Here is a 57671-nt window from a genome sequence, read left to right on the forward strand (position 1 = left end):
GACGAGCGCGACGGGGGTGTCCCCGGCAAGGCCCTCGCCCATTAGCCGGGCAGAGACTTCGCCAGCGGCTGCCTTGCCCATGTAGACGGCCAGCGTGGCCTCGGGGTCTGCGAGACGCGTCCAGTCGAGGTCCAGCGCCTCCCCTGCCCGCGCATGAGCAGTGACGAAGGTCAACTTGCGCGCCAGACCGCGCAAGGTCAGCGAGATCGCGAGGCTCGCCGCTGCCGCGCTCGCCGCGGTGACGCCAGGACAGACCTGCACGATCAGCCCGGCTTCACGGCAGGCTTCCAGTTCCTCGGTTGCGCGACCGAAGATCGAGGGATCGCCGCCTTTCAGGCGCACGACCTTTTCGCCCGCAAGCGCCGCCTCCACGATCAGCTTGTCGATCGTCTTCTGATCCTTCGAATGCCGGCCCGAGCGCTTGCCGACATGAATGAGACGTGCGGACCGGCGCGCCATGTCCAGGATCTCAGCGCCCACAAGCGCATCGTAAAACACCACGCTGGCCTCGCCGATCAGGCGCTCGGCCTTTCGCGTGAGAAGTTCAGCGTCGCCGGGACCAGCACCCACGAGCCAGACCGAACCGGCGGGAAAATCGTCGCGCATCATTCGGCTGCCTCCATTTCGGCTTCTTCGTTCAAGGCTTCCAGCAGGCGGGCGATGGCAGGGCGGCAACTGCCGCAGTTGGTCCCAGCCTTGGTCGCCGCCCCTACGGCCGCAACCGTTGCCGCGCCAGCCTGGCAGGCGAGCGCAACGTCCGTCTCGCCCACTCCATGACAAACGCACACGATCGCACCGCGATCCGGCAGCGGGGTGGAAGGACGCCCTGCGAGCAACTCGATCGGCTGCGCGGTTTGGCCCAGTTGCGCCGCCACCCATTCTCGCCGTGGCAGTTCGCCCGAGCGCGTGAGATAGACAGCCGCGAGCAGCATGCCCTCAGGCGAGCGCACCGCGATCCTGCGCATGCCGCGAGCGAGATCGACCACTTCCAGCCCCTCGCCCGCTGGCAGCAGGGCATCGAGGTCCACCGGCCCGTCGCCGGCCAGTTCCGTCAGCCAACCGCCAGCCACACGAGCGCGGCACCAGTAGAGTAGCCCCTCGGGCGCCACTGCCTCCCGGCTGGCAAGGAATGCGCGCCACTCGGGTTCAACCGGCGCCACGCGGGCGGCGGCATTCTTGAAGCCGGGCTGGCCGGAAACCGGGTCTGCACCCTGCCCCGGCAGCCGATTGGCACGCCCGCCGTCGGCCATCGCGTCCGTCCAGTGCATGGGCACGCAGATTTCCCCGGGCCGCTGGGCAGACGTGACCTGGACGCGGAACACGCTTGCTCCGCTGGCGGTCTCGACGCGTGCGAACGCGCCCTCACTCAGCCTATATGCCAGCGCGTCGTCTGGGTGTATCTCCAGCAAAGGCTCCGGCCGATGCTGCGAGAGCGTGGGGGACAGACCGGTTCGCGTCATCGTGTGCCACTGGTCGCGGTAGCGCGCGGTGTTGAGGCGCAGCGGGTAGGCAGCGTCGGCGTTCCGCGCAGGTGGCGCAACCGCGACCAGTCGAGCCCGCCCGTGAGCCGTCGGGAATCTTCGCGCGAGCGGGTAAGCACCGCCCCATTGAAACGGCGCCATGGCATCGTACGCAGCGTCGGAGAGATCGGCTTGGGCTGTGAGGTCGAGTGCCTTGCCTTGCTGGGCGGCAAGGCTGGTCATCGCGGCGAACTCGCGGAACACCGCGGCAGGTGTGTTCCAGGCGAAGGACGCGCCCCAACCCATCCGCCCTGCCACATCGGCGACGATCCGCCAGTCGGCCCGCGCCTCACCAGGGGCCGCGAACAAGGTGCGCTGACGGCTGACGCGGCGTTCGGAGTTGGTGACAGTGCCGTCCTTCTCACCCCAGGCCAGCGCGGGTAGGCGGACATGGGCAAAGCGCCCGGTGTCGGTATCAGCGATGACGTCGGACACGACCACGGTCGGGCAACGCGCCAGCGCCTCTCGCACGAAAGCGCTGTCGGGCATCGAGACAGCCGGATTGGTCGCCATGACCCAGAGGAACTTGATCTCGCCCCGATGGACAGCACGGAACATCTCGACTGCCTTGAGGCCAGGGCCGGTGCAGATGTTCGGCGCCTGCCAGAAATCTGCGGCGGCGGCGCGCTCTTCGTCCGAGAAGCCGAGGTGACAGGCGAGCGTGTTGGCGAGCCCACCGACTTCGCGCCCGCCCATGGCGTTGGGCTGGCCGGTGATCGAGAACGGTCCCGTGGCCGGCGTGCTGATGCGGCCTGTGGCGAGGTGGAAATTGATGATCGCGTTGCCCTTGTCAGTCCCGCAGACCGATTGGTTCGCGCCCTGACTGAACAGCGTCACCATGCGCGGATGGGCCGCGACGAGTTCGGTAAGCTGCGAAAAGGTCGCGTCCGGCACGCCAGCATCGCAGGGCAGGCTGGTCCAGAAGCCATCGTCGATGTTCACATGCTCGGCCAAGTAGGCTTCATCCACGAGGCCCCGCTCGCGCATCGCCGCGAGCAGCGCGTTGAACAGAGCCACGTCACCATCGGGCGCCACCGGGACGTGGAGGTCTGCTTGTTCGGCGGTCTCGGTGCGGCGCGGGTCGATGACGACGAGCTTGGTGCCGCGCTTCTCGCGAGCAGCCTCGATCCGCTGCCACACCACCGGATGGCACCAGGCCGTGTTCGAGCCCACCAGCAGGATCAGGTCCGCCTCGTCGAGGTCGGAGTACGAGCACGGCACCACATCCTCGCCAAAGGCGCGATTGTGGGCCGCAACCGCGCTTGCCATGCAAAGCCGGGAATTGGTGTCGATATTGCCGGAGCCGATAAAGCCTTTCATCAGCTTGTTGGCCGCGTAGTAATCCTCGGTGAGGAGCTGGCCGGACACGTAGAAGGCCACTGAATCCGGTCCGTGCAGATCGATGCATGCGCGCATCTTCGCCGCGACCAGATCCAGCGCATCGTCCCACTCCGCCTGCTCCCTCCCGATCATCGGGTGAAGCAAGCGGCCTTCGAGCCCGACCGTTTCGCCGAGGTGCGTGCCCTTCGAGCACAAGCGCCCTGCGTTCGCGGGGTGTTCGCTGTCTCCCGCGATCCGCACCGAGCGCTCGCCCGTGACGGTCGCGCTGATCCCGCAACCGACGCCGCAATAGGCGCAAGTGGTGCGGATGGGCCGCGTCACGCTGCCTGCACCACCGGCACGCGGGGCGATAGGACCGCCGAGCGCTTGAGGTAAATCCGCCCGGCATCGACCTTGAGCGGCACCGTCGGCACGCAACCCTCGTCCGAGCCCAGCGCATTGCCGCTGCGCAGCGAGATATTCCAGTTGTGCAGCGGACAGGTCACCACGTCGCCGTGGACGATGCCTTGGCTGAGCGGGCCCTGCTTGTGCGGGCAGGAATTCACCAGCGCGAAGAACTCGCCGCGCATGGTGTGGAACACCGCGATTTCCTCACCGCCTTCGACGGGCAGAGTGCGGGCAGTGCCGGGTTCGATCTGCGTCTTGGGACCAATGTCGAGCCAGTCGCCAATCATCAGGCGTTCTCCATCTGAGGTGTAACGACCATCGGGCGGACAGTCGCAATGTGGGCGTGAAGGTCACGGCGGTCGCCTTGGGCGCGCTTGGCCCAAGGGTCGTCCTGCGAGAACTGCTGCGAGTAACCGAAGCGGGCAGCGTACTGGCGCACAGCGTCGGGGGCCGTGAGCAGCTTTTCCTTGATGTACTCAAGGCCGACGCGCTCGATCCACGGAGCGGTGCGCTCCAGATAGTGCGCTTCCTCGCGGTAGAGCTGGGTGAAGGCAGCGCACATCTCCATCGCCTCCTCTTCAGTACCGACTTTGCAGAGGAAGTCGGTGGCGCGAACCTTGATGCCGCCGTTGCCGCCGACGTGTAGTTCGTATCCGGAGTCAACGCAGACCACGCCGAAGTCCTTGATCGTCGCCTCGGCGCAATTGCGGGGGCAGCCGCTTACCGCGATCTTGAACTTGTGCGGCATCCACGAACCCCAGGTCATCTGCTCCAGCTTGACGCCGAGCCCCGTCGAATCCTGAGTGCCGAAGCGACACCATTCCGAACCGACGCACGTCTTCACCGTCCGCAGCGACTTGCCGTATGCGTGGCCCGAGACCATCCCGGCAGCATTGAGATCGGCCCAGACGGCGGGCAAGTCTTCCTTCTTGATGCCGAAGATGTCGAGGCGCTGGCCGCCGGTGACCTTCACCATGGGGGCCTCGTACTTCTCGACGACGTCAGCGATAGCGCGAAGCTCGCGGGGGCTGGTAAGGCCGCCCCACATGCGCGGAACGACGGAATACGTGCCGTCCTTCTGGATGTTGGCGTGCATGCGCTCGTTGACGAAGCGGCTTTTCTGGTCGTCCACGTACTCGCCCGGCCAGGCGCAGAGCAGGTAGTAGTTGAGCGCGGGGCGGCACGAGGCGCAGCCGTCAGGCGTGGACCAGTGCAGCTCCTGCATGACTTGCGGGATCGCCTTCAGCTCCTTTTCCAGGATCAGGCGGCGCACATCGTCATGGCCGAAGCTGGTGCACTTGCAGAGCGTCTTCACCTCGCGCGCGCCGCCGTAGTCCTCACCCATGGTGAGGGCGAGCAGCGATTCCACAATGCCGGTGCAGGAGCCGCAGGAGCCGGAGGCCTTGCAGGTCGAACGCACCGCGTCGAGCGAGCAGGCACCGTCGAGGATGGTCTTGACCACCGTGCCTTTGGAAACGCCGTTGCACCCGCAGATCTCGGCCTCGTCCGAGAGGGCGGCAACGGCGGCATTAGGGTCCGCGAGAACGCCCCCCGAAGCGAACGCCTGGCCGAAGATCAGACCTTCGCGAATGTCTGATACGCTTTCGCCCTTCTTGAGGAGGTCGAAGTACCAATTCCCATCGGCGGTATCGCCATAGAGAACGGCGCCGATCAGCTTGTCTTCCTTGAGGACGACGCGCTTGTACACGCCGCGCGCGGCATCGCGCATGACGATGTCTTCGCAGCCTTCGCCGCCGGAGAAGTCTCCTGCGGAGAACAAGTCGATGCCGGACACCTTGAGCTTGGTCGACGTGACCGAACCCAGGTACCCCGTGGGAGCGCCGGTGACATGGTCAGCCAGCGCGCGGCACATTTCCCAGAGCGGCGCGACAAGGCCATAGCAAAGCCCGCGGTGCTGCACGCATTCGCCGACGGCCAGCACGTTGGGATCGGAGGTGACCATGTGGTCATCCACCATGACGCCGCGCTCGCACTCCAGCCCGGCGGCACGAGCAAGACCCGTCGAGGGGCGAATGCCGGCGGCCATGACGACGATGTCCGCCTTGACGCGCGTGCCGTCCTCCAGCTCGATACCGACGACTTGGCCGTCGACACCGTGTATCGCCTTGGTGTTGGCGCCGGTGAGGATCGTCTGACCCCGGCGCTCAAGCTCTGTCTTGAGCAAGTACCCGGCGGCTTCGTCGAGCTGGCGCTCCATCAGCGTGGGCATGAGGTGCACGACAGTGACCTTCATGCCGCGCAGCGCGAGGCCGTGCGCCGCCTCAAGACCGAGCAGGCCGCCGCCGATGACGACCGCGTCGCCACCCTTTTCGGCGGCTGCCAGCATCTTGTCGACGTCATCGAGGTCGCGGAAGGTGACGACGCCGTCGAGATCGTGGCCGGGAATGGGGATGATGAACGGGTCGGAACCCGTAGCGATCAGCAGGGTGTCATAAGGCTCGACGCGGCCGGAGGCTGCAACGACACACTTGTGCTCGCGGTCGATGTGGTCGACCCGGTCGCCGGAGATCAGGGTGATCGCGTTCTCGGTATACCACTCCGCCGTGTTGATGACGATCTCGTCGAAGCTCTTCTCGCCCGCGAGCACGGGGGAGAGCATGATGCGGTTGTAGTTCACCCGCGGCTCGGCGCCGAAGATCGTCACGTCGAAGCGGTCCGGGTCGCGCGCAAGGATCTCCTCGACGGCGCGGCACCCGGCCATGCCGTTGCCGATCACCACGAGCCGTTCACGGGCTTGGCCCGGAAGCTTTCCCTTCTCGAAGTTCATCGGTGCATTCACATCACGTCTCCATTCCCGAGACGCGCACAACGAAAAAAGCCGCCAGCGTTCCCTGTAGGGAACACGGGCGGCTTCATTGCCACGCGTCTGTCAGTTGGTAGGCGAGGCGCTGATCGTCCCACGTCGGACGGCGCTCAATCGCTTGTTGCTCTTGTAACCGATTCGCGGGCTCAGCGGCAAGCGATTTTGCAGTGCAGCAAAAGATTCTGCCACATTACCAGCTTCGATAGGGCAGGAACTTGCCGGACATCGTCACCTGGATGCGGTCGCCCTTCTCGTTCGGAATTTTCTCGACGCTCATGTCGAAGTCGATGGCGCTCATGATGCCGTCGCCGCCCTTCTCCTGGATCAGCTCCTTCAGCGTATCACCATAGACGCCGACGATCTCGTACAGACGATAGATGCACGGGTCGGTCGGCACGGCCTGCTCGAACATCTTCTTGGGGTATTCGGCGAGAACGACCGCCGCCTCCTGCGGCAAGCCCAATCCGTTCGCGATTCTGTCGGCCACGTCGCGCGGCAGGCTGTTCATGCCAAGGCACGCGGAGGTGACGAAGACTTCGCCAAGCCCCGCCATGTCGGCGATCTCGGCCCAGGTGGTGCCGCCGGCACGCTTCTTCTCCATGATCATCTCGGTCACGTCGGCCTTGGTCATCATCGTGCGATCATCCTTTGGAAGGGGAGCCGGAGGCACTCGCGCCTCCGGCAAGAAGGTGGGTCAGGCGGCGATTTTGATGTCGGGCTTGCCGCTTGCGCGCTTGGGCGAAGTGCGGGCGTGAGTGCTGTAGAGCATCAGCCCGGTGAAGGTGACGCCGCCCACCAGATTGCCGAGGACGGTCGGAACCTCGTTCCACCAGAAGTAGTCGCCGACGGTGAAGTCGCCGCCCAGCATCAGCGCGGTGGGGAACAGGAACATGTTCACCACGGAGTGCTCGAAAACCATGTAGAAGAACAACATGATCGGCATCCACATGGCGATGACCTTGCCGCTTACCGAAGTGGAGATCTGCGCCCCGACGACACCGGTCGAAACCATCCAGTTGCACAGCATGCCGCGCACGAAGATCGTCAGCCAGCCGGCGGCGCCGAATTCGGCATAGCCCAAGGTGCGGGCGACACCGGTGCCGGCAAGTTTGGCGCCCACTTCGCTGGGCGGGGTGGAAAAGCCGTTGGTGAAGTAGATGGCCATGAGGAAGGCCGTGGTCAGCGCGCCCGCGAAGTTGCCGGTGAACACCAGACCCCAGTTGCGGAACACTCCGCGCCAGGTGCAGCCGGGCCGCTTGTCCCACATTGCCAAGGGCGCGAGGACGAATACCCCGGTGAGCAAGTCGTAACCCAGCAGGTAAAGCATGCAGAAGCCCACTGGGAATAGGATCGCTCCTGCCAGCGGCTGCCCGGTCTGCACGTTGATGGTGACCGCGAAAGCGGCGGCAAGCGCGAGCGTCGCGCCCGCCATGTAGGCACGCACCAGCGTGTCTTTCGTGGACATCATGATCTTGGATTCGCCAGCGTCGATCAGCTTGGTGACGAACTCGGCGGGTGCGAGGTAGGACATGCGATCTTACTCCGTCAGAGGGCAAATTCGGCTTGGAGCCAGAACTTCTCGGTGTCGGTGGTGCGGGGATTGGCCGCGCGGTAGTTGGCGTACTTGGCAAGAATGCCGACCTGGCCGAGCTTGAACGCAATGTGCGCATTCCACTCGGTGCCGTACTCGATGTCGCCCACGTCACTGTCGAACTGGTGGTAGACGACCGCTGCACTAAGGCCGGGCAGTGCCTTCACCTGAGTGAACGCGTAACCCACCGCTCCATAGGCATCCTGCAGCCCTTGTGCCGGCGTCGTCAGGAACAGGTCGGCGGTGCCGTTGAACTTGTGCAGGGTGGCAAGGGGAGTCTGCAGCGCGGCCCCGTTGTCGGAGCCAAGCTTCTCCCAGCCTCCGCCAAGGCGCAGACCGGCGAATGTCACGCCGCCATCCGCCAGAACATAGTCCACCGCGTAGTCACGCGGATTGGCCTTCCAGTCGGACTGGCGAGCGTACGATCCTGTGAGGTCCACCTTCACCTTGGGCGTCATCGGCAGCACCGTGCTGGCACGCAGGCCGAAGGTTTTTGTGGAATTCGCCAGTTGCAGCGGATCGTTGAAATCCAGCAGGTAGGCGAAGGTTTTCACCTGCACAGGCCCTGCTTTCACGCCCCCATTCAGGAAGATCAGGTTGCCGTCGTAAGCCTGACGCGGACCGGCATCGGTGCCGAACAGCGTGCGCTGGCTCCATGCATACGTCGCGTCGAGGGTCACGGGGCCTAGCTTGCCCTCGCTCCGTACGGCATCGAACGTCTGCTCGTTCTGCCGCCAGTCGACGGAGCCGACCCAGCGCTGGTCGTCCAGGTTGATGCGTTGGCGCCCTGCGGTCACGCCGTTGCCGTTCACCTTGTAGGCCACTTGCAGACGGTTCAGTTCCACGTTCTGCGGGTCGGGCACGACCGAATAGCCCAGTCGTCGCTGACTGGAGCCGGGCACCGGAAAGGGAAAGGCGTTGTAATTGTCGACGATCGCCAGAGTGCCCTCGCCCTCAGCCAGCACCGACAAGTTGCGGTAGCGGAACTCAGCGCCTGCCCTCAGCCGCATCGTCACGGCATCGGCCTCAAGACCCAGATCGGCCTGGTCGACGTGCTCGTACCGCAGCTTTCCCGCGATGATGGGGTCGATGCTGAACGCATCGGATACTTGCACCGGACCTGCGGTCTGGGCGAAAGCGGGCGCGGCAAGCGCCAGCGCACTGGCCGCTGCAGTCATGGTCAGAATGGATTTCATTCGCACTGCCTCCCTCACGGCGGGCGCGTGAACGCACCGCCAGGCCCCGGATGGGACCGGAAGGCAGGCTCCGTTGCCTGCCGCTGCCCGGGCGCTCCCTGACGCCCGATTTTGGCTGCCTTTTTGGACGGACATCGTTGCCCGCCCGGCGCTTATCCCTGTTCAGGCCGCCTTTGCGGCGGGCCCGTGATCGTGTTCGGCGAGGAAGTGCAGGACTTCCTGGCGGTATTGGTAGAACCTGGCGTCCTCCAGCAGCGCCTTGCGGTCGCGCGGACGCGGCAAATCGACCTTCAGGATCTTGCCGATGGTGGCGTTCGGACCATTGGTCATCATCACCACGCGGTCGGCCAGCAGGATCGCCTCGTCCACGTCGTGCGTGACCATGATCGCCGTCACCTTGGTGCGATTCCAGGTCTCGACCAGCACGTCCTGAAGGTCCCAGCGAGTCAGGCTGTCGAGCATGCCGAAGGGCTCGTCCAACAGCAGAAGGCGGGGCGAGAGAGCGAAGGCGCGGGCAATGCCGACTCGCTGGCGCATGCCGTTCGACATTTCCGCAGCCAGCTTGTCCCTCGCATCGGAGAGGCCAACGCGGTCGAGGTAATAGTCGACGATATCGCGCCGCTCACCCTTGGTGGCGTGGGGATAGACTCGCTCCACCCCAAGCGCGACGTTCTGGCGCGCGGTGAGCCACGGCATCAAGCTGGGTGCTTGGAACACCACGGCCTTGTCCGGACCGGCGGTGCTGATCTCGCGGTTGTCGAGGACGACGCCTCCCGAGCTGATCGCGTTCAACCCCGCAGCCATCGTCAGCACGGTCGACTTGCCACAGCCGGAGTGACCGATGAGCGAAACGAACTCGCCCTTGTCCATCAGCAGGTTGAAGTCTTCGACGACCGTGAGCGGTCCCTTGGGCGTGGGATAGACCTTGTTGAGCTTGAAGAACTCCAGGTAGCGCCGCTCCACCGCAGATTTCGCGGCATCCTGATAGGCCTTGGGCAAAGTACCGGCGAAGAGATCGATCGGCGCCACCTTCGGAAGCGCCACGGCGCTCTCGCCGGCACTTCCGCCTTCGTTCAGCATGCCGAGATAGCCGACGATCTGGCGACGCAGAGCCTGGAAAGCCGCATCGTCGTTCACGGCCTCGCGATCACGCGGACGCGGCACGTCGACAGCGAAGATGCGACCGATCTTTGCGGCGGGCGCTGGCGTCAGGATGGCGACGCGGTCGGCCAGAAGCAGGGCTTCGTCCACGTCATTCGTGACGAGGATGATCGTGCGCTTCTCCTCCTTGCGGATGCGCTCGATCTCGTCCTGCAGCTTGGCCCGCGTGAGTGCATCGAGCGCGGAAAGCGGCTCGTCCAGCAAGAGGATTTCCGGCTCCATCGCCAAGGCACGCGCCACCGAGACGCGCTGGCGCATGCCGCCCGAAAGCTGCGCCGGCTTGCGATCCATCGCATGACCGAGGCCGACAAGTTCGACCTTCTGCTTTACCAGCGCGGCGCGTTCGGCAGCGGTGCGGTCCTTGTGAACGGCGTCCACAGCAAGCGCGACGTTCTTCTCCACGGTTAGCCAGGGGAAGAGCGAATAGGATTGGAAGACGAGACCCCGCTCCTTGCCCGGTCCATCCACGGGCTGGCCGTGCAGCAGGATGGTGCCCGCGTCCGGCTTCACCAGACCGGCGATGGCCGAGATCAGCGTCGTCTTGCCCGCCCCGGAGAAGCCGAGAATGGCGATGAACTCACCTTCCTCGACATCCAGATCGATGCCGTCGAGCACGCGAGTGACCGCACCCGACTTGCCTGTGTAGCTCTTGCTGACGCCCTGGAGCGAGAGGATCGTGGCCATTGTCGTTCGTCCTCAGGCTACGCGGTTGCGGCTGGCGAAGTTCTGCAGAAGCATCATCAGGCGATCGAGCATGAAACCGATCAGGCCGATCACGATCACTGCGAACATGATGCGCGCGAGGCTCTCTGAGCTGCCGTTCTGGAACTCATCCCACACGAACTTGCCGAGACCTGGGTTCTGCGCGAGCATTTCCGCTGCGATCAGCACCATCCAGCCCACGCCCAACGACAGGCGCATGCCGGTGAAGATGTAAGGCAGCGCGCTGGGCAGGACGAGCTTGGTCAGCTTGGCAAACGTACCCAGCTTCAGCACGCGTCCCACGTTCAGCAGATCCTTGTCGATCGAGGCGGTGCCGATCGCGGTGTTGATCAGCGTCGGCCACAGCGAGCAGAGCATGACCACGATGGCCGAGATCACGAAGCTCTTGGCCAGCATCGGGTCTGCGCTGGATACGGTCGCCGACACCACCATCGTCACGATCGGCAGCCAGGCCAGCGGGCTGACCGGCTTCATGATCTGCACCAGCGGGTTGATGGCGGCGCTGAACATCGGCGACAGGCCAGCGGCAAGGCCCAGCGGCACCGCGACCACGCTGGCCAGCACGAAGCCGAGCGCGACGGTCTCCAGCGATGTGATGACTTGATCGAGGAACGTCGGCGGCCCCGCGTAGTCGAAGGACATCGTCTGCGTTCCCGCCGCGATCCGCGCGTCCTGTTCCGCGTAGAACTGCGCGGCGTTGGCGCGTGAGGCCTGCCATTCCTCGAACAGCACGGCACCTTGCTCGGCCACTTCGACCGGGCCCGGCAATGCGCCGAGAGAAGTATCGACTTGCGGCGCCAGTGCGGCCCAGAGGCCCAGGAACGCGACGATACCCAGCAGCGGTGCCAGTAGAGTGAGGCCAAAGCGGGCGACGAACGCCTGCAGCGCCGCCGATGGTTCGCTGGAGGACGCAGCCTCAGGCGCGCGCGCGGTCTGGGGAGCGCTTGCGGGGGTCGTGGCGGCCTGAGTGTCCGCGGGTTCGGCGATGTTCGCGTATGCGGTTGCCATCAGTGTTCTCCTCTGGTCCGTTCAGGAGCCGGTCACGCCGGCAGCGGTGACCTTCTGGCCCTGCTTGAGGCCGATCTTGAGCGACTGGATGTAGGCGTTGGGTTTGTGCCCATCGTAAGGCACTTTATCGATGAAGCCGTTGTCGACCGGCTTAAATCCGTCGGTCTGCGGGATCGCCTCGGCAGGGATCACACCCTTCTCGGCGAGCGGCTGGGCGGCGGCGAGATAGAGGTCGGGGCGGTAAACCGCCTTAGCCTTTTCAAGGTACCAGCTGTCTTCGTGATCGGCGGGAATCTGGCCCCAGCGGCGCATCTGCGTCATCGTCCAGATCGCATCAGAGTAGAACGGGTAGCCTGCGTTCTTGTCGAAGAAAATGTTGAAGCCCTTCGCGTCACGCGTGTCGCCCGGCGCAAAGGTGAACTTGCCGGTCATCGACGCGGCGATCACTTCAGGGTCAGCACCCACGTAGCTGGACTGGCTGAGGATCTTGACAGCTTCGGCCCGGTTCTTGCCGCCATCGGCATCAAGCCATTGCTGCGCCTTGATGATCGCGCGCAGCATGGCAGCGGTCGTGGCGGGGTACTTCTGAGCGAAGTCTTCGCGCAGGCCGAGGACCTTCTCAGGATTGTCGTGCCAGATCTGGTCGTCGGTGATGACGGGCACCCCGATCTTCTTCTGCACCGCCGCCTGGTTCCACGGCTCGCCGACGCTGTAGCCTTCGATCGTGCCAGCCTCGAGCGTGGCGGGCATCTGCGGCGGCGGAGTGACGGAGAGCTGGACGTCAGCACCGACGGTGCCGCCCGTATCGCCCGGCGTGTAGTAGCCAGGGTTCAACCCGCCAGCCGCAAGCCAGTAGCGCAGCTCGTAGTTGTGCGTGGAGACCGGGAAGACCATCCCCATCTTGAATGGCTTGCCTTGCTGCCGGAAGCTGGTGACCACCGGCTTGAGCGCGGCGGCACTGATGGGGTGCGCCGGCTTACCGTCCGCTCCCTTTGGCAGGCTGGGCTCCAGCATGCCGTAGACACGATTCGACAACGTGATCGCGTTGCCGTTGAGGTCGAGGCTGATCGGCGCGATCAGGTTCGCCTGCGTGCCAAGCCCCAGCGTCGCGGCGATCGGCTGCCCCGCCAGCATGTGCGCGGCGTCCAGCTGGCCACCGATCACACCGTCGAGCAGCACTTTCCAGTTTGCCTGCGGTTCCAGCGTGACGTTGAGGCCCTCTTCGGCGAAGAAGCCCTTCTCCTTGGCAATGGCAAGCGGAGCCATGTCGGTCAGCTTGATGAAGCCCAGCTTGAGCACCGGCTTCTCGACGCCGCCCGCGGCCACGGCGGCCTGCGCCGCATCGCCTGCATCGCCCTTGCCGCAACCGGTTAGCGCTACACTGACGAGCAAAGCCGCCACGACTGCACGCCGCCTGAACCGATGCCCCTGAACCTGACTCATCCGCGTTCTCGATCCCTGCCATGTGACAAACGCAAAAAAGCCGCCACGACCTGAGGTCACAAGGACCAAGCCGGGCGGCGACGTTGCCACGTGTTTCTGAAGCTGCTGCGGCTCGTACCGAAGGGCATCCCGTCCTTGGGAGCCGACGAACCGCGACTTTCATTGAATACGCGATTCGGAGCCCTTGCGTAAAGGGCTATTTTGCAGTGCAGCGTAAACGCGCCATCAGGGGAGCTGCTTCAGGTACGCCTCAAGGTGCGAGGGATCGAATACCAAGCCATCGAAAAAGCGATTGGGTTCCATAACCATAGCGCCTTGCTGGGTGCCAACGGCGGTGCGCTGTACGAGGCTGCCTTCGACCTTCGAACTGGCGCCAGGCAGAGGCTCGCCCGTCCCCTTGAGCGCCGAACGATAAACGTCGGGGCGGAACACTGCCGCCGCTTTCGCTGCCTCGCCCGCATCGAAGGGCGTTCCGTCCCAGCGCACCATCTGCGTGTAGAGCCACTCGGCCTGGCTGACCCACGGGAAGTTGGCGGCTTCGCGGTACTGAAACATGAAATCAGGGTAATGAACCACCGCACCGTCACGGGCGAGCAGCAGTCGATCCGCTATCGCGCGGCGAATCAGTTCCGGGCTGCCGTCGAGATACTCCGCACGAGCGAGAATCTCCGCGTTGACGTCCCAGTTCTCGGGGTCGACGAAGTGGGCCGCGGCGCGGCAGAGGGCCCGGATCAGTGACCGCACGGACTCGATCTTCTCCTCAAGCACGGATTGCTTGAGCGTAAGGACCTTCTCGACGCCCCGGCGCCAGATCTGCGCCGTCGCCAGCACGATCTCGCCTGCGCCTCGCTCCACCGCCACGCTGTTCCACGGCTCGCCTACGCAGATGCCGTCGACGTCCCCTGCCGCAAGCGCCTCGGCGCAGTAGGGCGGGGGGACTGTGGTAATCTCGACGTCCTTGTCGGGCCGGATGCCGCAGGCCGCCAGCCAGTAGCGCAGCATGTAATTGTGGCTGGAATAGCGGTGGACCACACCGAAACGTAGCGGATCGCCGGCCGCGAGCCGCTCGTCGGCGATAACCCGCAACGCGGCGCCTACTTCGCGGGCATTGCCCATCGTCCCGGGCAGCCGGACACGCTGCGCATATTCGGGACGCAACGTAATAGCATTGCCGTTAAGGCCGAGGATGAAAGGCACCGACAAGGCCTGCGCGGGCCTGCCGCGCCCGAGAGTCGTCGCAATGGCCAGAGGGGCGATCAGGTGCGCGGCATCGCTATGGCCATAGAGCAGCCGATCCAGCACGGTCGCCCAGCTCACGTCCTTCACCAGGCGCAGCGAAACGCCCTCCTCCTCGGCAAATCCGTGCTCTCGGGCGAGGATAGGAAGGCCGGCATCGACGAGAGGAAGAAAGCCGATCGTCAACTCATTCGGCACTTTGGCTGTCTCCCATCAGACGGTGCGCGGTAAGGATCGCTTCTGCTATATCGGCGATGCGCTTGCCTTGATTCATCGCCGCGTTGCGCATTTCCGCATAGGCTTTGGGCTCGGGCAAGCCACGGCTGTTCATCAAGATGCGCTTGGCCTTGTCGATCGCCTCGCGTTCGGCCAGCTTGCCCTTGGCTTCGGCAAGATCCTTCTGCAGGCGCGCAAAGGCGTTGAAACGAGTTACTGCAAGATCAAGGATCGGGCGAATGCGATTCGCTGCCAGGCCGTCGACCACGTAGGACGACACACCCGCTTCCACCGCTGCTGCCACCGTTTCGTTATCGCTTTCATCGACGAACATCGCGATCGGGCGATCCAGGACGCGGCTGACGGCAAAGTATTCCTCCAGCACGTCGCGCGAGGGATTGCCGAGGTCCATCAGAACTATGTCTGGCGCGATCTCCTCGATCCGCGCGACCAGTCCGCGCCGCTCTGTGACGACGAAGATGTCGCATTCCGAAAGCGTCGCCAGACCTTCCCGGATGATCGAGGCGCGTGTGGCGCTTTCGTCGACGATCGCAATGCGCATGGTCCGCGCCTTGTGCGATGCAGCACGAGGTAGGGCAACCCCCTCGCGGCCTTGAATTAGCCAGGCAGTGAAGAGAGCGGGCCGGCGATGGCGATCCGCCTACTTGCGCACCGGAGCGCTGAGCCGCGCCATGATCGAGGCGACATAAAGCTGCGTTTCCCGTATCGCCGGGATGCCTCCGGCGCGCTGAACCCGCATGGGACCGGCGTTATAGGCCGCCAGTGCCTTTTCGATGTCTCCCCCGAACGTGTCGAGTTGTTTGCGAAGATACCGCGCGCCGCCCTCCAGATTGGCCATCGGATCGCGGGGGTCCACGCCCAGTTCGCGCGCGGTCCCCGGCATCAACTGCGCGAGCCCGCGTGCGCCCACGGGCGAGACAGCGGCCTGATTCCACCGGCTCTCCTGCCATACAACAGCCTCAAGCAGATTGGGGCTGATGTCGTACTTTTGCGCGAGCTCCGCGACTCGCGCCCTGAACCGCTCAGGACCTGCCGTATCACCCACTTGCGTGAAGGAAGCCGGATGCAGCGTAGAGCCATCGGGCACAAGCGCAGGCACTCCGCCTGCCGAATCGGTCTCAGGCCCATGGACCACCGTCTGTGCTGCACCACCAGCAATCCAGCGAGCCCCCTCAGGACCAATCTGGAGCACGTCCGCGTTTGCAGCGCCCGGAACGCCGATCGCAGTGAGAACCCAGAAGAATGCGTGCTTCCTGCTCAAGAGAATGGATCCCATCCCGCCTTCGATCCGCCCGCGCCAATAGTGCATTGCCGGCATGGGGCCAAGCCGCCATTGCATACCGGCCCTGCAGCGGAGATCGCCTGCTTGTGCGCCGCACATGGTTTGCAGGCGGTTGCCTTGCCCATAAGGAAGTCCACTCAGGAAGCGGAGCCTGGACGAAATATCGAGAATGGTGCTGCTGGGGAGGATTGAACTCCCGACCTCGTCATTACCAATGACGCGCTCTACCACTGAGCTACAGCAGCCTGTACCGGTAGCGACAGGGCCGCCGGGCAGGCGGGCGCTATTGTCTCGAAGTGTGAGAATGTCAAGCACGGCTTGCGCTTGAACATGACTCGCGGCATCGCCCAGGAATGGCCAAGCACACCGATCCGCGCTCCCGGGAGGAACGCCTAGCCGCGAAGCTGCGCGAGAACCTGCACCGCAGAAAGGCACAAGCGCGTGCGATGGGCGCCGCACAAGGCGACTTGATGCAAAATTCCGAAAACGAATCGGGCACCCTTTCCAATGAGGCCCCGGAAAGCTAGGGCCACCGTCTCTCAAGCCAACGAGCCCCGCACATACGATCCAGCGGGCTCCAGCCAAGGAGTGTGACGCCTTGCCTCGCCTCATCCTAGTCCGCCACGGCCAGAGCCAGTGGAACCTCGAAAATCGCTTCACCGGCTGGTGGGATGTCGACCTGACCGAAAAGGGCGAAGCGGAGGCGAAAGCCGCAGGCGCGCTGATGAAGGAAAAGGGCATGCTGCCCACCGTGGCGTTCACGTCCTTGCAGACCCGCGCCATCCGGACGCTGCACTTCGCGCTGGAAGCGGCCGGTATCCTGTGGATTCCGGAAACCAAGGACTGGCGCCTGAACGAGCGGCACTACGGCGGGCTCACGGGGCTCGACAAGGCGGAAACAGCGGCCAAGCACGGGGATGAGCAGGTCAAGATCTGGCGCCGCAGCTTCGATACGCCACCGCCAGTGCTCGAAGCCGGATCGCCTTTCGATCTGGCTGCGGATGTGCGGTATGCCGGAATCGCCATCCCGAACACGGAAAGCCTGAAGGACACCATTGCGCGCGTGCTGCCGTATTATGAGGGCTCCATCGTACCGCACCTCAAGGCTGGCGCGACCGTACTTGTGGCTGCACACGGCAATTCGCTGCGGGCACTGGTGAAGCATCTCTCCGGCATTTCGGACGAAGAGATCACCGGGCTTGAGATCCCGACCGGGCAACCGATCATCTACGATCTCGATAGCGATCTTGCGGTGCTTGACCGCTACTACCTGTCGGAGCGCTGAGATGACGGCGGCGCCGCTCGTTGCGATCGTCATGGGCAGCCAGTCGGACTGGCCGACGATGCAGCGCGCAGCCGAGATGCTCGATCGGCTCGAGATTCCGCACGAAACTCGCATTGTCTCGGCTCACCGCACACCGGACAGGCTGGTGGTGTTCGCCAAAAGCGCCGCCGAAGATGGTATCAAGGTCATCATTGCTGGAGCGGGCGGCGCAGCGCACTTGCCGGGCATGATCGCCTCGATGACCCATCTGCCGGTGCTGGGCGTGCCGGTGCAGTCAAAGGCCCTCTCAGGTCAGGACAGCCTGCTCTCGATCGTACAGATGCCCGCAGGCATTCCTGTCGGCACTCTGGCAATCGGCGAAGCAGGAGCGGCAAACGCGGGGCTGCTGGCAGGCGCAATCCTGGCCACCCACGACGAGGCGCTGGCAGACCGGCTCAAGGCGTTCCGCGCCGAACAGACTTCAAGCGTAGCCGAACGGCCAGTCTAGGAAAACGGCGTACAGATGATTCCTCCCGGCGAGACTATCGGCATCCTGGGCGGCGGGCAGCTTGGCCGCATGCTCGCCATGGCTGCAGCACAGCTCGGTTATCGGTGCCATATCTTCGCACCAGAGCAGGACGCGATCGCCGCAGAGGTGAGCGCGGCCTACACCTGCGCACCGTGGGACGATGTGGAGGCCATGGCTCGCTTCGCGGCGGACTGCGCTGTCATCACCTACGAATTTGAGAACGTGCCGGTTACGCCTCTTCTTGCTCTGGGTGAGGTGGCGCTTCACCCCCACCCGCGGGCGCTGGAAACCGCGCAGGACCGCTTGAACGAAAAGCAATTCATCGTTGGCCTGGGCGGGACGCCGGCTCCGTTTGCTCCGGTCGATACGCCTGCGGATCTCGAGAATGCTATCGGCACGATCGGCACTCCCGGCATACTCAAGACCCGCCGCGAAGGATATGATGGGAAGGGCCAGTGGCGGATCATGTCTGCTGCCGATGTCGATGCTCTCGACCTTCCTCCCCAGCCGCTCATTTACGAAGGTTTCGTCAACTTCCAGGCGGAGTTCTCGGTAATCCTGTGTCGCGCAATGGGGGGTGATGTCCGCTTCTATGATTCGGCACGCAACGTCCATGAAGGCGGGATCCTGGCTCGCTCGACAGTGCCGGCCGGAGATCCGATCGCGGCACAGGTGAGCACCGCGCGCGAGCTCGCCGCTGCTGTTGCAGAGGCGCTCGACTATGTCGGCGTCCTTACGCTGGAGTTCTTCGCGACCGAGGCGGGACCCGTGTTCAACGAGATGGCCCCCCGCGTCCACAACTCGGGGCATTGGACCATCGAAGGCGCGATCACCTCGCAGTTCGAAAATCACGTCCGCGCAATCTGCGGACTCCCGCTTGGCGATCCCGGCTTGGCAGCCGCCACTGTCGAAATGCGCAACCTCATCGGCGAGAAAGCGGATGAGTGGGCGAAGATTCTGGCCGATCCGGCCAACCACCTCCACCTTTACGGAAAGGGCGCGGCCTCTCCTGGGCGTAAGATGGGCCACGTCACGCGCCTGACGCTGGCTTGAGCGTGAGCCAGGAAGTCGTCTTCATCTATGCGCGGGCTGCCAACGGCGTGATCGGCCGCGACGGGACCCTGCCCTGGCACCTTCCAGCCGACCTCCGGCACTTCAAGGCGACGACCATGGGCAAGCCGATGATCATGGGCCGCAAGACCTTTGAAAGCTTCCCCTCGCCTCTGCCGGGCCGACGCCACATTGTCCTGACGCGCGATCCGCTATGGAGTGCGACAGGCGCCGAAGTGGTTCATTCACCTCAAGCGGCTCTCGATCTTGCGGGTAGCGGTGAAGTTGCGGTCATCGGTGGCGCCGAAGTCTTCTCGCTGTTTTCCGGGCAGGCGAACCGCATTGAACTGACCGAGATCCATGCCGCGTACGACGGCGATACGCTGATGCCGCCCCTTACAGCCGAGTGGACAGAGGTTCGCAGGGAAGAGCATGCCGCCCAAGAGGGAAGGCCCGCATATGCTTTCGTCACGCTCGTGCGGCACTTATAGGCCGATCCGCCATGATACGCCTCGACCACCGCGAACCCCTGCCCGATTCCCTGCGCGGCGCCGTTCTGGCTCTGGGCAACTTCGACGGGTTCCATCAAGGCCATCAGGCCGTGGTCGGCGAGGCCATTCGGTGGGCGCGTGACGAGGGGCGACCCGCGATCGTGGCCACCTTCGACCCCCACCCGGTCCGCTACTTCAAGCCCGATACGGAGCCGTTCCGGCTCACAACGCTCGATCAACGGCAAGAACTGTTCGAGGCCGCCGGTGCCGACGCGATGCTGGTCTTCCACTTCGACGCATCGATCGCGGGCATGCCTGCTGAACAGTGGGTGCGCGAAGTAATCCATGGCCACTTGAGCACAGCCGGCGTAACGACGGGCCAGGACTTTGTCTTCGGCAAGGGCCGAAGCGGCACCGCCACCTCGTTGCGGGAACTGGGCGCATCCTTCGGCATCGCCACACGCGCAGTTCCTCCGGTGCTCGATGGCGAAGGGCCGATCTCGTCAAGCCGCATCCGGACCGCTCTCAAGGCAGGCGACTGCGAGACCGCAAGGCGGCTGCTGACCCGTCCGTTCTCTATCCGTGGAACGGTCCAGCATGGAGACAAGCTTGGCCGCAGCATCGGCTTCCCGACTGCCAACCTGGCGCTTGGTACCTATCTGCGCCCGCGTTTCGGCATCTATGCAGTGACCGGCCGCATGCCTGACGGACGACTGCTTGCCGGAGCGGCCAACATCGGGATCAGGCCCACTTTCGATCCCCCAAAGGAGCTTCTGGAGCCTTACTTCTTCGATTTTTCAGGCGATCTATACGGGCAGGAGATCGAGGTGGCCTTCCATCACTTCCTGCGCGCAGAAGCGAAGTTCGACAACCTTGAGGCTCTTACCGCGCAGATGCAGCACGATTGCGATGAGGCGCGCCGCTTGCTTGCAAGCTCCGTCGCCTGAGCAGATTGCGCCCTCTGGGCCCGGCTTTCACAGCATCTTAAGACCGTTCCGGCAGTCCTTCGTTCCTCGGGAAAGCCTGATCCGCGCCCGCGCTCCAGCCGGCGCAGGCGGTTCGTTCAGGAAGTGACAAGAGGGCGAAAGCACGATGGCGGGTCTGTTTCTGACACGAGAGGAGCGACCCGGTTGTGCCGAGCCCATGCTGCGGACGGCAAGAGACCAGTTCGCCCGCCATGGATTCCGCCAGCTGCAGGAGCGGCGTCTCGAAGGCTGGGTACTCCTTCGCGCGCCTTACATCGTGGGCGGACCGGAGTTGCATGTCGAGGTCGGTGATGACTTTGCGACGGCGGCTGGGACACTGGTCTATGACGGGCTGATCGGCCCACCAGCACTCCGAAAGCTTCTTGAAGAAGCGCAACCGCCGAATTTCGATTGGTCGCGCCTCTCGGGTCAGTTCACGCTGGTTCTGCACCGGGGCGGGCGCACCTCTATCGCCACCGACTTCTTCGGCGCCTTCCAGCTCTATCACGATACGCAGATGCGCGTGTTCTCAACATCGCTGCTTACGGCCGCGCGTGTGCTGCCGCGCGTCACCTTCGATGCCCAGGGAGTTTACGAGTACGCCTTCCAGGCTTCGGTGCTGGGCGACGATACCGTCCTCAACGAGGTGAAGCGGCTTGGCCCCAATCAAATCCTGGAACTGGCGCCATCCGGCGCGGTGCGGCGCCATCCCCTGTCCAAGTCCCTGCCAGCCGCGCCGACCACCGCCCCCCTTGCAGAGCGTCTTGCCAGCCATAAGGAGCTGCTGACGCAAGTGGTGGCGGAGCAGGCCAGCCACTTCGGCGATCTGGTACAATGCCCGCTTTCGGGCGGCCTGGACTCACGACTCGTTCTTGCCGTTCTGCGGTCGCTCGGCTGCAACCCGAATGTCTACGTGTATGGCTGGCCCAGCAGCCCCGATGTAGCGATCGCCAGACAGATCGGGGCTGCCGAAGGTTTCGACGTCGAGTGGATCGACAAGGACACATATCGCGAGATCACTCCTGATGAGTTCCCCGAACAAGTGGCGCGGAACTTCGAAGAACACGACGGGCCACCGAACTTTGGCGGCATGTTCGATAACGGCGGGAACTCTTATGCACGCGATAGCCGCCACGCGAAGGGCGCGCTGGCCGTCTCGGGCGGCGGCGGGGAGATCTATCGCGACTTCTTCTTCCTTCCCGATCGGCGCCTCACTGCCGCCGAAGTGACAGACAGCTTCTTCGCCCGCTTCGACCGGCGTGACACCACATCTGCGTTCGATGCCGGAGCCTACTTGCGGCGCATGCGCGACAAGATGCTGGAGGTTCTGGAGCGCCCCGGAGAGACCGGCTCTCTTCCGCGCCCCTTAATCGAACAGATCTATCCGCGCGTCCGCTGCCGCAGTCTCTTTGGGCGGGAGTTGAGCGTGGAAGCACGCTACAGCCCCTACCTCCTGCCGTTCCTGGACCAGCGGCTGGTGGCAGCGGCCATGACATTGCCGCTGGAGCTGAAACGAGCAGGCGTCTTCGAAGCGCAGTTGTTGAACGCCATAGATCCTGTACTCGCGGCCCGCCCATCGGCTTACGGCCACCACTTTGCCGAACCGCCCAGCCGCCGCCACCGCTTCGATGAGTGGGCGACGCGCATTCGACCGATCTGGTTGCGAAAGCATAGCTACGCGATTCAGCGTCGCCTCCGCCCGATGGGAGATGAGCATGGCGGACTGAACAGCCCTGAGTTCATGGGCCGGGTGGTGAATCTCGAATTCCCCGTCATGCGCCGCTACTTCCAGGTCGAGAAGGTGACAGACAGCGCACTGCACCGCCGGATAGCCTGCCTGGAGTACTTTGCCGCACATCTCGGCAACTTTGCCGCCTGAACTGTCCAGCGGTGGCACAGCTGCAAACTCGTACGCGCGGAGCCATGCCCATCCACGGCAGAGCCGGATATGGAGCAGACAAACGAAGGAGGTTTGCCCGTGCGCCTGTCCGCTCTTGCCGTTCTGCTGTCCCTGTTTTCAGGACCAGCTTTGGCCCAGTCACCTGCCCCCTTCACGATTTCCGAGACCGGCCGCAGCTTTGGCAACCTTGCTCAGGCGGTGGATGCGATCGGGGATGCCGACGGCACGATCCTGATCGCACCAGGCCGCTATGCCGATTGCGCTGTTCAGACCGCGGGACGTGTGGCTTTCGTGGCGCGCGAGCCCGGCACGGTGACATTCGATGGCGGCATTTGCGAAGGCAAGGCGACGCTCGTCCTGCGCGGCAGAGCCGCTCACGTGGAAGGGCTGCGCTTCACCCGTCAGAATGTCCCTGACGGCAACGGCGCCGGCATCCGGCTCGAAAGGTCGAACCTGTCCGTCGTGCGCAGCCACTTCGTTGACGCACAGAGCGGGATCCTGTCGGGAGACGATCCGGCAGCAACGATCACCATTGATCGTTCCACCTTCTCGGGTCTTGGCAAGCACCCCAACGGCCATGGCGCGCACGGAATCTACATTGGCCAGTATGGAGCGCTGAAGATCACCGCCTCTCGGTTCGAACGCGGAACCGGCGGCCACTACGTCAAGAGCCGCGCACCACGCATAGAGGTGCTCGACAGCAGCTTTGACGATAGCCACGGCCGTGAGACCAACTACCTGATCGATCTCCCGAACGGCGCCACCGGCCGCATTGCAGGCAACTCGTTCGTGAACGGCCTCGGAAAAGAGAACCACACCGCGATGATCACCATCGCGCCGGAGGGCCGCATCAACAGCTCGCAAGGCTTGATCATAGAGGGCAACCGCGCCTGGACCGTGCCGGGCTACCCGTGGACCACGGCTTTCATCGGGAACTGGAGCGGCGATGAGATCATCGAGCGGGGCAACGTCCTGGCTCCGCGCCTGACGAAAGTGCAGCGCCTGTCTGCCCATTCTCCGGCACAGCTCATCCGTAGCGCTCTGGCGCTCATCAGAAACCGCACGCAAGCGTGGCTCACGAGCCATGACGCATGAGCAACAAAATCAAGCGGAAGGCGGTCCGGATCGGATGAAGTGGCAGCTTTTTGCCATGCACTGCACCGGCGATTCCCGCAAAACCTCTATTCGCAAGAGGAAGAAGCTCCTATAGACCTGTTGTGCAGGTGCAGCATAACTATCGCGGCGATCACCCGATGGGGAGTATCAACTTCTCCTTATTCGCTCAGCGCGGATGATTGCATGGAAGAGCGAGTGGCGATCATGACGGGCTGAAGTAAGCTCGCCTTGAAGCTGTGTGGGGAATAGAACGAATGAAGATAGCAGTTTTCGGCCTTGGCTATGTCGGGCTTTCCAACGCTGTCCTTCTGGCGCAGCACAATGAAGTGGTTGCGGTCGATATCACGGCCGAACGCGTGGAGATGCTCAACGCGCGCAAGTCGCCCATCGTCGATGCGGAACTGGAAGAGTTCCTCGCGACGCGGCCCCTCAATCTCACCGCCACGCTGGATCCGCAACAAGCACTCGACGGAGCCGATTACGTCATCGTCGCGACGCCGACGAACTACGACGTCGACACGAACAAGTTCGACACCTCTTCCGTCGAAGCGGTGATCCAAACCGCTATCGATGGCAATTCCGAAGCCACCATCGTCATCAAGTCGACGATTCCGGTTGGCTTCGTCGAGGATGTACGCAAGCGCCTCCGGACGACGCAGGTCATTTTCAGCCCTGAATTCCTGCGCGAAGGCCGCGCATTGCACGACAACCTGCACCCGTCACGCATCATCGTGGGTGAGCGGTCGGAACGCGCGCGCATCTTCGCCAACCTTCTGTTCGAAGGCGCAGAGAAGAACGATGTAGAGATCCTCTTCACCGATCCGAGCGAGGCCGAGGCGATCAAGCTTTTCGCCAACACCTACCTTGCCATGCGCGTCGCCTTCTTCAACGAACTCGATAGCTATGCGATTGCGCACGGCATGGACTCACGCCAGATCATCGTCGGCGTCGGTCTCGATCCACGCATCGGCCCCCACTACAACAATCCCAGCTTTGGCTACGGGGGGTACTGCCTTCCCAAGGACACCAAGCAGCTGCTGGCAAACTATTCCGAAGTGCCCCAGAACCTCATCCGCGCGATCGTGGATGCCAACCGGACGCGCAAGGACTTCCTCGCAGACCAGATCATCGCTCGCCAACCCAAGAAGGTCGGCGTCTTCCGGCTTGTCATGAAGGCCGGCTCGGACAACTTCCGGCAGTCTTCAATCCAGGGGATCATGAAGCGGATCAAGGCCAAGGGTATCGAGGTCGTGATCTACGAACCCGCCATGCAGGAGGACGAGTTCTTCGGATCGCTCGTCATGCGCGATCTCGAAACCTTCAAGCAGGACTGCGATGTGATCATAGCGAACCGCATGACGGACGAAATCGCAGACGCTCCCGAGAAGATCTTCACCCGCGACCTTTTCGGATCGGACTGAGCCTCCATGCGCACCGCACTCGTCACCGGCTCGGCCGGCTTTATCGGCTCATTCGTGTGTGAACGACTGCTGCGCGACGGCTTCCGGGTCATCGGCCTGGATGCAATGACCGACTACTACGAGGTTTCGCTGAAGGAGCGGCGCCAGGCGCGGCTACTCCAGTCCGAGCAGTTCCAGGCGATCAAGGACTATGTCGAAACGCCTGGGCTGCTGATGGACCTGTTCGCGCGGGAGAAGCCGGACGTCGTCGTGCACCTCGCAGCTCAAGCAGGCGTGCGCTACTCGATCGAGAATCCACGCTCCTATCTCGACAGCAACATCATCGGCACCTTCGAGTTGCTGGAGGCCGCACGCGCGCACCCTCCTCAGCACATGCTACTTGCCTCCACATCGTCGGCTTTCGGAGCCAATACCGAGATGCCCTATCGGGAGACCGACAAGGCCGATCACCAGATGTCGTTCTACGCCGCCACGAAAAAGGCGACGGAGAACATGGCGCACAGCTACGCACATCTGTTCGATTTGCCGATCACCATGTTCCGCTTCTTCACGGTCTACGGGCCTTGGGGGCGCCCGGATATGGCGCTGTTCAAGTTCACCAAGGCAATCCTCGAAGGTCGGCCGATCGACGTGTACAACTACGGCGACATGAAGCGCGACTTCACCTACATCGATGACTTGGCGGAAGCGATCCGCCTCCTGATCGACACGCCACCGGTGCGGCCTGCCGGAAGCGAGGCCATTGCCGAAGGCGATAGCCTCTCACCGGTCGCCCCTTGGCGAGTTGTGAACATCGGCAATTCGAACGCCGTGCAACTGACCGAGTTCATCGACGCGATCGAACAAGCCACAGGTCAAAAGGCCGAGCGCAACCTGATGCCCATGCAAGCTGGCGATGTTCCAGCGACCTGGGCCGATGCGGGGCTACTGAAGTCCCTTACAGGTTACGCACCGAGGACGGGCGTAAGCGAAGGCGTTTCTCGCTTTGTCGAGTGGTACCGCGACTATTACCGGATATAGCCCGCGCCTTTCGCAGAGGCCACCTGGCGAGCAAGCCGGCAAGTTAACCGAAGATCGGGTTCGCCTTCGTGTAGCGGATTAGACGGTAGAAGGAGTAAGGGTTGGTGGTCAGATAGCGCCAGCCCAAGCGCATAGGGTCCTTGAGTGCACCAAACAGCCATTCCAGGCACATATCCTGCATCCACTGGGGGGCCCGGGGTGAGTCACCTGCCAAGAAGGCATACAGACCTCCACAGGTCTTGATCCAACCTATGCCGTGCAGCCGATCCCTATTACGGACACACCACTCCTCCTGGAGCGGCTTACCCAGTCTGACCCAGAGCACGTCTGCTCCACTGTCGCGGATTTCACGACAGATTTCTTCTTCCTCCTCCCTCTTGAAGTACCCGTTGCGCCGCCCGACAATCCGGAGGTCAGGATAGAGCACGAGCATCTGATCAACGGCTCTCTTGTTCTGCGTCTCAGAGCCGCCCAGAACATAAAAACTTAATCCATGCCGCACCGCAGCACGCGCTGCGTCGTGAAAAAAGTCAGTCGTCGCGATGCGCTCCGTTAGGGGAGCCTTGGTCAGTCTGCTGGCCAATACTATCGATTGTCCATCCGCGTGTATCCACGAAGCCTCCAGCATGGCCTCGTTGAAACCGCGGTCCCGTGCTGCAAGCGTAACCCCCCTGACCATTCGAAGAGAACACAAGCTTAGCGCTTGCATTGTCCCGATCAAGTCGAGCGCGCATACAATCCGCTACCATCAGTTCAGCAAATTGGGTGCGTGTAATCTGAACTGTCGGCAAGCCCCCCACGATCACCTTAGCCAGCTGAGATGCAGCAGCAGCAGACGAGTTGCCGGGCTTTAGAGAGGTCGTGTCGAACACTGCCGCTTCCATATTGTAGGGCAACCAAGCATGATCTTGGCGCCTTGCATGGAATGAGTTTTGCCGCACTGCAAGATAAATTTAGGTAGTCCGTGGACAGCATCCGGCAAAATGCGATACAGATGGCTCGCGCAGGCAGCCGATAGCGGGCTATCGGCTCAAACGCCGCACATGATCCCGGGACTTGTCATCGACGGGCACGCGCGCTCTCAGGGCGCTGCCAACTTGCGAAATCCTGATCAGGTATAGAGGCGGCCCTACCAAGCTGTGCGCCTCTTCAGTTCCCTGCAAACCTCAACATCACCGCCCCTAGCGGCGGGATCACGACCTCCGCGGAAGCCGGCTGCCCGTCACGCGGGGTTTGTTCCGCCACGATCTCACCGCCGTTGCCAATGTTGCAGCCGCCATAGGTCTCTGCGTCGGAGTTGAAAATCTCGCGCCAGCGGCCGTGGCGTGGGAGACCTGTTCTGTATCCGTAGCGTGGGTCGGGACTCATGTTGAGGAGCACCACGACCGGGTTCGCTCTGTCCGCACCGTAACGCACGTAAACGTACACGCTGTTTTCAGCGTCGCCGCCCACGATCCATTGGAAACCGTCAGGCTCTGCGTCGCGAGAGTGCAATGACGGTTCTGACGCGTAGAGCTGATTGAGGTCGCGAACCAGCCTCTGGATACCGGCGTGTTCGAAGCGGTCCAGCAGCTCCCACGAGACCTGAGCATCGTGGTTCCATTCCCGCTCCTGGGCGATCTCGCAGCCCATGAAAAGCAGCTTCTTGCCCGGATGGCTCCACATGAAGCTGTAATAGGCTCGCAGGGTCGCAAACTGCCGCCAGGGATCTCCGGGCATCTTGCCGATTAGCGACCCCTTGCCGTGTACGACTTCGTCATGGCTAAGCGGCAGCACAAACTTTTCCGAGAAGGCATAGACCAGACCGAACGTCAGCTCGTCGTGATGCCAGCGGCGATAGAGCGGATCGCGTTCGGCGTACTGGAGCGTATCGTGCATCCAGCCCATGTTCCACTTGTAGGAAAAACCCAGCCCGCCTTGCCACACCGGGGCCGAGACTCCGGGCCACGCGGTCGACTCCTCGGCGATGGTCACGGCGCCGGGACAGCGCTCAGCCACCACGGTGTTCATCAGCTTCAGAAACTCGACCGACTCCAGGTTCTCGCGCCCGCCGTGCACGTTGGGCACCCACTCACCAGCGTTGCGGCTGTAGTCGCGGTAAAGCATGGAAGCCACGGCATCGACCCGCAGCCCGTCGACGTGAAAGGTCTCAAGCCACCACAGCGCGGACGCAATCAGGAAGCCGGAAACCTCTCGTCGGCCCAGATTGTAGATCAGCGTGTTCCAGTCCTGATGGAAGCCCTCTCGCGGGTCTGCGTGCTCGTACAGATGCGTACCGTCGAAATGCGCGAGACCATGTGCGTCGGTGGGAAAATGCGCAGGCACCCAGTCCAGGATTACGCCAATCCCGGAGCGGTGGCATGCATCGACGAAGGCGGCGAAGCCTTCCGGAGTGCCGAAACGCGATGAAGGGGCGAACTGGGACAGCGGCTGATACCCCCAGGAGCCGCCGAAGGGATGCTCCATGATGGGCAGCAGTTCGACATGCGTGAAGCCCATGTCCACCACGTACGGGATAAGCCGCTCGGCGAGGGCGCGCCAGCCAAAATGGCCTTGCGGATCATCCTCGGGCCGCAGCCAGGATGCGGCGTGAACCTCGTAGATCGCCATCGGTGCGTCAGTCCGGTGCCGCGATGCCCGCTCCGACATCCAGTCGGCATCGGTCCAAGTGAAATCCGGCGGAGCCGCGACAACAGACCCGGTTCGTGGTGGCTCCTCGGTCAGCCGGGCAAGCGGGTCCGCTTTCTGCGAGGCTCTTCCATCAGCGCCCAGCACCTCGAACTTATAATGGGCCCCGGGGCCGATCCGAGGGACGAACAGCTCCCAGACGCCTGCGCCATAACGCACGCGCATGGGGTGGCGCCGACCGTCCCAGTTATTGAAGTCACCGATGACCGAGACCCGGCGGGCATTTGGTGCCCACACGGAGAAGGCAACACCCTCCACCCCGTCGAGCGTGCGCGGCTGCGCCCCCATGGCGCGGCCCAGTTGCCAGTGACGGCCTTCATTGAACAGGTGCAGGTCGAGGTCGGAGACCACCAGCCCGAAGCTGTACGGATCTTCGGTCTCCTGCTCCCCGCCGCCTGGCCAGCGGATGCGTAGCTTGTATTGGCCCTCCTCCTGAAGCGGACCGGAGAACAAACCAGGTGCAACCTCATCGAGAACCCCGAGCTCGCGCCCATCGGGTGCGAGCAGCGTCACGTGCTCGGCCCCTGGCTGATACGTGCGGACGACCCGGCCTTCTTCGCTTTCCTGCGGACCCAACAAGCTGAAGGGGTCGTGCACGCGGGCCTCGTTGAGTGCGGCAGCGGCTTCGGCAACAAATTGCATCGGGCTCACGCCTCCTTCTCATTCAGAAGGCGCCGGGCAGTCAGCGCCAGTCCGCAGACCGGCACGCTTAGCCAGTCCGGACGGTTTGCGGCTTCGTAAGCCACTTCGTAAGCGGCCTTTTCGAGCACGAAGAGATCAAGCAACCGGTCGTGCTCCTCACGCTCGGCGCCGTAGTAGCCGCGCAGGAAAGCCCGCCCCGCGTCTTCACGGAAACAGGCGTACCGCTCTTCGGCCTGCTCTTCCTGACTCTCCGCGCCAGTGGGCAAATTGCGGCGTGCCACAGAGGCAGCATAATCGAAGGAGCGCAGAACGCCGGCCACGTCGCGTACCGGCAGATCTTTTGCGAGCCTCTCTTCCAGCGGTTTCGCAGGCTCCCCTTCGAAGTCGATAATCATAACGTCGCTGCCAACGACCAGCATCTGACCCAGGTGAAGGTCTCCATGAATACGGGTACGAGCCCGCCCTTCTGCGCCTGTGGCGACCTGCTGGATTGTGTCCGCCAAGACGTCGCGCTTGTCGCGCAGGAAAGCAGCCTGGGCTTGCTCATCCTCTCCGAGAGCCGCTTCGGGGAGCAGGCTCAGCGCCTTGTCGAACTGTTCGATCACCCGCTCTGCCAATGCCGCAGCGGTGGTGCTGTCGAGGGGCTCCGGCGCGAATGCGGGATCGTCCGATGGTTGCGCCAGGATCCGGTGCATTTCGACGAGGCGGCGGCCCAGATTCTCCGCGAAGTTACCGTAATTCGAGAAGCTCCACTCCGCGTCGGAAGCCATCCGATCCAGCATGCCGAGTGTCCATGCCCAGCCATCGCCCTGGTTGTAGACGAAGCGCTGGGCCAGCATCATCAGGCTCCGCTCGCCATCCCTCTCAAGCCATACTTCGCCGAGGATTGGCGGCGTGCTCTCGAAGCCGCCACGCGTGAGATAGCGGACCATTTCGGCATCGGGATGCGTGCCGGGCTGAATCTTGCGAAGCAGCTTTAGCACGGCGCGTTCGCCCAGCACCATGGTGCTGTTCGACTGTTCCGCAGTCAGCCATTCGGGTGACGCGTCGGGCTGGACATCGAGTTCCGGTGTTGCCGTGAAGTGCAGCGCCCCTTCCTCGAACGGAACACTGTCACCACGATGGAGCGAGGCCAGCACCCAACGTGCGAAGCTGGATACCGCAAAACCATCCGTCAGCAGGCCCACGTGCCGGCCGCGGCGCACCCGGGCCAGAGCGAGATTTGAAGCGAAAGGCCCCGCGACTTCACCTTCCCAAGAAATGCCGAGCGGCAGCGTGTAGGTGCCCGTCCCGCTCTGGGTCGTCACAGCGATTGTCGTGAAGAGCAAGTCCTCGGCACCTGGCAGCGTAACGGCGCCAGTAACCTCGACGTTTGAGATGCTCTCATCCTTTGCGCCAAACCAGCGGCGGTGCGCAACGTATCCAGGCAGCACCTCACGCTCCAGAACGCGCTGGCTGTCTCCGCGCAGGACATCGTGAAGCGCGGGGCGCAACACAAACGTATGCCGCTCCGCCTCCGACTTGGCTGCGGTGCTGCTCCAGGCAGGCCCAGCCTCGCTTTCGGACAGGCAAAACCACAGGAAGCCATACGGCGGCAGAGTAAGCAGGTAAGGCAACTGACCGATTTTCGGGAACGGCGTACCGCCGGTAAGCTCAATCGGTGTGCGCCCCTCGTATTCATGCAGTCCAAGTTCTACCGCCTGTGCGGTGCGGGACATGTTCGCAACGCACAGGATCGTCTCGTCTCCATGCTCGCGCAGGTAGGCGAGGATCTTGCGGTTGGCAGGACGCAGGAAAACCTGCGTTCCGCGACCGAAAGCCTGGTGCTGCTTGCGGACGGCCAGCATCCGCTTGACCCAGTTCAGCAGAGAATGCTGATCATCCTGCTGGGCTTCGACATTTACGGCCTGAAAGCCGTACATCGGGTCCTGTATCGCGGGTAGAGTGAGCCGCGCTGGATCCCCCCGCGAAAAGCCGCCGTTGCGATCCGGGGACCACTGCATCGGCGTGCGCACCCCGTCCCGGTCGCCCAGGAAGACGTTGTCGCCCATGCCGATTTCGTCGCCATAGTAGAGCACCGGTGTGCCCGGCATCGACAGCAGCAGGGCGTGCAACAATTCGATTCGCCGGCGATCACGCTCCATCAAAGGAGCCAGCCTCCGGCGAATGCCAAGGTTGATCCGTGCACGGCGGTCGGCCGCGTACGTGTTCCAGAGGTAATCCCGTTCGGCATCCGTCACCATCTCGAGCGTCAACTCGTCATGGTTGCGCAAGAAGATCGCCCATTGGCAGTTCTCCGGGATCTCCGGAGTCTGACGCATGATGTCCGTGATCGGAAACCGGTCCTCCTGCGCGACCGCCATGTACATCCGCGGCATGAGAGGGAAGTGGAAGGCCATGTGGCACTCATCGCCCTTCCCCGCGACATTCCGCTCTCCGAAATACTGCTGGGTATCCTCAGGCCACATATTGGCCTCGGCCAGCAACATCCGGTCGGGATAGTGCGCGTCCAGATCGGCGCGGATCTTCTTCAGAACATCGTGCGTCTCGGGCAGGTTCTCGTTAGAGGTGCCATCGCGCTCAATCAGGTAGGGAATGGCATCGAGCCGCAGACCGTCCACCCCGGCATCGAGCCAGTAGTGCATGACGGAGAGCACTTCCTCCAGCACGCGCGGGTTATCGAAATTGAGATCCGGCTGGTGGGAGTAGAAGCGGTGCCAGAAGTATGCCTGCGCCTCCTCGTCCCACGTCCAATTGGACTTCTCGGTGTCGCAGAAGATGATCCGGGTGCCGGAATAGAGCTTGTCGTTGTCCGACCAGACGTAAAAATCGCGCTCCGGGGATCCGGGCGGCGCGCGGCGCGCGGCCTGGAACCAGGGGTGCTGATCGGAAGTGTGATTGATGACCAGTTCGGTGATCACGCGCAGGCCGCGCTCATGCGCGGCTTCGATGAAAGCGCGCGCCTCTTCAAGAGTGCCATAGTCCGGGCTGACATCGCGATATTCGGCAATGTCGTAGCCGTCATCCTTGCGCGGGCTGGGATAGAAGGGCAGCAGCCAGATGACGTTCACGCCAAGGTCCGCCACATAGTCCAGCTTCTGCATGAGCCCGGCAAAGTCGCCGATGCCGTCGTTGTTCGAATCGAAGAACGACTTCACATGCAATTGGTAGATAACTGCGTCCTTGTACCAGAGCGGATCGCGGTCAGGTACGGTCATGCGTCTGCTCCGGGCGCGATGCGCCAGATTCTATAGGGGTTTTCAGGGTCCAGGCGGATGTGCTGCACCTTCCCGTGCAGCCGGAAGCGATTGCCGCCGACGAGGTCCTCGACACCGATGCTGTCGTGATCCGACAGACCGAAATCCCAAAGCGGAACCTCGTAAGTTGCTTCCTGGGCATGATGAGGGTCCAGGCTTACCATCACCACGATCATGTCGGCGCCGTCAGGCGACGGCTTGGCATAGTACAGCACCTGATCGTTGTGAGCGGTAAGGAAGCGGGTGTTCAGGTGCGTCTGCAAAGCCGGATGCGCTCGCCGCAAGCGATTGAGCATCGTGACGTCAGCGACGATGTTGCCCGGCTGATCCCAGTCTCGAGGGCGGATCTCGTACTTCTCGGAATCGCGGTATTCTTCCTTTCCGGGCACCGGCGCCGCCTCGCACAGCTCGAAGCCGGAGTAGACGCCGAACAGTCCCGACAGCGTGGCCGCCAGTACGGCGCGGATGCGAAAGCCCGGACGGCCTGACGTCTGCAGGAAGACCGGATTGATGTCCGGCGTGTTGACGAAGAAGTGGGGTCGGTAGAACTCCTTGGGGGCGGCAGTCGTCAGTTCGGTAATGTACTCGGAAAGCTCGTCCTTGCGGTCACGCCAGGTGAAGTAGGTATAGCTCTGCGAGAAGCCGATCTTCGCCAGGCGGTACATCATCGCCGGCCGCGTGAACGCTTCGGCCAGGAAAATCGCTTCGGGGTAGCGGGCGCGCACGTCCGCGATCATCCATTCCCAGAACGGCAGTGACTTCGTGTGCGGGTTGTCGACCCGGAAGGTCTTCACTCCACGTTCGATCCAGAACAAGACGGCGTCGCGCAGCGCGAGCCAGAGGTCGGGCATCGCTTCGCGCTGATAGAAGTCGACATTGACGATGTCCTGGTACTTCTTGGGCGGGTTCTCGGCATATTTGATCGAGCCGTCAGGACGCCAGTCGAACCAGCCGGGATGCTCCTTCAGCCACGGATGATCGGGCGAGCATTGAATTGCGAAATCCAGGGCGATCTCCAACCCGTGCGCATGCGCCGCTTCGATCAGGCGCGCAAAGTCGTCGAAGGTCCCGAGCTCCGGATGGATCGCCGTGTGACCGCCTTCCTCGCTGCCGATCGCGTAAGGGCTGCCAGGATCATCCGGCCCCGCAGTAAGGCTGTTGTTCGGCCCCTTGCGGTTCGCCTTGCCGATCGGATGGATGGGCGGGAAATAGAGCGTGTCGAAGCCCATTGCGCGGATCCGCGGCAACTGCGTGATCACGTCGTCGAAGGTGCCATGTCTACGCTTGTCCTCCGTTTGAGAACGGGGGAACAGCTCATACCAGCTTGAAAAACGCGCCTGCAGCCGCTCGGCGTCCAGCAGTTGCACGGGCGATCGCAGACGATGCGGCCTGTCGTCGACAAGGTCCATGAGGCTTGCGAGTTCATCGGACAAAAGCGCGTCCGCATCATCGTCGCCCCGCAGCTTCTGAGCCCAGGCAGTCAGAACATCGCGCAGTTTACTGGAACTGCGGTCCAGCGCTCGTTCCACAAGGACGCGCCCTTCTGCGAAGTCGACCTTCTGCGCCACACCGGCGTCCAGCTTCTTCCGGAAATCGCGCAGATATCCTCCGAACCGGTCCAGCCATCCTTCCACGCAGAACTCGTGCCGCCCCATGCGTTCGGGTACGAACCCGCCCATCCAGTCATCGTTCGGCAACTGGGCCATCCGAGCTCTGTTCCAGACACTCTCGCCCACCGCACGCCAAAGCAGTTCGGCTGCCAATTGCTCGTGGCCATCGCCAAAGACCTTGGCGCCGACGCTGACACGCTCGCCAACCACTCGCTTGACCGGAAAGTCTCCGCCTTGCACGCAGGGCGTAACCTGCTCAACCACCAGTCGCGGGCGGTCCAAGGCTTCCTGGACCGCTATCGGTGGGTTGATGAGGATCGGGACCGTCTTCGCCAGTTCGAGAACCCGAACCTCTCCGCCGTACAACGTTGCACTCGCGCCCGCCTCGTCGATGAGCGAGAGCCCGGCTCCCATCCCGGCCAGAAGCAGCGATCGTTCAGGAGGATCCTGCGGCCCGTCAGACCGGTTGATCATCACAAGCAGCGCTCGCTCGGCAAGCCGCAGGTCAGGCGCGTCGGTGCGCAGGAGCGCTGTCACAGGTCCGCTCTGCCCAGCCAGCGCGCGCATCTCCCCTCGGTACGTCGAAAGGGCGCGTGCCAGCCCGGCAGCCAGGTTTGCAATGTCCGGCAACTGCTGAACCGCTTCAATAGGGACGATCAAGCCATTTGCAGCCGCTGCCGCCGAAAGGATTAGGCGGCCGCTGGCTGCAGCGTCGTCAACCTGGAACCGCGCGGCTTGCGGCTCTGCAATCAGAGGTGCGACATCGTGAAGCTCCGCCCACTCCTCGACCAGCCAGTGCGCCCGAAGATCCCACCAGCCGAAGGAGGAGACCAGATAGTCGATTTCGCTTCCGGCCAGCGCCGTCGCTTCGCTGCGTGAAAGGCCGGGCGAACCGACAAGCACCACAGCCCCGGACGCGTGCCGCTTCACGGTCGCCGTGAGATCGGCGATAAGGCCGGCTCCCAGACGTCCGGCTTCGGCAAACCGGAAGCCGCTCACCCCCGCCTGCATTTGCTGGACCAAAGCGGCCTTGATAGGCTCCCCGAGCGCTGCGGCTGCTTCCGGCGCGGCAAATCGGGCGCGCGCCTCGCCCGTGACCGGAGAGATCCTGCGCGGATCGACCGGACCTTCCCGAACGGCAGCACGGCGGATCGCGAAGAGCGCGGGATTCGCGTCGACCAGAGGGTGGTCTACGGGAAAACGGGCAAGGTCCGCTTCCAGCAACACCGCCATGCCCTGAGCCTGCGCAGCGCGAATAACGGCTTCCGGCACGGCGGGCTGCTCAGTGTAGATCGGTCCAGCAGCCCGCCAGAGCAGAGCGGTGAAACCAGCGGCCGAAGCGGCTTGGAGCGCGCCCTCCAAGCTCATATTGGCGCAGCTAGTCCGGTCGGCGGAGACGATGCAGGCTGTATTCGTCAAGTCAGCTTCCCCAGCGGTTTCCAGGGACAACAATTTCAAGCCGTGCACGTTCCGACCAGATGCACAGCGATCGACTTTTACTGACGAAGCTTCCTCAACATCGTTGATATGCGGATGAGCATTGACTGCCGCTTACACACCCATTTCGACTCGATCCGCACCGCTTTCCCCGCGAATGCTTTATCGGGATTCAAGCCAAGGCGCGCTTGATCTTACCAACACAGCCGACAGCAACCAGGAACACGGTAGACACGAGGTGTCAGGCACACGAATGTCAGCTTGCGTCAGAGCCCTCAGTTCTTTGAGCGGGGCTTGCGCTTTGCAGGTTCCTTCTGGGCACTTGAAGGCTTTTCCTTCGGCGAAGCTGTCTTCCGGGGCGGCCGCTTGGCCGCAGGCGCTTCTGCTGCCCCCCCTTCACTCGTCTGCGAAGGCGCTGATCCGCTTGCCTTGCGCGCGCCCTTGTTCTCGCCCTGCGGCTGCGAAGGTGCTGCGCCCCTCAAACCCGACCGGCTGTCCTCTTCTTCGATTTCACGGCAGGCTTGCTCCCAATGCTCCTGGTCCCGCCCGTGTGGTGAACCGTGTTCCTGCCAGAGCGCGAAAGCGCGTTCGCGGATGCGGTTCTCACGATCTGACATGAACTCTCCTGTCGCTTAGCAAGACCATCACGGGACGCCTCGACCCTAACGTCTTCGTGAAACTGTTCATGAACGCGTTTGGCTGCCGCTTTTCTCCCGCCGGAACGTTCGTGCGCAAAGAAAATACTCCGGACCTGCTCTACCGGCGATTGTGACGGTCGAACAGATGGAGTCGATCAAGCGAACGATGGAGTGGCACCACGCGCACTCCATCTGCCTGCGAATGCGACGTAACCCGCCGCCGCGGCTGGCTGACCGGCAGCAAGGCGTACCCCGCTTCCCGTTCAGAACCAGGTCCGCACGCCTGCAACGAAGGCAAAGCCACCGGTATCCTCGCCGACCGCCCTGCTGAACTTCGCAGTGTCGCCAAACTGCCTCTCCCAGGAAAGGCCCACGTAGGGAGCGAACTCTCTCTTGCGCTCGAAGCGGAGGCGCAGACCCAACTCCAGGTTCGTGAGCCCGGACCCGATCCGGTTCTCAGGCACGTCCTGTGCAGCCAGATTGGCTTCTACGCGCGGCTGCAGCACCAGATCCTGCGTAATCCGCTGGTCATAGTAAGCCTCGGCGCGGGCAAACAGATCGCCCTTGTCGGACAGGAACAACGCGCCTTCGACTTCGAACCAATAAGGCGCAAGTCCCTCGACGCCGACAACAGCATACGTGCGCGAAGGGTCGGGCCCGAAATCATGGCGGAGGCCCACCTGGAGGTTCCAGTAGGGATCAAGGGCGCGGCTGTAGAGCGCCTGCACCTCGGCTCCGTCCAGAGCACCACCAAAACTCCCCTCTCCCTCGCTCTTGAGAGTAAAGCGGTTGATGTCCCCGCCGATCCACGCCTCGCCGTCCCATCGATAGCCATCGTCGCCACCGCGTGCCTGATATTCGGCGATATTCAGGATGACTTGATGGTACGTCATGCCGCCATGCTCCCGGCGCATCTCGGCATCCGCCTGCGCCATGGCTTCAGCCCCCCAGTAGCGGGAAGCGGCCAGTCCGGGTTGCGCCGATGGAGCAGGAGCATTGCCCACCGGAAGGTCCGTACTGCTCGATGCATGGCTTCCCGCCGGCATGTTATGTCCGGCGTGAGGTATCCCATCATGGCGTTGCGGCGGCGGCTGCTCGTGCCCCGTGTGATGGTCCTGCTCGGTCTGGAGGGAAGGCATCCGATGGCCCGCGTGAGGATCATCTGCAACCGACGCGTCCAGTTGGTGTCCGCTCATGTCGTGGGCTGCATGGCCAGCATGCTGCGCCAAAGCGGCAGGGACGATCGCAAGAGAAGTAAAGCTGGCAAGCAGGAGCATCTTCATGCGCGCTCTCCAGCATCCGAGCGGACTTGGACGACCTGCATCATTCCCGCGTGCATGTGGTAAAGCAGGTGGCAGTGGAATGCCCAATCCCCCTCGTTCGCGGTAACATCCCAGCTTACCTTTCCGCCGGGCTGAACGAGCACGGTGTGCTTGCGCGGGCTGTAGGCCCCGTGGCCCGTAACGAGTTCGACAAAGTGCCCGTGCAAGTGGATGGGGTGCGCCATCATCGTGTCGTTGACCAGAGTGACACGGACCCGCTCTCCGGTACGGAAGGGGATGGGTGCCTTCACTTCGGACAACTTCTCCCCATCGAACGCCCACATATAGCGCTCCATGTTGCCGGTCAGATGGATCTGCAGTTCGCGCGAGGGCGCACGTACGTCAGGATTGCGGTCCAGCGCCACGAGGTCACGATAGGTCAGCACCCTGTGCCCGACGTCTTCCAGGCCCTGACCGGGCTCTCCGGTCCGGTCCACCGGCATGGGCGAAATCGTCTGTACGCCAGGCCCCTTTTTCACACCCGGCACGTTGGAGAAGTCACGCATCGAGTGAGCCATCGTCGCTCCATGACCGCTTTCCGCAGTTGGAGCCCCCGCGTGCGCCGGTGCGCCATGGCCGTGCCCATGGGCCATTCCCTCATGGCCCGAGGCGCCGTGGTCCATGCCGCCCATGCCCATGTCCTTCATTGAGGCGAGCGGCCGCTGGCGCAGCGGCGGCACGTCAGCCCTCATACCCGCCTGCGGCGCCAGAGTCATGCGGGCCATGCCGGAGCGGTCGACGCTTTCACCCACCAGCGTGTAAGCCTGCCCGGCGGAGGGCGTGACAATAACATCATACGTTTCCGCGACGCCGATCTGGAACTCGTCGACAGAGACGGGCCGCACGTTGAGCCCGTCGGCCTGGACGATCGCCATTGCCAGCCCCGGTATGCGTACGTTGAATGTGGTCATCGCAGAGGCATTGATCACCCGCAGACGCACCCGTTCGCCGGAGTGGAACAAGGCTGTCCAATTATCCTGCGGACCATAGCCATTGATCAGGTACGTGTAAGTGGAGGCCGTGACGTCGGAAACATCAGTGGGGTCCATACGCATCGCGCCCCAGGCCAGCCGCTCCCGCAACGGCTGATCCTCGCCTTTGAGCAACCCCGAAAGGGTCTGTCGCTGTCGGTTGAAGTAACCCGCCTGCTGTTTCAGTTTCAGAAAGATCTGGTGCGCATGAAGCTCGCTGTGATCGGAGAGTACCACGACGTGCTCCCGATCGAATGCCACCGGATCTGGCTCTGCTGGGTCGATGACGATCGGCCCGTAGAGCCCCATCTGCTCCTGCAGGCCGGAATGGCTGTGATACCAGTAGGTGCCCGCCTGAACGATCGGGAACTCATAGGTAAAGGTGCTGCGAGCCGGAATTCCCGGGAACGAGACGCCGGGAACCCCATCCATGTGGAAGGGAAGAATCAGCCCGTGCCAATGCAGCGAGGTATCTTCATCGAGCTCATTGATCACGTGCAGACGCGCGGTCTGCCCCTCCCGCAGGCGGATGAGCGGAGCGGGCACCGTGCCGTTGATGCCGATTGCGTGTGAGGTGCGGCCGTCCACGGTCATCATGTGGTGCGCCACCCGCAACGTGATATCCTCGCCGGACAAAGTGGGCAGAGGCCCCTTCATCCCGCTGGAAACCGGCTGAGCCCAGGCCGGCAACCATGGCGCTAACCCCGCTGCGACCGTGCCAAACGCACCCGCGCGCAGAAGCGCCCGTCGGTCGATAGACTTGTTCATGGGATATCCCTTCTCACCGGAGAGGCACATGCTCTCCGGCGCCAATCTTGCTTGCTGAAGGCCAATGTTGCTGAAAGGGAGGCGCCTGGGGACACCTCCCCCGGTCTTAGTGGCCCGCGTGTTCGCCGGTCGAGGCTTCAGCCTTGTCGGCGCAGCAGTCCTTCGCGGGAGCCTGCGCCTTGTCACAGCATGTCATCTTACCTTGGGCATCCTGCTGGCAGCACTCACCCTGATGGTCGGCCTGATGTTGGTGACCAGAGGGCTGGGCTGGCTTGCAGTGCCCCATTGCCGCATGTTCAGCCGTGCAGGTGTCGGTTTTCGATGTGTTCGACTGCACGGCATGATGAGCATGGCTGCCGTGATGATCCGCGTGAGCATTCTGCGCGAGAGCGGGGGTGGAGATCGCGAAGGCGGCCGCCGCAAGAAGAAGCTTCATGATGCTATTTCCTGAAATTCGAAACGATAAGGTCGAAGACAGATCGCTCGAATCTAGCGCGGTGGGGGAACCTCAGCCTCCGCGTCGATACCAGTCAGCACTTGAGGCATGGCACTGGCATGAGCGATAGTCGCCATACGCCCTTTCTCGGGAGCCCATGCGAGAAAGCCGGGAATGGCCGCGCATGTAACGGCGCAACTCGATTTGGGGACTGACTTCTGCTCCTGTGGAGCATGATGCCCCATCCCCTCGCAACCGGACATCTCTGTCACCGCAGCGCGAGCGGTCCCTCCGCCAGCCATATGCATCGCCACGGGCGCGCAGAACATCGCAAGCGCGACAAACAGGGCGGAAAGTAGCCTGATCACTGTGTGAACATTGTAGGATCGCCGAAGGCACCCTGCAAGGCATACTGTGTGGCACCTTCTGCAAACCTGCTTCGGGCACAAACACGCCTGTAAAGCGTCTCACCCTCATGCGGTCACGGCTCTTTGCTTTCGTCGAGGTGGTGCGGGCGAGCTATTGGTTCATCCCAAGCATCATGGCCTCGCTGGCGATCCTGCTGGGTGCGCTCACTGTCTGGCTCGATTCCGGACCGGCCAGCGATTTACTGAACGGGATCAGCTGGTATCAAAGCGCAAAGCCCGACGGGGCCCACGAAGTCCTGTCGACGATCGCGGGGTCCATGATCACCGTTGCAGGCGTCGTGTTCTCGATTACCATCGTCGCCCTGTCCTACGCCTCGAGCCAGTACGGTCCGCGACTGCTCACCAACTTCATGACCGACCGCGGCAATCAGGTCACACTCGGCACATTCATAGCGACCTTTCTCTACTGCCTGGTCGTACTGCGCACCATTCGTGGCGGAGACGAGGAGTTCGTACCCCAACTGGCCGTGATGATCGGCATGCTGCTCGGCCTCGCCTCCATCGGCGTACTCATCTACTTCATCCATCACGTGCCGCAGTCGATCCACATCAACAACGTTGCGGCGCGGATCGGGCGCCAGTTGATCGACTCGGTGGACAAGCGTTTCCCGCAATTCATCGGGCAAAGCGCCGAGTTCGAAGAGCACGTGGAGCACCGGGTGGCTCAAGCTGCGGAGGCGCTATCCGGCCGGGGTGAAGACCAGCGCGTGGCCAGCATTGCCGGCAGTGCGACCGGCTACATCGAGGCCGTCGACGATAACAAGTTGATGGAAGAGGCAAGACGCTATGATCTGGTGGTGCGGCTGCGCTATCGACCGGGAGATTACCTCCACGCCGGCCGTACGCTGTTGCAGGCCTGGCCTGCTGAACGGGTGACGCGGCAGGCTGCGGACGGACTGCGTGCCAGCTACGCCGTTGGCGACAAACGCACTCCCTTCGGCGACCTCGATTTTCTTATCGAGGAACTGGTGGAAATCGCTGCGCGCGCCTTGTCTCCAGGCGTGAATGATCCGGCAACAGCGCGTACCTGCTTTGACTGGCTGGGCGCAGGCGCCTCCGAAATCGCTCGTCGCCACCTTCCGCAGCCCGAACGAGCGGACAAAGACGGAACTATCCGAGTGATCGCCCAGCCCGAGGGTTTTGACGACTACATGGCGCGCGCGTTCGGCGCGCTGCGTCAGTATGCAGCCACCGACATGACGGCCGCGTTGCACATGTTGCGAACGCTCGGCGGAGTGGCGGTGGCTTGCTCCAACCGCATGCAACTTGCGGCAGTCAGGGCAGAGGCGCAGTGGCTTCTGGACATGGCAGACTGTGCGCTCACCGGCCAAGCCATAGAGGAAGTGAGACGTCGAGGGGCAGCACTGAAGGATTTGATCGACAGAGGCCTTGCGGACGGCTCTCCTGCCATGGATGCAATGCAGGCGAACTGGCTCAGCGGAACGGCTTGAAAAGGGCGCTTGAACACGCCAGCCGTCACCGGACCGCGGCCCAGGCTCTTTGATCCTGCAGCGCATGAGCGCGAATCCCGGCCCGCGATGTCCGTCGCCTCTCCGCCTCCAGCCATCCAGCCTCAACATAAGTGGGCCGTCGCCAACACATGAACAAAGGGACAAGACGCCTGGCGTCTTGAGACATGGCTAGGCGGCACGGTTGCCCGTAGAGACACGAGGAAGACCTTGCGAAGGGAGGTTGGCGACAAGAAACACCGCTACTCCACCCTTCACGCGAATGGCTGCGCAGCGCTCGACGGGGGCGAAATGAGAACAAACACCAAGGGAGAATAAGGTGCCGCTGCAACTCGACGATTACCGCCTGCTCGGGCGTTCAGGTCTCCGCGTATCCCCCCTTGCGCTCGGCACGATGACGTTTCGCGTCGGCGCTGGCTGGGGCAGCAGTGACGAAGAAGCACGACAACTCGTCGACACGTACATCGAGCGAGGCGGCAACTTCATCGACACAGCAGATTTCTATGGCCAGCTCGGACAGTCAGAAATGCTGCTGGGCGAGTTGATCAAGGATCGGCGCGACAGCCTCGTGATCTCGACGAAGTATTCGCTGACCACCAGGCCCGGCGACCCCAATGCGAGCGGAAACCATCGCAAGAATATGGTCCGCTCGGTCGAGGACAGCCTGAGACGGATGGGTACGGACTACATCGACCTGCTCTATCTTCACATGTGGGACTTCCGCACGCCTGTCGACGAGATCCTGCGGAGCTTCGACGACCTGGTCCGGCAGGGCAAGGTGCTGTATATCGGCCTGTCCGACACGCCAGCCTGGCAAGCATCGCGCATGCAGGCGATCGCCGAACTTCGCGGATGGACCCAATTTTGCGCTCTGCAGATTCAGTACAGCCTCGTTGAGCGCACGGTTGAGCGGGAACTGATTCCCATGGCGCTGGAGATGGGGCTGGGCGTCTCTCCCTGGGCTCCGCTGGGACAGGGTTTGCTGACCGGAAAATATACCCGGGCTGACCTGGGCTCCGGGGACATGACCGACATCAGCTCTCGCAAGGCGATCAATGCGGTTACGGGCAAGTTGAACGAGAAAAACCTCAGAGTTGCCGATCGGGTGGTGGAAGTCGCAAAAGAGATCGGCTGCACTCCGGCGCAACTCGCCGTGGCCTGGACACTCGCCAACCCTGTCGTGTGCTCTCCCGTCATCGGCGTGCGCACACCCGCTCAGCTGGAAGACAATCTTGGCGCTCTCAACGTCGACATAACGCCTGAACAACTCGCGAGGCTGGACGAGGTCAGCGCAGTCCCGCCGGTCTTCCCGATGGACATACTTAAAGGTCCGGCAGAGGGCATGATGTTTGGAAACGTCAAAGTGGCCAGCCGCGACTAGAGAGCTGCGGCAGCACGGGCGCGCTCACCTATGGGTAAGCGCGTCTCCAAACTTCGATGTCGGAAAACTGGAGCGGGCGAAGGGATTCGAACCCTCGACCCCAACCTTGGCAATTCGATTCTGACCTTACGCCACAGTTTTCTGTTATACTATTTTCTGCGCTATTTCAAATAGATATTAATTTTCTTCTTCGCCGCCATATCCTGCAGTTCGCCCCGAAACGGCGTATTCTGGAGACAATGTGGAGACAAAAGGTGCTCTCCGGAGCTTTGTCTCCAAATGGAGGCGGCAATGCCTACAGCCAAGCTGAACAAGCGCACGATCGATGCGCTCAAGCCCCCTGCTGAAAAACAGTTCGTCCTGTGGGATAATGAGATCCGTGGGTTCGGTATTCGGGTGCTGCCGTCAGGGCTCAAGACGTTCATCATCCAGTATCGAAACGTCGAAGGCATCAAGCGCCGAGTCAATCTTGGCCGCTTCGGCGTGCTGACAGTGGAGCAGGCTCGCGATCTCGCAAAAATCAAACTCGGTGCGGTGGCATCCGGTGAAGACCCCGCCGAAGACGCGCGCCGCGCCCGCAACGAGATGAATGTCGCTGAATTGTGCGAATGGTATCTGACCGAAGCGCGCGCAGGCAGAATCCTTGGCCGCCGAAACCGGCCGATCAAGGAATCATCGCTTGCGATGGATGAGAGCCGGATTCGGACACATATCAACCCACTGATTGGCAAGCGCATCGCCCGCCATCTGACGATTGCCGATGTCGAAGCGATGCAGGACGATGTTGCGAAGGGAAAAACCGGCAAGGCTCGCACTGGCGGGCGCGGCGGCAAGGCGACCGGCGGCCGTGGTGTCGCGGCGCGCTGCCTGACCACGATCCAGGCGATCCTGGGACATGCAAAGCATAAAGGCCTGCTCGTCGAGCATCCGACCAAGGGCGCCAAGAAACTCGCCGGAGACAAGCGAACAAGGCGCCTGAGCATCGCTGAGATCGACGATGGGCAAGGCTATGGTCTATGCGGAACAGCAGCATCAGCCCGACCGGGATCGCTGTAATCCGGCTGCTGCTTCTGACCGGGTATCGCCGCGAAGAAGGGCAAGCCATGCAGCGGGAATGGGTCAATCCGATGGGCGGCTTCGTCGCCTTTCCCGACACCAAGACCGGCGAGCAGGTCCGGGCGATCGGGCCGGAAGCGATCAAGGTGATCGTGGCGCAGCCTCGGATCGTCGGCAATCCCTTTGTGTTTGCGGCAACGACGGGCGACGGTCCCTTCACGGCTGTGAGCGCCTGCCTGCAGCGCGTTTGCGGTTTTGCTGGGATCACGGGTGTCACGCCCCACGTACTGCGGCACACCTTTGCGAGCATCGCTGCCGAGCTCGGCTTCTCCGAACTGACGATCCGCGCAATGCTCGGACATGCTTCGCAAAACGTGACGCAGGATTACATCCACGTCGATGAAGCGCTGAAGCTGGCTGTACGACGCACGTCCGACGAAATCGCCAAGTTGCTCGCCCCAGGCGCCGCCAAGCTCGACCGGCTGCGGCTCGTGGCCTGAGCGACAATGGGGGCTAGACAAATGGTAACATATACGTTACTTGAAAGGCTGTGAGTTGATCGTACAGGAGTATATCCGCGAAGACGGCTCTTGCCCGTTCCGATCCTGGTTCGATAATCTCGATTCTCAGGCCGCTGCCAAAGTTGCAACGGCGATTGTCAGGCTGGAACTGGGCAATCTGTCGAACGTCAAATGGGTCGGCGGCGGGCTCGGAGAATATCGGATCAATTGGGGACCGGGTTATCGGCTCTATCTGGCGCAGGACGGGAATGAGCTGATCATCCTGTTCGTCGGCGGAACGAAGAAGCGGCAGCAGGCCGATATCAACGAGGCCACTGCATTATTGAGCGAGTATAAGGGCCGCACGGCTACGGCGAAGAAGGCCAGGAAATAGCAACATGGTGCTGACACGGGATTTCAAAGAAACGGTCAAGGAGCGCGCCGCTCGCGATCCCGCTTTCGCCAAGGCTATGCTTGACGAGGCTGCGACGGCCTTTCTCAATGGCGAACCGCATATCGCACGGCTGATTTTGCGTGATTTGGTAAATGCATCGGTTGGATTTGAAGCCTTGGCGGCCGAGACCAACCGGCCCAGCAAGAGCCTGCATCGGATGCTGTCGGAAAAGGGCAATCCGAGCATGGACAATCTCGCGGCTATCTTCGGAGCAGTACGTAAGCGCCTTGGTGTTGCGATCGAGGCCCATGTGGTCGAGGCCGCCTGACCCACGCTCTACCTCCCGGCCGCGCCAGCGCAGGATCGTCGAGCGCTGCGGCCGGCAGGCGCAGCTCGTGTGCGGTGCCCTGGGCGAAGCCGCGTGCTCCGCCGCCAAGCGTCACGCTCATGCCCGCAGCGTCGCCGAAGCCAGCGAACATCAGCGGTGCGGCCGCGATCCAGCGCAGAGCCCCGGCATCCAGATGATCGATGGCCTTGAGGTGCATCGCGCCCGGCGTCTTGCCGATCACGCTCTCCAGCTCGTCGATGCTGGCGATCGGGCCGCTCATTGGAGCGTCAACGCCGGGTAGCCGAGCGTCAGCGTGAGCATGACCCGCGTCGAGCACAGCGCGCAGTCGAGGGTATGCGCTGCGGCCTGCGCGCAGCCGAGGCAGGCGCGCGGACGTGAGCCGTCAACCAGGCCGAGCAGCAGTCGCTCATCTTCGGAAAACGTTTGCGCTTCGCCGACTGTCATCGGCCGGCCGAGCGCGGATTCGTAAAGCAGGCAAAGACTATCGAGCACGGGTGCGAGCATCGCGCAGTCATGCGCGGCGAGCGTTCGCGAGAGGCAAGGCTGAATGGGATCGCCGGCATCGCAGGCTTTCCGCCAGCACCGCGCCGCGTCGATCAGGATCGCCACGGGCGCGGTCGTGTCGCTGGTGGTCGGCGGCGGGAAATGGCGAGTCACGGTCGATCCTTTCTGCGCTATCCCCTCATGTCGCTTAATGCGAGTCGTTCGCAACTTGATAGCTACTGTTGATGACCGGAGCAAGATGGGGGTGTCGGTCATCTGCCGTGGTGCTCATCGGCGGCCTAGCGAGCAAGAATTCGATGGACACACCAACTCGATCATCTGCCAGACACCTCAGCCGGTAGCTTCCGGGGAAGCTGCGCCGCTCGGCAGGGTAACGGCAGACCGCTTCACCGCATGGCAACTCATTAGATGGATCGATCACTCGTTCCCAGGCGGCGCTATTTGCGATTGGTTCGCAAAAGAGGAACTGCTACTCACCCGCTCGGCGCAATCAGCAGTCCGGGAGGCTCAGAATCGGGTGTCTAGAATGGATACCCTTCAGGTATTTCTTGCGGCACAGGCGGACCTTCTCCGGTATGCGGCAAGGATCACAGGCGATCCCGCCGAAGCTGAAGATGTGGTTCAGGATGCCTGGCTGCGCTTCCGCGCCACCGCTAGTGCGCGAATTCTTGAAGAGCCCAACGGCTATCTCTTCCGGATCGTCCATAATCTGGCGCTGGACCGGCGGCGCCGGCAAGGACGTGAGAATCGGTTCTTGGCAGTTAGCGCGGCTGCGGCAACGGAATTAGTGCCAAGCGATCAGCCTTCGCAACAAGCCCGTGCGGAAGCGAAGGACGAACTCGATGTTCTCCGCACGGCCATGGCGAGGCTGCCGACCCGGACTCGCCGCGCCTTTGAAATGCACCGCTTTGAGGACATGAAGCTCATCGAGATCGCAGAGGAACTTGGCATATCGAAAAGCCTTGCGTCCGAGCTAGTGATCGAAGCCGTCGAATACTGCAAGAAGGTCCTACGGCGACGTCACTGACCCTTCTTGTGAGAAAGTTCCGGAATTGCAGAAACCCCGTTCGTTGAATGCGTATAGCGATGGAAAGCGCGCGCCGTGCGCGCCGGTAGCAAAAATGGACACGGGATGAGCGGGGAAACGGAGGTGGACGGGATGCGGAGCGATCTCAGTCATCAGGCCACCGCTTGGCTGGTTCAACTCGACGACGAGCCGGACAATGAGGCGCTGCGCGTGCAATTCATAGACTGGCTCGCGACCAGCCCGGCGCATTTGGCCGCATGGGAAGAAACTGACCGTGTGTCGGGCCTGATGTCGGCCATCGGTCCGTTGTTTCAGAGCGAGCCGAAAATGTCGGCTTCGCCAGCACAGGCGGTGCGGTTGCGTCGTTTCCCTTCGACCAGGACGCTCGCCTCGCTGGCGATGGCGATGTGTCTTGCATGGTTCGCTGTGCCGTATCTCGCGCTTCAGCTTCGCTCAGATGAAATCACCGGCACTGGCGAACTTCGGGTCGTCGGGCTCAAGGATGGCAGCACCGTCCATCTCGCGCCGACGACGGCCATTGCCTTTAGCAGCACTGCCGACGGCCGAGCCCTTACCCTCTTGCAAGGCGAAGCCTGGTTCAACGTCGCCCACGACAAAGCGCGACCGTTTCGGGTCATAGCGGGCGACAGCACCGTGACCGTGTTGGGCACCGCCTTCTCGGTGCGCCGCAAAGAGTCCGGGACCGATGTCTCGGTCCAGCGCGGCCGCGTGGCGGTGGCGAAGCCCGACGGCACGCGGCGGATCGTACTGGCGGCGGGCCAATCGCTATCCCTAAGCGCCGACAAGGCGACACGCAGCGCGATCCGCCCCGACCGCGTAGCGAGCTGGCGGGATGGCGTGGCGATCGTCAACGATCAGTCGATCGACGAGGTAATCGACCGCATCCGTCCCTGGTATGGCGGCTACATCATCGCGAGAGGGCCAGGCCTCAAGAGCCGCCGAGTCAGCGGCATCTATGATCTGCGTCATTCCGATCGGGCGCTGGAGGCTCTCGCAAGGGCGCATAAGGTCACGGTTTCGCAGGTCTCTCCGTGGTTGCGGATCGTGACGGTCGGATAGCAACCACAAAAAAATAGCCGGCCCTCCATTTTTTTCCGGAATCCGTCTGAGCCCGAACGTTGAGGTTATGCAACTGACTCGCATTAGCGATTCGGTTTGAGCAGCAACTTCGGCGAAAAGGATGGGCTAGGTGATTTCGGGGGGAACTTTCGGGACTATTCAACAGCGGCGGCTTCTCCTGGGGGCGCTGCTTGCGTCGGTGGCCGGGGCCAGCTTGACCTTGCCGGCGGCGGCGCAAGCGCAAACGGCGACTTCGGAATCCCGGTCGTTCGATATTGCGCCTCAATCGGTGGTCGATGCGCTGGCGGACTTTGGTCGGCAGTCGGGCCTTCAGGTCAGCATGGATGCGGATCAGGTCCGTGGGCTCTCGACGCAGGGCGTCAAAGGCACGATGACTCCCTCGCAGGCGTTGGATCGCCTCCTGGCGTCAACCGGCTATGCGGGCCGCATTCAGGGCCGGATCGTCTCCCTGTACCGGGTTTCGACTGCCGCCGCCGATCAGGGTCAGGATGGTGCAACCGTCCTCGGGCCGCTCAGGGTCGAGGGCGAGCAGGCTGGGAGCGGCGGGATCGGCCGCAACGGCCATGTCGGCGCCGGGGGCGCTGCGGGCGGCGCGGATGAGATTTTCGCGGCGACTCGGGCGGTCAGCATCGTCACGCGCGAGGAAATGGATCGCACGCCGGCTCGGCACGCCGCCGACCTCATCACCGAGGTTCCCGGCGTCACGAGCGCGGTCAACCGCCTCAACCCCGGTCTCTCGGTCAACATACGCGGCATGCAGGACTTCGGCCGCGTCAACATGATGATCGACGGCATGCGGCAGAATTTCGTGCAGAACGGGCACCAAAGCCGGAACGGACAGATGTATGTCGATCCGGAGCTGATCTCCGGAATCGTCATCGAGCGTGGGCCTCGCAATACGGTCCATGGCACGGGGGCAATTGCCGGCACGGTCGATTTCCAGACCGTCGGTCCGGACGACATTCTCGACGGCGACAACGATCAGATCGGCGCCCGCCTGCGCGGAAGCACCGGATTGGGCGGGGAAGGCAACGGCGTCAATTTTCTCGGGAGCGCCGCGATCGCGGGCCGTTTGACCAACAATCTCGAAGTCGTGGCCGCCTATTCGCGGCGTGACATCGGCGACTACGACATAGGCACGAAGGGGCCGGAACTCCTCGACTATCCCTCGATCCAGGGCGCCGACGGCACCGAACTGGTGAACCGGATCAAATATGCGAGCCAGCTTCAGGAATCCGGCCTTGGCAAGGTGAAGTGGACGCTGGGGGATCACAAGCTTCAGCTTAGCTATCTCGGGACGTGGATCGAATATGACAATGTGAGCGATAGCCTTGGAACGCAGGTCGACGAAGAGGGGTCGCCCTGGCGCCGGTTAGGCCATTCCAAGATTGGCAGCGAGAATTTCGCGTTCGATTATAGTTGGAAGCCGGACAGCAACTGGATCGATCTGCGGCTCAAGCTCTACGTCTCGAACACCCGCAATCGCAATTACAGCGACGCGCACTATCCCGACGATCCGACACAAGCTTTCCTCGTCGATACGGCCTGGACCGGCGGATATTGTGAGCGCGAGGAAATCCCGGCGAGCTGGGTCGATAATTGCGGCTTAGGCTATGGAACCGATCAGCTTCTTCGCACGCGGACCTATGGCGCCCAACTCGACAATAGGTCGACCTTCGCTCTCGGCCGCGGAACGACGCTGACGGCCAATTATGGCGGCGAATTCTTTCAGGACCGCACCCATTCGGATGTGACGATCGACTATAAGGGTCGGACAATCGACACCTATAACCAATATGGTCGGGGCGACACGCTCAACCCGCGCGGCCGCCGCTCGATGGGCAGCCTGTTCGCCAATTTCGAGGTTAAGAATGATCTCTACACGCTCGGGGCAGGGCTGCGATACGAGCACTACTGGCTGACCGGCACCACGCAGGTTCTGGGCGTCACCAGCGTTTACAACACGAGGTTTGACAGGTTTCTTTTCAGAACATGCCGACCTGGCCGCGACGGAACCATTGCCGTCGCGAACCGAGAAGTTTGCAGGATCGCGCAGGAGCAGGGGGAGGCAGCGACCGCTGCCTACGTTGAAACCGTTTTCAGCCCTCGAAGGGGCTACTGGAACAATCCCCAATGGACACCCGGATGGCAAGATTCTCGGGGCTTTTACGATTATAAGATCGATCGCTCGGAAGGCCGCTTCCTGCCCTCCTTCTCGGCTGCGATTCGACCGACATCCTGGCTGGAACTTTACGGAAGCTGGGCGAAATCCTGGCGGCCCCCGGCGATCAACGAAACGCTGATGGTGGGCGGGCATCCCGGCGATCCCATCGCCAATATGTTCCCCAATCCCTATGCCGACCCGGAGAAGACCACGAGCTGGGAACTCGGCGCGAACATCAATTTCAATGGCGTCTTCAAAACCGACGACGTCTTCTTCGCGAAGGTCGGCTTCTTCAGCACCAAGGCGCGCGACTATCTCATCACGTCCCTCGCGAACAATCTGCCCGGTGATACGGCGATGCAGCCGGGTCTCGGGCGCGTCATGTTCGTCAACAACCGAGCGCCGATGAAGTTCGAGGGGTTCGAGATCGAGGCCCGCTATGACGCCGGCTTTGTTTACGCCGGTGTCGCTGCAACGATCTACACCCACACGAATGAGCGCTTTGTGCAGGATCTATTCCCGCTCGGGGTGGGGGTCAGCCGATACGACAAGCCACTCGAAAATGGCAGCCTGACGGAGCAGCAGCAGCAGGCGATCGCAGCCGGCTTTCCAACCTGGCAGGCTTGGCTGGAGAGCATGACCGTCGATTCCGGCGTGCTCAACAGCGTCGGTCTCGATGTTACCGACAAAGTCACGGCGACGCTGGGTATTCGCCTGTTCGAACGCAAGCTCGATACCGGCTTTCGGCTGATCCACAGCGGCGCCGGCAAATGGTATTGGCAGGACGACGCGGCGCAGGATTTCTGGCCAAGCTACACCACGCTCGACTGGTTCGGGAGCTTCACGCTTAGCCGCCGCGCGCGCTTCTTCGCCTCGATCGAGAACCTGACCGACCGCCGATATATCGACGGCAAGAGCGACTTCTTTGCGAAGGTCGCCGCTCCCGGTCGCACAATCACGGGGGGCATTGAGGTGAAGTTCTAGCGGCACAGCAAGACGGCCGCGAAGCGAACATGCGGGGCTTTTCCCGCATGGGAGATGGCATCGGCGTCATCTCCGAGCCGCGATGAAGGAATGAGCCTTCACCGCAATTGCCTGAAGCATAAGCAGGAGAAGAACGATGGTTGCATTCACCGCAAATGAAAACAATCTGCCTGGTAGTCACGACCTCGACAGTCAACTGGACGCCGTCCTTTCGACCTGGACTGGTCTCTACACCGGGTCGCATCCCGACAATACGGGATTTTTCTCCAATCCCAGCGGCGTGTCGAACCCGGCGTGGCACGACAGCTTCAGCGGCACGTCCTACACCTATGGCAGTGACGCCGAAGGGTACAAGTTCGTCGTGTCAGGCGATCTCTACTACTACTTCAGCCAGGCCGTCACGCCGACCACGCCGGCGGGGCCGGATGCCCACACGCTGTTCGGCACCGCCAACACGCTTAACCTCTATTTCGACAGCGATGACGATGGTGCGGCGGACGATTTGTTCCTCAGCCTCGATTTCACAGGCGACGGCGGCCTCGTCGGCAACCTGTCTGACGGTCACGACAATCCGCTGCATGTGGCCATCTACGGCCTCATGCAGGGCGACCCGGCGGGCCTCGAAAGCGTCCTCGGCACCGAATTCGGCGTCGATGTGACGGACACGCTCGCCGAGCTGACCGGATCGTCGCTGCTGGCGGAATCCGAACTGCTGCTCGCCGCCTGATCCCCCAACAAGCGCGAATGGGAGGGTCGGCGGCTTTGGCCGCCGCCCCGACCTGTCGTCTCGGAAGATTCCATGAAGCAGACCGACATCGGGCATGATGAAATCTGCGCCGCCGTGCTGAGCATGCGCGGCAGCATTCGCGCGGTTGCGGCATTCAGCGCCGCGGCCAATCTGCTGATGCTCGCGCCCTCGCTCTACATGCTGCAGGTCTATGACCGCGCGCTGGCGTCGGGCAATCTTTTCACGCTCGGCATGCTGACCGTCATGGTGATTGGGCTCCTCGCGCTGATGGGAGCGCTGGAATATGCGCGCAGCCGCGTCATTATTCATGCCGGCTCGCGGATCGACGATCTGCTTGCGCGCCGCGTTCATCAATCGGCGTTCGAGCGCGGTCTTGCCGGAGGGCAGTCCAATGCCGCCCAAGCAACCCGCGATCTCGACGCGATCCGGCAATTCCTGACCGGCAATGCGGTCTTCGCTTTCTTCGACGCGCCTTGGACGCCGCTGTTCCTGATCGTGATGTTCCTGTTTCACCCGCTGATTGGCGCGCTTGCGCTCGCGGGCATCATCATCCTCGCCGCGCTTGCCTGGCTCAACGACCGCCTGTCGCATGACCTTTTGAAGCAGGCGGGCGCGCTCTCGGTCCAAGCAATGCAAAGCGTCGAAATGCAGCTTCGCAACTCGGATTCCATCGAATCCATGGGCATGCTGGCCCGGCTTTATCGGCTATGGCGCGGGCCACATCGCGGTTATGTGCGGCGTCAGGCATTGGCGAGCGAGCGCAGCGCACTCATCAGCGCGATCTCCCGCACCTTCCGGCTTGCGCTTCAATCGCTGGTGTTGGGCCTTGGGGCATGGCTGGTGATCGATGGCCGCATGAGCGCGGGCATGATGATCGCCGGATCGATCCTGATGGGTCGCGTGCTTACGCCGGTCGATCAGATGATCGCAGCCTGGCGCCAGTGGGCAAGCACGCGGCTGTCGTGGGAGCGACTGCGCGCGCTGCTTTCCGTTCACCCCGCAAGGCCGGACCGCCTGCCTCTACCGGCTCCGACCGGAAATCTGCGCGTGGAAGGGGTTTCGGCGACGCCCCCCGGCGTGCCGAACGCCACGCCTACGGTGCTGGGAGTGACATTTGCCCTTGAGAAGGGCGACATGCTGGGGATTATCGGCCCCTCGGGGTCCGGGAAATCGACCCTCGGCCGCCTGATCGCGGGCGTATGGAAGACCCGCGCCGGCACGGTGCGGCTCGATGGCGCGGACATCCTGCATTGGGATCGCGAGCGGCTCGGCCCTCATGTCGGCTATCTGCCGCAGGAAGTGGAGCTGTTCGCCGGCACGGTTGCGGAGAATATCTCGCGCTTTGCCGACACGGATGCCGATCCGGTGAAGATCACCGACGCCGCGGTCGTCGCCGGCGCACACGACATGATCCTGACGCTGCCAAATGGCTATGACACCAGGCTCGGCCCGGGGGGACAGGGTTTGTCGGGCGGGCAGCGCCAAAGGATCGCACTCGTGCGGGCGCTTTACGGCAATCCGTGTCTGGTCATCCTCGATGAGCCCAATGCCAGCCTCGATGAAGCGGGCGAGAAGGCGCTTGTCGAGGCGTTGACCCGTCTGCGCGAAAAGCGGGTCACGACGATCCTCATCACCCATCGTCCGAAAGTCCTGGAAGTGACGACAAAGCTTCTCGTGCTGGGCGGCGGTCGCGCCCACGCGTTCGGCCCCACTGCTGAAGTCTTGACCAGAATGCGCGGCGGGGCCGCATCCAAATCCGCCCCGCCGCAAGGTGGCCAAGTCGTGTCGATGCCCGGCACGATCGGCAGCGCCGCACTTAACGCCGACGGGGCCGCCGGCGCGGCCTTCGATGGCAAGCCGAGCGGGGTGTGACCATGATGGACACTGGCGAGACCGAACTTCAAGGCGGGGCCTGGGCGCAGTGGCGACGCATCCTGCGCAGAGGCGTCGGCACCGACGTGCAGGACATGGTGCCGACGGACGACGATCTCGTCCGCGAAGAAATGGCCGACAACGGAGAGCGACCGCGACCGGGCCGTCTTGGCTGGTGGCTTCTCATCATCGGGTTCGGCGGGTTCGTGCTTTGGGCGGCCCTGGCTCCCCTCGACAATGGTGTGCCGATGCCCGGCGTCGTCATGGTGACGGGGAACCGACAGGCGGTCGAGCATCAGGCAGGCGGCATCGTCGCCGCCCTCAACGTGCGGGAAGGCCAGCGGGTCAAAGCAGGCGACGTCCTGATCCGGCTCGATCCCACGCGCGTCGGCGCGGAAACGCAAAGCGTCGAGATCCAGCTCGCCACCGCGCGCGCGAAGGAAGCGCGTCTGCTGGCTGAGCGCGATGGTCTTGGGGCGCCCGCATTTCCTCCGGAACTGGAGAAAAGTCCCGATCCCGATGTCACCGGCGCCGTGGCGCTACAGCGCCAATTGTTCGCGAGCCGGCATGCCGCCCTGCAGGGTGAGCTGATCGGCATCGAACAGTCCCTTGGCGGGCAGCGCGCCCTGGTTGCAGGCCTGGAATCTTCGCTGGGCGATAAGCGCGCACAACTGGTCGCGATCAACGAGCAGACCGGGAATTTGCGCCAGCTTGCGGCCGAAGGCTATATCCCGCGCAACCGTCTGCTTGAGACCGAGCGCCTGCGCGCCTCCATCCAGAGCGATATTTCCCGCGACCTGGGGAGTATTGGACAGGCGCGCGGACAGGCGGCGGAATTGCAATCGCGCCTCTACCAGCGGCGACAGGCGTGGCAGCAAGAGGTGCGCGGCGAGCTGGCCGATACACGGCTAGAAGCACAGTCGCTTGCCGCGAAGCGGGATGCCGCTCGCTTCGATCTGGCGAATGCCGAATTCCGCGCGCCAGCGTCGGGCCGTATCGTCGGCCTCGCCGCCCATACGGTCGGCGGCGTCGTTCAACCGGGCCAGCGCGTGATGGAGATCGTCCCTGATGCGGCACCGCTGATCGTCGAAGGTCATTTGCCGGTGAGCAGCGTCGACAAGGTGCATGCCGGTCTCCCGGTCGATCTTCTGTTCACCGCCTTCGATACCAGCAAGACGCCCCGCCTGCTGGGTGAGGTCGAGCAGGTCTCGGCCGACCGGCTCGATGATGAGAAGGATGGTCAGCCCTTCTATCGCGTGCGCATTCGCGTCGGCGCCGACGAGCTGGCGCGGTTGAAGCTCGGCGATCAGCCGCTGCGCGCTGGCATGCCCGTCGAGGTGTTCGTGAGGACCGGCGAGCGCACGTTGCTCAACTATCTGTTCAAGCCGCTGTTCGATCGGATGCGGACCGCCTGGGGGGAACAGTGAAGCGAAGGCTCCGATTCCTCATACTTGCCAGTCTTTTGTTGCCGCACGCTCCCGCCTTTTCCCAGGCAATGTCGGGTCAGGGCGCTAGCGAGCGCCCTTCGGCGCCGTCCGGAGACATGGACTTCCGCCAGGCCTATGCGCTGGCATTGGAAGCCGATCCTACCTGGCTTGCAGCGCAAGCCCGGGGGAGAGCGGATGCGCAGGAACGCGCAATCGCACGCGCTGCGCTGCGGCCCAATCTTAGCTACAGCTATGATCGAGCTCGCAACTGGTCGGATATCACGCAGGACGGCCCGCCAGGCAGTTCCACAAGGGAACTCGCCTACAATAGCTTTTCGTCGAGCTTCATGCTGTCGCAGACGCTGTTCAATGCGGCGGCAGGCGCCCGCTACAAAGCCGGCGCGGCGCGGGCGGAAGCGGGACGCTTCACCGAGCAGAGGGCACATCAGGCTCTCGCGGTGCGCGTGCTTCAGGCGTACAGCGATCTTCTCTACGCCATCGATGACCTGAGCCTCGCGGAAGGACATTCGCGGGCGCTCGAAGAGGATCTCCGGCGTGTCGAACGCTTCGTTGTCCTCGGCGAGGGAACCCGCACCGATCGCGCGGAAGTCGAGGCGCAGCAGCACCTTGCCGCCGCCCGCGTGATCGAGGCGCGTGATCGCCTGCGAACCGCACGAAACGCATTGCAGCTATTGGTCGGTCCGGTTTCTGTCGGATCACCCGTTGGGCTCGATAACCGATGCCTTCCGCTCGCCGGTCCGCCTGAGCCGCTGGGCCTGTGGAAGGAAAGGATGCTGGCCCATAATCCGGAACTGGCAGCCCAACGCAGCATGGTGGAGGTCGCGGAGCGGCAGGTCCAACAGCAACGGGCGGCAGGCCTTCCCACGGTGGCGGCCTTTGCCCGTCACCGCACATCGGAGTCCGATGGCGAAAATGTCATTGGCCAGCACTTCAGAACCGCGACCGTAGGTATCCAGCTCCGGTTGCCGCTCTACTCCGGCGGCGGTGTCGCTGCCTCCACAAAACAGGCCCGCGGTTTGCTCGATGAGGCGCGCTATCAGCTCGACGCCGCGACATTCCAGCTCGGCGACGATCTAGAGAAACAATATAGTCTCGTCGACATGAGCCCGCGGCGTATCGACGCCTATGCGAGGGCTGCATCGGCTGCGGCCGAACGGGTGCGCGCCACGCAGCGCAGCATCGTCGGCGGAGAACGCACCAATCTCGACGCCCTGGACGCGGAACGACAGCGGCTCGAGGCGCTGCGTGACCTGGCTCGCGCGCACTACGACTATCTGCTCGCATGGCTGTCGCTGCGTTGGCAGGCCGGCACGCTGGACGATGCGGACATCGATCGGGTCGGGGCGTGCTTCGCCGGGCCATCACCTTCACCAGCTTCTACACCAAAGGGGACCACCGAATGACCACCATGACGATCGAAAATTCCCTCGCCAAACGTCTGAAAGCCGCGACCAACGACGTCCATGAAGGCGTCGATCGCTCGATCATGTCGGCCGCCTCCTTCGCAACCCGGGAGCGTTATGCGGGCTTTCTCGCGGTGCAATATCTGTTCCACCGCGACGTCGACGCGCTTTACGGCGATGCGCGGTTGCTAGCGCTGTTGCCCGACCTCGCTGAGCGTCGGCGCCTTCCCCTGGTGGAGGCGGACCTCGCTGATCTCGGCGTGAGCCGACCCATCGCGGATGAAGCGCCGGTGTTCGCCGCCGATGACACCATGGACCTTCCGACCGCGCTGGGCTGGCTCTATGTCGCCGAAGGCTCGAATATGGGCGCGGCCTTGCTGCGCAAGGAAGCCGCGAAGATCGGACTTTCCGACAATTTCGGCGCAAGGCATCTCGCCCCCGCGCCCGAAGGTCCGGCGCCGCACTGGCGCGCCTTCGTTGCCGGGCTTGATGCGGTGTCTCTGACGCAAGAGGATGAGAGCCGCGCCGTCGCTGGCGCCAGAGATGCGTTCGCGCGCGTGCAGGCACATGTCGATGCCCGCATCGGCTGAGCCTGCATCCCGTGCCATGCGCGCAGGAGAACCCCTGCGCGCATGGCTATGCGGCCATAGGGGCCGGTGCTGCCGACGGGAGAAAACCCGATGAAGCGCGACAGCCACATGCGCCGGCTCGCCGCCGCCAACGAATATGACGGCATCTTTGCCGGCCATGTCGTGCTGAAGTCCTATTATCCGGACGAAAGCCCACGATCAGACTCGATTCCCGAGAGGCCGTCTTTGGTCGCACCTGTCGCTGCCATCGGATCGAACGCAGGCCGCTATTGCGACCGGCCTATGGACTGGAGCACGCGCTTTGTCGGCTTTGCAGGAACTTCGGCGATATTCGGCCTGGTACTCGCGGCCGGCCTGTTCACCTGGCACGCCGTTCATACCCCTGTAGCGTCCACCTCCCGGCCGTTGACGGTCATGGAACTGGCGCCGCTCGAAGCGCCACCTGAGCCGGTCAAGGATGTGGCCCCCGGCCCGGAGCAGGTTGAAAGGCAGGAGTCAAAGCCCAAGCCGGTCGCCGAAGTGGTCCCGCAACCGCTGATCCAGCTTCCCATTCCTTCGCCAAGCGTGCGTGAGAAGAGCGAACCAGTCGAGCTGGTCGATCCGGGGCCGCCGGTCCCGCAAACGACCGCGCCCAGGAGCATCGCGGCCCCGTCAGTCAACAGGCTTGCGAACGATGCAAAGCCGAACTGGGAAGGTCAGTTGCTCGCGCATCTGGAACGGTTCCGCCGCTATCCGGCGCGGGCGCGCGCCGCGCGCCAGCAAGGCGTCGCCACCATCCG

The 57671-nt window shown here is 63.1% G+C and carries 46 protein-coding genes, 1 tRNA gene and 1 pseudogene (2 of these 48 cut by a window edge); 25 read left to right on the top strand and 23 right to left on the bottom strand.

Going from position 1 to position 57671, the window contains the following annotated elements; translation table 11 throughout:
- From cobA to ABUH87_RS05320, 14 genes are all read right to left on the bottom strand, one after another.
- On the bottom strand, positions 1-609 hold the 5' portion of the coding sequence (cobA, locus tag ABUH87_RS05255) for a uroporphyrinogen-III C-methyltransferase (RefSeq protein ID WP_367770703.1). It extends 195 nt beyond the left edge of the window; 609 of the gene's 804 nt are visible here — the first part of the coding sequence; the start codon lies at positions 607-609; the stop codon falls past the left edge of the window.
- Positions 606-3182, bottom strand: a complete 2577-nt coding sequence (locus ABUH87_RS05260; protein WP_367770706.1) for a nitrate reductase — start codon at positions 3180-3182, stop codon at positions 606-608. The genes cobA and ABUH87_RS05260 overlap by 4 nt, the downstream gene beginning before the upstream one ends.
- Complete coding sequence (nirD, locus tag ABUH87_RS05265; RefSeq protein ID WP_367770710.1) at positions 3179-3535, bottom strand: nitrite reductase small subunit NirD; 357 nt, start codon at positions 3533-3535, stop codon at positions 3179-3181. Before nirD ends, ABUH87_RS05260 begins: the two co-directional genes overlap by 4 nt.
- Complete coding sequence (gene nirB / locus ABUH87_RS05270; RefSeq protein WP_367772114.1) at positions 3535-6036, bottom strand: nitrite reductase large subunit NirB; 2502 nt, start codon at positions 6034-6036, stop codon at positions 3535-3537. The genes nirD and nirB overlap by 1 nt, the downstream gene beginning before the upstream one ends.
- Positions 6037-6262: 226 nt before the next feature.
- Positions 6263-6706, bottom strand: a complete 444-nt coding sequence (gene cynS, locus ABUH87_RS05275; protein WP_367770713.1) for a cyanase — start codon at positions 6704-6706, stop codon at positions 6263-6265.
- Positions 6707-6766: 60 nt separating this feature from the next.
- Complete coding sequence (locus ABUH87_RS05280; RefSeq protein WP_367770715.1) at positions 6767-7603, bottom strand: formate/nitrite transporter family protein; 837 nt, start codon at positions 7601-7603, stop codon at positions 6767-6769.
- Positions 7604-7617: 14 nt separating this feature from the next.
- On the bottom strand, positions 7618-8859 hold the full coding sequence (locus ABUH87_RS05285; RefSeq protein ID WP_367770718.1) for an alginate export family protein: 1242 nt from the start codon (positions 8857-8859) through the stop codon (positions 7618-7620).
- Positions 8860-9021: 162 nt separating this feature from the next.
- A complete protein-coding gene (locus ABUH87_RS05290; protein ID WP_367770721.1) occupies positions 9022-10704 on the bottom strand; it encodes an ABC transporter ATP-binding protein in 1683 nt (560 codons plus the stop codon).
- A 12-nt stretch (positions 10705-10716) separates the two neighbouring features.
- On the bottom strand, positions 10717-11751 hold the full coding sequence (locus ABUH87_RS05295; RefSeq protein WP_367770724.1) for an ABC transporter permease: 1035 nt from the start codon (positions 11749-11751) through the stop codon (positions 10717-10719).
- A 21-nt stretch (positions 11752-11772) separates the two neighbouring features.
- Positions 11773-13194, bottom strand: coding sequence for a CmpA/NrtA family ABC transporter substrate-binding protein (locus tag ABUH87_RS05300; RefSeq protein ID WP_367770729.1), 1422 nt, complete (start codon positions 13192-13194; stop codon positions 11773-11775).
- Positions 13195-13419: 225 nt separating this feature from the next.
- Positions 13420-14628: an ABC transporter substrate-binding protein gene (locus tag ABUH87_RS05305; RefSeq protein ID WP_367770738.1), complete on the bottom strand. Its 1209-nt coding sequence runs from the start codon at positions 14626-14628 to the stop codon at positions 13420-13422.
- Entirely contained in the window at positions 14618-15208 is a 591-nt protein-coding gene (locus tag ABUH87_RS05310) for an ANTAR domain-containing response regulator (protein WP_367770744.1), read from the bottom strand. Before ABUH87_RS05310 ends, ABUH87_RS05305 begins: the two co-directional genes overlap by 11 nt.
- Positions 15209-15307: 99 nt before the next feature.
- Entirely contained in the window at positions 15308-15928 is a 621-nt protein-coding gene (locus ABUH87_RS05315; protein WP_419956668.1) for a lytic transglycosylase domain-containing protein, read from the bottom strand.
- A 191-nt stretch (positions 15929-16119) separates the two neighbouring features.
- Positions 16120-16194: transfer RNA gene (locus ABUH87_RS05320), tRNA-Thr, on the bottom strand.
- Positions 16195-16302: 108 nt separating this feature from the next.
- On the opposite strand from ABUH87_RS05320, the gene ABUH87_RS05325 reads away from it, so the two are divergent.
- The 10 genes from ABUH87_RS05325 (at position 16303) to ABUH87_RS05370 (ending at position 25705) form a co-directional block, all read left to right on the top strand.
- The gene (locus ABUH87_RS05325; RefSeq protein ID WP_367770747.1) at positions 16303-16476 is read left to right on the top strand and encodes a hypothetical protein; all 174 of its coding nucleotides are present in this window, start codon (positions 16303-16305) and stop codon (positions 16474-16476) included.
- 71 nt (positions 16477-16547) lie between these two features.
- Positions 16548-17234: a 2,3-diphosphoglycerate-dependent phosphoglycerate mutase gene (gene gpmA, locus ABUH87_RS05330; RefSeq protein ID WP_367770750.1), complete on the top strand. Its 687-nt coding sequence runs from the start codon at positions 16548-16550 to the stop codon at positions 17232-17234.
- A 1-nt stretch (position 17235) separates the two neighbouring features.
- A complete protein-coding gene (gene purE, locus ABUH87_RS05335) occupies positions 17236-17721 on the top strand; it encodes a 5-(carboxyamino)imidazole ribonucleotide mutase (RefSeq protein ID WP_367770753.1) in 486 nt (161 codons plus the stop codon).
- 15 nt (positions 17722-17736) lie between these two features.
- A complete protein-coding gene (locus ABUH87_RS05340) occupies positions 17737-18795 on the top strand; it encodes a 5-(carboxyamino)imidazole ribonucleotide synthase (protein ID WP_367770756.1) in 1059 nt (352 codons plus the stop codon).
- 2 nt (positions 18796-18797) lie between these two features.
- Positions 18798-19283 carry a dihydrofolate reductase gene (locus tag ABUH87_RS05345; RefSeq protein WP_367770759.1) on the top strand — a complete coding sequence of 162 codons (486 nt, stop codon included), beginning with the start codon at positions 18798-18800 and terminating at the stop codon, positions 19281-19283.
- A gap of 11 nt (positions 19284-19294) precedes the next feature.
- The gene (locus tag ABUH87_RS05350; protein ID WP_367770762.1) at positions 19295-20230 is read left to right on the top strand and encodes a bifunctional riboflavin kinase/FAD synthetase; all 936 of its coding nucleotides are present in this window, start codon (positions 19295-19297) and stop codon (positions 20228-20230) included.
- 145 nt (positions 20231-20375) lie between these two features.
- A complete protein-coding gene (locus tag ABUH87_RS05355; RefSeq protein WP_367770765.1) occupies positions 20376-22127 on the top strand; it encodes an asparagine synthetase B family protein in 1752 nt (583 codons plus the stop codon).
- Positions 22128-22226: 99 nt separating this feature from the next.
- Positions 22227-23243: a right-handed parallel beta-helix repeat-containing protein gene (locus ABUH87_RS05360; RefSeq protein ID WP_367770769.1), complete on the top strand. Its 1017-nt coding sequence runs from the start codon at positions 22227-22229 to the stop codon at positions 23241-23243.
- A gap of 275 nt (positions 23244-23518) precedes the next feature.
- Positions 23519-24685 carry a nucleotide sugar dehydrogenase gene (locus ABUH87_RS05365; RefSeq protein ID WP_367770771.1) on the top strand — a complete coding sequence of 389 codons (1167 nt, stop codon included), beginning with the start codon at positions 23519-23521 and terminating at the stop codon, positions 24683-24685.
- A 6-nt stretch (positions 24686-24691) separates the two neighbouring features.
- Complete coding sequence (locus ABUH87_RS05370) at positions 24692-25705, top strand: NAD-dependent epimerase/dehydratase family protein (RefSeq protein ID WP_367770775.1); 1014 nt, start codon at positions 24692-24694, stop codon at positions 25703-25705.
- Between the two features lie 43 nt (positions 25706-25748).
- On the opposite strand, the gene ABUH87_RS05375 is transcribed toward ABUH87_RS05370, so the two are convergent.
- The 8 genes from ABUH87_RS05375 to ABUH87_RS05410 all read right to left on the bottom strand — a co-directional run bounded on the left by ABUH87_RS05375 (position 25749) and on the right by ABUH87_RS05410 (position 39474).
- The gene (locus ABUH87_RS05375; RefSeq protein ID WP_367770778.1) at positions 25749-26414 is read right to left on the bottom strand and encodes a WecB/TagA/CpsF family glycosyltransferase; all 666 of its coding nucleotides are present in this window, start codon (positions 26412-26414) and stop codon (positions 25749-25751) included.
- A gap of 440 nt (positions 26415-26854) precedes the next feature.
- The gene (glgB, locus tag ABUH87_RS05380; protein WP_367770780.1) at positions 26855-29035 is read right to left on the bottom strand and encodes a 1,4-alpha-glucan branching protein GlgB; all 2181 of its coding nucleotides are present in this window, start codon (positions 29033-29035) and stop codon (positions 26855-26857) included.
- Positions 29036-29040: 5 nt separating this feature from the next.
- Entirely contained in the window at positions 29041-32253 is a 3213-nt protein-coding gene (treS, locus tag ABUH87_RS05385; protein ID WP_367770783.1) for a maltose alpha-D-glucosyltransferase, read from the bottom strand.
- The gene (locus ABUH87_RS05390) at positions 32250-35321 is read right to left on the bottom strand and encodes an alpha-1,4-glucan--maltose-1-phosphate maltosyltransferase (RefSeq protein WP_367770786.1); all 3072 of its coding nucleotides are present in this window, start codon (positions 35319-35321) and stop codon (positions 32250-32252) included. Before ABUH87_RS05390 ends, treS begins: the two co-directional genes overlap by 4 nt.
- Positions 35322-35614: 293 nt before the next feature.
- Positions 35615-35956: a DUF2934 domain-containing protein gene (locus ABUH87_RS05395; protein ID WP_367770789.1), complete on the bottom strand. Its 342-nt coding sequence runs from the start codon at positions 35954-35956 to the stop codon at positions 35615-35617.
- A 284-nt stretch (positions 35957-36240) separates the two neighbouring features.
- Positions 36241-37260 (bottom strand): copper resistance protein B, encoded by a 1020-nt coding sequence (locus ABUH87_RS05400; protein ID WP_367770792.1) that lies wholly within the window; start codon positions 37258-37260, stop codon positions 36241-36243.
- A complete protein-coding gene (locus ABUH87_RS05405) occupies positions 37257-39038 on the bottom strand; it encodes a copper resistance system multicopper oxidase (protein WP_367770795.1) in 1782 nt (593 codons plus the stop codon). The genes ABUH87_RS05400 and ABUH87_RS05405 overlap by 4 nt, the downstream gene beginning before the upstream one ends.
- 106 nt (positions 39039-39144) lie before the next feature.
- The gene (locus ABUH87_RS05410) at positions 39145-39474 is read right to left on the bottom strand and encodes a hypothetical protein (RefSeq protein ID WP_367770798.1); all 330 of its coding nucleotides are present in this window, start codon (positions 39472-39474) and stop codon (positions 39145-39147) included.
- Between the two features lie 475 nt (positions 39475-39949).
- On the opposite strand from ABUH87_RS05410, the gene ABUH87_RS05415 reads away from it, so the two are divergent.
- The 6 genes and pseudogenes from ABUH87_RS05415 to ABUH87_RS05440 all read left to right on the top strand — a co-directional run bounded on the left by ABUH87_RS05415 (position 39950) and on the right by ABUH87_RS05440 (position 45331).
- The gene (locus tag ABUH87_RS05415; RefSeq protein WP_367770801.1) at positions 39950-41353 is read left to right on the top strand and encodes a DUF2254 domain-containing protein; all 1404 of its coding nucleotides are present in this window, start codon (positions 39950-39952) and stop codon (positions 41351-41353) included.
- A gap of 337 nt (positions 41354-41690) precedes the next feature.
- Positions 41691-42752, top strand: coding sequence for an aldo/keto reductase (locus tag ABUH87_RS05420; protein ID WP_367770803.1), 1062 nt, complete (start codon positions 41691-41693; stop codon positions 42750-42752).
- Positions 42753-43043: 291 nt separating this feature from the next.
- Positions 43044-44308, top strand: a pseudogene (locus ABUH87_RS05425) (tyrosine-type recombinase/integrase).
- A 55-nt stretch (positions 44309-44363) separates the two neighbouring features.
- Positions 44364-44702, top strand: coding sequence for a type II toxin-antitoxin system RelE/ParE family toxin (locus tag ABUH87_RS05430; protein ID WP_367770806.1), 339 nt, complete (start codon positions 44364-44366; stop codon positions 44700-44702).
- Between the two features lie 4 nt (positions 44703-44706).
- The gene (locus ABUH87_RS05435; RefSeq protein WP_367770809.1) at positions 44707-45030 is read left to right on the top strand and encodes a helix-turn-helix domain-containing transcriptional regulator; all 324 of its coding nucleotides are present in this window, start codon (positions 44707-44709) and stop codon (positions 45028-45030) included.
- 67 nt (positions 45031-45097) lie between these two features.
- A complete protein-coding gene (locus ABUH87_RS05440; RefSeq protein ID WP_367770815.1) occupies positions 45098-45331 on the top strand; it encodes a hypothetical protein in 234 nt (77 codons plus the stop codon).
- On the opposite strand, the gene ABUH87_RS05445 is transcribed toward ABUH87_RS05440, so the two are convergent.
- Positions 45307-45660, bottom strand: a complete 354-nt coding sequence (locus ABUH87_RS05445) for a hypothetical protein (RefSeq protein WP_367770818.1) — start codon at positions 45658-45660, stop codon at positions 45307-45309. The two genes, ABUH87_RS05440 and ABUH87_RS05445, sit on opposite strands and share 25 nt — an antisense overlap.
- A gap of 421 nt (positions 45661-46081) precedes the next feature.
- Here ABUH87_RS05445 and ABUH87_RS05450 point away from each other — a divergent pair, with 421 nt between their 5' ends.
- The 9 genes from ABUH87_RS05450 to ABUH87_RS05490 all read left to right on the top strand — a co-directional run.
- A complete protein-coding gene (locus tag ABUH87_RS05450) occupies positions 46082-46582 on the top strand; it encodes a sigma-70 family RNA polymerase sigma factor (RefSeq protein WP_367770820.1) in 501 nt (166 codons plus the stop codon).
- 105 nt (positions 46583-46687) lie between these two features.
- The gene (locus tag ABUH87_RS05455) at positions 46688-47662 is read left to right on the top strand and encodes a FecR family protein (RefSeq protein WP_367770823.1); all 975 of its coding nucleotides are present in this window, start codon (positions 46688-46690) and stop codon (positions 47660-47662) included.
- Between the two features lie 130 nt (positions 47663-47792).
- A complete protein-coding gene (locus tag ABUH87_RS05460; RefSeq protein ID WP_367770826.1) occupies positions 47793-50831 on the top strand; it encodes a TonB-dependent receptor in 3039 nt (1012 codons plus the stop codon).
- Positions 50832-50967: 136 nt separating this feature from the next.
- The gene (locus ABUH87_RS05465; RefSeq protein ID WP_367770829.1) at positions 50968-51558 is read left to right on the top strand and encodes a heme acquisition protein HasA; all 591 of its coding nucleotides are present in this window, start codon (positions 50968-50970) and stop codon (positions 51556-51558) included.
- 72 nt (positions 51559-51630) lie between these two features.
- A complete protein-coding gene (locus tag ABUH87_RS05470; RefSeq protein WP_367770833.1) occupies positions 51631-53451 on the top strand; it encodes a type I secretion system permease/ATPase in 1821 nt (606 codons plus the stop codon).
- A gap of 131 nt (positions 53452-53582) precedes the next feature.
- Entirely contained in the window at positions 53583-54878 is a 1296-nt protein-coding gene (locus ABUH87_RS05475) for an HlyD family type I secretion periplasmic adaptor subunit (RefSeq protein WP_367772118.1), read from the top strand.
- Between the two features lie 116 nt (positions 54879-54994).
- Entirely contained in the window at positions 54995-56302 is a 1308-nt protein-coding gene (locus tag ABUH87_RS05480; RefSeq protein WP_367770837.1) for a TolC family outer membrane protein, read from the top strand.
- Positions 56299-56892: a biliverdin-producing heme oxygenase gene (locus tag ABUH87_RS05485; protein ID WP_367770841.1), complete on the top strand. Its 594-nt coding sequence runs from the start codon at positions 56299-56301 to the stop codon at positions 56890-56892. The genes ABUH87_RS05480 and ABUH87_RS05485 overlap by 4 nt, the downstream gene beginning before the upstream one ends.
- A gap of 90 nt (positions 56893-56982) precedes the next feature.
- Positions 56983-57671, top strand: partial view of a TonB family protein gene (locus ABUH87_RS05490; protein ID WP_367770844.1) — the 5' portion only. It continues 181 nt past the right edge of the window; only the first 689 of its 870 coding nucleotides appear in the window; it begins with the start codon at positions 56983-56985; its stop codon lies off the right edge, out of view.

Origin of the sequence: Novosphingobium rhizovicinum, assembly GCF_040813635.1 — a bacterium.
In the GTDB taxonomy this organism is placed as follows: Bacteria; Pseudomonadota; Alphaproteobacteria; order Sphingomonadales; family Sphingomonadaceae; genus Novosphingobium; species Novosphingobium rhizovicinum.

Coding starts and splice junctions, on each gene's coding strand:
- nirD (WP_367770710.1), bottom strand. CDS start 3,535: ATGATTGGCGACTGGCTCGACATTGGTCCCAAGACGCAGATCGAACCC.
- nirB (WP_367772114.1), bottom strand. CDS start 6,036: ATGAACTTCGAGAAGGGAAAGCTTCCGGGCCAAGCCCGTGAACGGCTC.
- cynS (WP_367770713.1), bottom strand. CDS start 6,706: ATGATGACCAAGGCCGACGTGACCGAGATGATCATGGAGAAGAAGCGT.
- ABUH87_RS05280 (WP_367770715.1), bottom strand. CDS start 7,603: ATGTCCTACCTCGCACCCGCCGAGTTCGTCACCAAGCTGATCGACGCT.
- ABUH87_RS05285 (WP_367770718.1), bottom strand. CDS start 8,859: ATGAAATCCATTCTGACCATGACTGCAGCGGCCAGTGCGCTGGCGCTT.
- ABUH87_RS05290 (WP_367770721.1), bottom strand. CDS start 10,704: ATGGCCACGATCCTCTCGCTCCAGGGCGTCAGCAAGAGCTACACAGGC.
- ABUH87_RS05295 (WP_367770724.1), bottom strand. CDS start 11,751: ATGGCAACCGCATACGCGAACATCGCCGAACCCGCGGACACTCAGGCC.
- ABUH87_RS05300 (WP_367770729.1), bottom strand. CDS start 13,194: ATGAGTCAGGTTCAGGGGCATCGGTTCAGGCGGCGTGCAGTCGTGGCG.
- ABUH87_RS05310 (WP_367770744.1), bottom strand. CDS start 15,208: ATGCGCATTGCGATCGTCGACGAAAGCGCCACACGCGCCTCGATCATC.
- ABUH87_RS05325 (WP_367770747.1), top strand. CDS start 16,303: ATGGCCAAGCACACCGATCCGCGCTCCCGGGAGGAACGCCTAGCCGCG.
- purE (WP_367770753.1), top strand. CDS start 17,236: ATGACGGCGGCGCCGCTCGTTGCGATCGTCATGGGCAGCCAGTCGGAC.
- ABUH87_RS05340 (WP_367770756.1), top strand. CDS start 17,737: ATGATTCCTCCCGGCGAGACTATCGGCATCCTGGGCGGCGGGCAGCTT.
- ABUH87_RS05350 (WP_367770762.1), top strand. CDS start 19,295: ATGATACGCCTCGACCACCGCGAACCCCTGCCCGATTCCCTGCGCGGC.
- ABUH87_RS05355 (WP_367770765.1), top strand. CDS start 20,376: ATGGCGGGTCTGTTTCTGACACGAGAGGAGCGACCCGGTTGTGCCGAG.
- ABUH87_RS05365 (WP_367770771.1), top strand. CDS start 23,519: ATGAAGATAGCAGTTTTCGGCCTTGGCTATGTCGGGCTTTCCAACGCT.
- ABUH87_RS05370 (WP_367770775.1), top strand. CDS start 24,692: ATGCGCACCGCACTCGTCACCGGCTCGGCCGGCTTTATCGGCTCATTC.
- ABUH87_RS05375 (WP_367770778.1), bottom strand. CDS start 26,414: ATGCAAGCGCTAAGCTTGTGTTCTCTTCGAATGGTCAGGGGGGTTACG.
- glgB (WP_367770780.1), bottom strand. CDS start 29,035: ATGCAATTTGTTGCCGAAGCCGCTGCCGCACTCAACGAGGCCCGCGTG.
- treS (WP_367770783.1), bottom strand. CDS start 32,253: ATGACCGTACCTGACCGCGATCCGCTCTGGTACAAGGACGCAGTTATC.
- ABUH87_RS05395 (WP_367770789.1), bottom strand. CDS start 35,956: ATGTCAGATCGTGAGAACCGCATCCGCGAACGCGCTTTCGCGCTCTGG.
- ABUH87_RS05400 (WP_367770792.1), bottom strand. CDS start 37,260: ATGAAGATGCTCCTGCTTGCCAGCTTTACTTCTCTTGCGATCGTCCCT.
- ABUH87_RS05405 (WP_367770795.1), bottom strand. CDS start 39,038: ATGAACAAGTCTATCGACCGACGGGCGCTTCTGCGCGCGGGTGCGTTT.
- ABUH87_RS05410 (WP_367770798.1), bottom strand. CDS start 39,474: ATGAAGCTTCTTCTTGCGGCGGCCGCCTTCGCGATCTCCACCCCCGCT.
- ABUH87_RS05415 (WP_367770801.1), top strand. CDS start 39,950: ATGCGGTCACGGCTCTTTGCTTTCGTCGAGGTGGTGCGGGCGAGCTAT.
- ABUH87_RS05435 (WP_367770809.1), top strand. CDS start 44,707: ATGGTGCTGACACGGGATTTCAAAGAAACGGTCAAGGAGCGCGCCGCT.
- ABUH87_RS05450 (WP_367770820.1), top strand. CDS start 46,082: ATGGATACCCTTCAGGTATTTCTTGCGGCACAGGCGGACCTTCTCCGG.
- ABUH87_RS05455 (WP_367770823.1), top strand. CDS start 46,688: ATGAGCGGGGAAACGGAGGTGGACGGGATGCGGAGCGATCTCAGTCAT.
- ABUH87_RS05465 (WP_367770829.1), top strand. CDS start 50,968: ATGGTTGCATTCACCGCAAATGAAAACAATCTGCCTGGTAGTCACGAC.
- ABUH87_RS05470 (WP_367770833.1), top strand. CDS start 51,631: ATGAAGCAGACCGACATCGGGCATGATGAAATCTGCGCCGCCGTGCTG.
- ABUH87_RS05475 (WP_367772118.1), top strand. CDS start 53,583: ATGGCCGACAACGGAGAGCGACCGCGACCGGGCCGTCTTGGCTGGTGG.
- ABUH87_RS05480 (WP_367770837.1), top strand. CDS start 54,995: ATGGACTTCCGCCAGGCCTATGCGCTGGCATTGGAAGCCGATCCTACC.
- ABUH87_RS05485 (WP_367770841.1), top strand. CDS start 56,299: ATGACCACCATGACGATCGAAAATTCCCTCGCCAAACGTCTGAAAGCC.